General features: G+C 44.3%; 53 protein-coding genes, 19 tRNA genes, 3 rRNA genes and 1 riboswitch (1 of these 76 cut by a window edge). Of the genes, 16 read left to right on the plus strand and 59 right to left on the minus strand.

All coding sequences use genetic code 11. The annotated features are described in order from the left end of the window. The 23 genes from PGH26_RS10745 to PGH26_RS10855 all read right to left on the minus strand — a co-directional run. Position 1 (minus strand) — tRNA-Glu (locus PGH26_RS10745) (it extends 71 nt beyond the left edge of the window). Between the two features lie 9 nt (positions 2-10). Then, positions 11-101: transfer RNA gene (locus PGH26_RS10750), tRNA-Ser, on the minus strand. A gap of 6 nt (positions 102-107) precedes the next feature. Next, a tRNA-Asn gene (locus PGH26_RS10755) sits at positions 108-182 on the minus strand. Positions 183-186: 4 nt separating this feature from the next. Next, positions 187-260: transfer RNA gene (locus tag PGH26_RS10760), tRNA-Ile, on the minus strand. A 4-nt stretch (positions 261-264) separates the two neighbouring features. Continuing rightward, positions 265-338: transfer RNA gene (locus tag PGH26_RS10765), tRNA-Gly, on the minus strand. Between the two features lie 5 nt (positions 339-343). Then, a tRNA-Phe gene (locus tag PGH26_RS10770) sits at positions 344-419 on the minus strand. Between the two features lie 34 nt (positions 420-453). Next, positions 454-529, minus strand: a tRNA-Asp gene (locus PGH26_RS10775). A gap of 3 nt (positions 530-532) precedes the next feature. Continuing rightward, positions 533-607: transfer RNA gene (locus PGH26_RS10780), tRNA-Met, on the minus strand. A gap of 170 nt (positions 608-777) precedes the next feature. Next, a tRNA-Ser gene (locus PGH26_RS10785) sits at positions 778-870 on the minus strand. A 19-nt stretch (positions 871-889) separates the two neighbouring features. After that, a tRNA-Ile gene (locus tag PGH26_RS10790) sits at positions 890-966 on the minus strand. A gap of 6 nt (positions 967-972) precedes the next feature. After that, positions 973-1,046, minus strand: a tRNA-Met gene (locus PGH26_RS10795). Between the two features lie 21 nt (positions 1,047-1,067). Continuing rightward, positions 1,068-1,143 (minus strand) — tRNA-Ala (locus PGH26_RS10800). Positions 1,144-1,154: 11 nt separating this feature from the next. Continuing rightward, positions 1,155-1,231 (minus strand) — tRNA-Pro (locus tag PGH26_RS10805). A gap of 25 nt (positions 1,232-1,256) precedes the next feature. Next, a tRNA-Arg gene (locus tag PGH26_RS10810) sits at positions 1,257-1,333 on the minus strand. Between the two features lie 40 nt (positions 1,334-1,373). After that, positions 1,374-1,448 (minus strand) — tRNA-Gly (locus tag PGH26_RS10815). An 8-nt stretch (positions 1,449-1,456) separates the two neighbouring features. Further along, positions 1,457-1,538: transfer RNA gene (locus PGH26_RS10820), tRNA-Leu, on the minus strand. Between the two features lie 36 nt (positions 1,539-1,574). After that, a tRNA-Lys gene (locus tag PGH26_RS10825) sits at positions 1,575-1,650 on the minus strand. Between the two features lie 8 nt (positions 1,651-1,658). After that, a tRNA-Thr gene (locus tag PGH26_RS10830) sits at positions 1,659-1,734 on the minus strand. Between the two features lie 8 nt (positions 1,735-1,742). Further along, positions 1,743-1,818, minus strand: a tRNA-Val gene (locus tag PGH26_RS10835). A 23-nt stretch (positions 1,819-1,841) separates the two neighbouring features. Then, positions 1,842-1,957, minus strand: a 5S ribosomal RNA gene (gene rrf, locus PGH26_RS10840). 151 nt (positions 1,958-2,108) lie between these two features. Further along, a 23S ribosomal RNA gene (locus PGH26_RS10845) occupies positions 2,109-5,041 on the minus strand. 393 nt (positions 5,042-5,434) lie between these two features. Then, positions 5,435-6,986: ribosomal RNA gene (locus tag PGH26_RS10850) — 16S ribosomal RNA — on the minus strand. Together the 16S, 23S and 5S rRNA genes with 19 tRNA genes alongside form the textbook arrangement of a ribosomal RNA operon. A 480-nt stretch (positions 6,987-7,466) precedes the next feature. Beyond that, on the minus strand, positions 7,467-8,351 hold the full coding sequence (locus PGH26_RS10855) for a DMT family transporter (protein WP_323691098.1): 885 nt from the start codon (positions 8,349-8,351) through the stop codon (positions 7,467-7,469). Positions 8,352-8,541: 190 nt separating this feature from the next. On the opposite strand from PGH26_RS10855, the gene PGH26_RS10860 reads away from it, so the two are divergent. Next, positions 8,542-9,540 (plus strand): cation diffusion facilitator family transporter, encoded by a 999-nt coding sequence (locus PGH26_RS10860; RefSeq protein ID WP_323691099.1) that lies wholly within the window; start codon positions 8,542-8,544, stop codon positions 9,538-9,540. A 52-nt stretch (positions 9,541-9,592) separates the two neighbouring features. Here the strand turns inward: PGH26_RS10860 and PGH26_RS10865 are convergent, their stop codons facing one another. The 4 genes from PGH26_RS10865 to pruA all read right to left on the minus strand — a co-directional run bounded on the left by PGH26_RS10865 (position 9,593) and on the right by pruA (position 15,019). Beyond that, positions 9,593-10,756, minus strand: a complete 1,164-nt coding sequence (locus PGH26_RS10865) for an iron-containing alcohol dehydrogenase (RefSeq protein ID WP_323691100.1) — start codon at positions 10,754-10,756, stop codon at positions 9,593-9,595. Between the two features lie 126 nt (positions 10,757-10,882). Then, entirely contained in the window at positions 10,883-12,127 is a 1,245-nt protein-coding gene (locus tag PGH26_RS10870; RefSeq protein ID WP_323691101.1) for a Glu/Leu/Phe/Val family dehydrogenase, read from the minus strand. An 81-nt stretch (positions 12,128-12,208) separates the two neighbouring features. Then, positions 12,209-13,402 carry an ornithine--oxo-acid transaminase gene (locus tag PGH26_RS10875; protein ID WP_323691103.1) on the minus strand — a complete coding sequence of 398 codons (1,194 nt, stop codon included), beginning with the start codon at positions 13,400-13,402 and terminating at the stop codon, positions 12,209-12,211. A gap of 72 nt (positions 13,403-13,474) precedes the next feature. After that, complete coding sequence (gene pruA, locus PGH26_RS10880) at positions 13,475-15,019, minus strand: L-glutamate gamma-semialdehyde dehydrogenase (RefSeq protein ID WP_323691104.1); 1,545 nt, start codon at positions 15,017-15,019, stop codon at positions 13,475-13,477. Positions 15,020-15,156: 137 nt separating this feature from the next. On the opposite strand from pruA, the gene PGH26_RS10885 reads away from it, so the two are divergent. After that, complete coding sequence (locus PGH26_RS10885) at positions 15,157-16,476, plus strand: AAA-type ATPase lid domain-containing protein (RefSeq protein WP_323691105.1); 1,320 nt, start codon at positions 15,157-15,159, stop codon at positions 16,474-16,476. 15 nt (positions 16,477-16,491) lie between these two features. Here the strand turns inward: PGH26_RS10885 and yugI are convergent, their stop codons facing one another. Next, positions 16,492-16,866 (minus strand): S1 domain-containing post-transcriptional regulator GSP13, encoded by a 375-nt coding sequence (yugI, locus tag PGH26_RS10890; RefSeq protein WP_323691106.1) that lies wholly within the window; start codon positions 16,864-16,866, stop codon positions 16,492-16,494. Positions 16,867-16,995: 129 nt separating this feature from the next. Beyond that, positions 16,996-17,259: a DUF1871 family protein gene (locus PGH26_RS10895; protein WP_323691107.1), complete on the minus strand. Its 264-nt coding sequence runs from the start codon at positions 17,257-17,259 to the stop codon at positions 16,996-16,998. Between the two features lie 77 nt (positions 17,260-17,336). Here PGH26_RS10895 and PGH26_RS10900 point away from each other — a divergent pair, with 77 nt between their 5' ends. Beyond that, on the plus strand, positions 17,337-18,512 hold the full coding sequence (locus PGH26_RS10900) for a MalY/PatB family protein (protein WP_323691108.1): 1,176 nt from the start codon (positions 17,337-17,339) through the stop codon (positions 18,510-18,512). Positions 18,513-18,525: 13 nt separating this feature from the next. Here the strand turns inward: PGH26_RS10900 and PGH26_RS10905 are convergent, their stop codons facing one another. Beyond that, the gene (locus tag PGH26_RS10905) at positions 18,526-18,750 is read right to left on the minus strand and encodes a hypothetical protein (protein ID WP_323691109.1); all 225 of its coding nucleotides are present in this window, start codon (positions 18,748-18,750) and stop codon (positions 18,526-18,528) included. Positions 18,751-18,786: 36 nt separating this feature from the next. Further along, on the minus strand, positions 18,787-19,539 hold the full coding sequence (locus PGH26_RS10910; protein WP_431312492.1) for a peptidylprolyl isomerase: 753 nt from the start codon (positions 19,537-19,539) through the stop codon (positions 18,787-18,789). Positions 19,540-19,665: 126 nt separating this feature from the next. Between PGH26_RS10910 and PGH26_RS10915 the strand changes: the two genes are divergently transcribed. Together PGH26_RS10915 and PGH26_RS10920 are read left to right on the plus strand one after the other, a co-directional pair. Beyond that, positions 19,666-20,895 carry an MFS transporter gene (locus PGH26_RS10915; RefSeq protein WP_323691112.1) on the plus strand — a complete coding sequence of 410 codons (1,230 nt, stop codon included), beginning with the start codon at positions 19,666-19,668 and terminating at the stop codon, positions 20,893-20,895. Positions 20,896-20,967: 72 nt separating this feature from the next. Next, on the plus strand, positions 20,968-22,821 hold the full coding sequence (locus PGH26_RS10920; protein WP_323691113.1) for a transglycosylase domain-containing protein: 1,854 nt from the start codon (positions 20,968-20,970) through the stop codon (positions 22,819-22,821). On the opposite strand, the gene PGH26_RS10925 is transcribed toward PGH26_RS10920, so the two are convergent. Continuing rightward, the gene (locus tag PGH26_RS10925; RefSeq protein ID WP_323691114.1) at positions 22,818-23,420 is read right to left on the minus strand and encodes a DUF5366 family protein; all 603 of its coding nucleotides are present in this window, start codon (positions 23,418-23,420) and stop codon (positions 22,818-22,820) included. The genes PGH26_RS10920 and PGH26_RS10925 overlap by 4 nt on opposite strands. A 175-nt stretch (positions 23,421-23,595) precedes the next feature. Between PGH26_RS10925 and PGH26_RS10930 the strand changes: the two genes are divergently transcribed. From PGH26_RS10930 to mnhG, 7 genes are read left to right on the plus strand one after another with little or no spacing between them, the layout of a single operon-like run. Beyond that, positions 23,596-26,004, plus strand: a complete 2,409-nt coding sequence (locus PGH26_RS10930; RefSeq protein WP_323691116.1) for a Na+/H+ antiporter subunit A — start codon at positions 23,596-23,598, stop codon at positions 26,002-26,004. Then, on the plus strand, positions 25,991-26,413 hold the full coding sequence (locus PGH26_RS10935; protein ID WP_323691117.1) for a Na(+)/H(+) antiporter subunit B: 423 nt from the start codon (positions 25,991-25,993) through the stop codon (positions 26,411-26,413). Before PGH26_RS10930 ends, PGH26_RS10935 begins: the two co-directional genes overlap by 14 nt. After that, positions 26,413-26,754: a Na(+)/H(+) antiporter subunit C gene (locus PGH26_RS10940; RefSeq protein ID WP_323691118.1), complete on the plus strand. Its 342-nt coding sequence runs from the start codon at positions 26,413-26,415 to the stop codon at positions 26,752-26,754. The genes PGH26_RS10935 and PGH26_RS10940 overlap by 1 nt, the downstream gene beginning before the upstream one ends. Further along, on the plus strand, positions 26,747-28,228 hold the full coding sequence (locus tag PGH26_RS10945; protein WP_323691119.1) for a Na+/H+ antiporter subunit D: 1,482 nt from the start codon (positions 26,747-26,749) through the stop codon (positions 28,226-28,228). Before PGH26_RS10940 ends, PGH26_RS10945 begins: the two co-directional genes overlap by 8 nt. A 6-nt stretch (positions 28,229-28,234) precedes the next feature. Next, a complete protein-coding gene (locus PGH26_RS10950; RefSeq protein WP_323691120.1) occupies positions 28,235-28,714 on the plus strand; it encodes a Na+/H+ antiporter subunit E in 480 nt (159 codons plus the stop codon). Beyond that, positions 28,711-28,992 (plus strand): Na(+)/H(+) antiporter subunit F1, encoded by a 282-nt coding sequence (locus tag PGH26_RS10955; RefSeq protein WP_323691121.1) that lies wholly within the window; start codon positions 28,711-28,713, stop codon positions 28,990-28,992. Before PGH26_RS10950 ends, PGH26_RS10955 begins: the two co-directional genes overlap by 4 nt. After that, entirely contained in the window at positions 28,976-29,341 is a 366-nt protein-coding gene (gene mnhG / locus PGH26_RS10960; RefSeq protein ID WP_323691122.1) for a monovalent cation/H(+) antiporter subunit G, read from the plus strand. Before PGH26_RS10955 ends, mnhG begins: the two co-directional genes overlap by 17 nt. A gap of 45 nt (positions 29,342-29,386) precedes the next feature. Here the strand turns inward: mnhG and PGH26_RS10965 are convergent, their stop codons facing one another. Both PGH26_RS10965 and PGH26_RS10970 read right to left on the minus strand, forming a co-directional pair. Beyond that, positions 29,387-29,662: a hypothetical protein gene (locus tag PGH26_RS10965; RefSeq protein WP_323691123.1), complete on the minus strand. Its 276-nt coding sequence runs from the start codon at positions 29,660-29,662 to the stop codon at positions 29,387-29,389. Positions 29,663-29,724: 62 nt separating this feature from the next. Further along, on the minus strand, positions 29,725-31,239 hold the full coding sequence (locus tag PGH26_RS10970; RefSeq protein ID WP_323691124.1) for a leucyl aminopeptidase: 1,515 nt from the start codon (positions 31,237-31,239) through the stop codon (positions 29,725-29,727). 117 nt (positions 31,240-31,356) lie between these two features. On the opposite strand from PGH26_RS10970, the gene PGH26_RS10975 reads away from it, so the two are divergent. Further along, positions 31,357-31,833, plus strand: a complete 477-nt coding sequence (locus PGH26_RS10975; protein ID WP_323691125.1) for a divergent PAP2 family protein — start codon at positions 31,357-31,359, stop codon at positions 31,831-31,833. A 35-nt stretch (positions 31,834-31,868) separates the two neighbouring features. Here the strand turns inward: PGH26_RS10975 and PGH26_RS10980 are convergent, their stop codons facing one another. From PGH26_RS10980 to PGH26_RS10990, 3 genes are all read right to left on the minus strand, one after another. Continuing rightward, on the minus strand, positions 31,869-32,210 hold the full coding sequence (locus PGH26_RS10980) for a YuiB family protein (RefSeq protein WP_323691126.1): 342 nt from the start codon (positions 32,208-32,210) through the stop codon (positions 31,869-31,871). A 125-nt stretch (positions 32,211-32,335) separates the two neighbouring features. Next, positions 32,336-33,553 (minus strand): NAD(P)/FAD-dependent oxidoreductase, encoded by a 1,218-nt coding sequence (locus tag PGH26_RS10985; RefSeq protein WP_323691127.1) that lies wholly within the window; start codon positions 33,551-33,553, stop codon positions 32,336-32,338. 457 nt (positions 33,554-34,010) lie between these two features. Continuing rightward, complete coding sequence (locus PGH26_RS10990) at positions 34,011-34,376, minus strand: HesB/IscA family protein (protein ID WP_323691128.1); 366 nt, start codon at positions 34,374-34,376, stop codon at positions 34,011-34,013. A gap of 119 nt (positions 34,377-34,495) precedes the next feature. Between PGH26_RS10990 and PGH26_RS10995 the strand changes: the two genes are divergently transcribed. Continuing rightward, entirely contained in the window at positions 34,496-35,173 is a 678-nt protein-coding gene (locus PGH26_RS10995; protein WP_323691129.1) for a DUF2225 domain-containing protein, read from the plus strand. Positions 35,174-35,220: 47 nt separating this feature from the next. On the opposite strand, the gene PGH26_RS11000 is transcribed toward PGH26_RS10995, so the two are convergent. After that, positions 35,221-35,457 carry a NifU family protein gene (locus tag PGH26_RS11000; RefSeq protein WP_025782972.1) on the minus strand — a complete coding sequence of 79 codons (237 nt, stop codon included), beginning with the start codon at positions 35,455-35,457 and terminating at the stop codon, positions 35,221-35,223. Positions 35,458-35,539: 82 nt separating this feature from the next. Between PGH26_RS11000 and PGH26_RS11005 the strand changes: the two genes are divergently transcribed. Next, positions 35,540-35,869 (plus strand): YuzD family protein, encoded by a 330-nt coding sequence (locus PGH26_RS11005; RefSeq protein WP_323691130.1) that lies wholly within the window; start codon positions 35,540-35,542, stop codon positions 35,867-35,869. Positions 35,870-35,968: 99 nt separating this feature from the next. On the opposite strand, the gene PGH26_RS11010 is transcribed toward PGH26_RS11005, so the two are convergent. Next, positions 35,969-37,033 (minus strand): NAD(P)/FAD-dependent oxidoreductase, encoded by a 1,065-nt coding sequence (locus PGH26_RS11010; RefSeq protein WP_323691131.1) that lies wholly within the window; start codon positions 37,031-37,033, stop codon positions 35,969-35,971. Between the two features lie 139 nt (positions 37,034-37,172). Between PGH26_RS11010 and PGH26_RS11015 the strand changes: the two genes are divergently transcribed. Further along, positions 37,173-37,409, plus strand: a complete 237-nt coding sequence (locus PGH26_RS11015; RefSeq protein ID WP_323693515.1) for a YuzB family protein — start codon at positions 37,173-37,175, stop codon at positions 37,407-37,409. A gap of 120 nt (positions 37,410-37,529) precedes the next feature. On the opposite strand, the gene PGH26_RS11020 is transcribed toward PGH26_RS11015, so the two are convergent. From PGH26_RS11020 to sufC, 20 genes are all read right to left on the minus strand, one after another. Next, complete coding sequence (locus PGH26_RS11020; protein ID WP_323691132.1) at positions 37,530-38,294, minus strand: TIGR01457 family HAD-type hydrolase; 765 nt, start codon at positions 38,292-38,294, stop codon at positions 37,530-37,532. Beyond that, complete coding sequence (gene hepT, locus PGH26_RS11025; protein ID WP_323691133.1) at positions 38,281-38,745, minus strand: type VII toxin-antitoxin system HepT family RNase toxin; 465 nt, start codon at positions 38,743-38,745, stop codon at positions 38,281-38,283. The genes PGH26_RS11020 and hepT overlap by 14 nt, the downstream gene beginning before the upstream one ends. Before the next feature lie 87 nt (positions 38,746-38,832). Then, entirely contained in the window at positions 38,833-39,192 is a 360-nt protein-coding gene (locus PGH26_RS11030; protein WP_323691134.1) for a YutD family protein, read from the minus strand. Between the two features lie 6 nt (positions 39,193-39,198). Further along, entirely contained in the window at positions 39,199-40,128 is a 930-nt protein-coding gene (lipA, locus tag PGH26_RS11035) for a lipoyl synthase (protein ID WP_323693516.1), read from the minus strand. Positions 40,129-40,539: 411 nt separating this feature from the next. Beyond that, the gene (locus tag PGH26_RS11040) at positions 40,540-41,247 is read right to left on the minus strand and encodes an ABC transporter ATP-binding protein (RefSeq protein WP_323693517.1); all 708 of its coding nucleotides are present in this window, start codon (positions 41,245-41,247) and stop codon (positions 40,540-40,542) included. A gap of 2 nt (positions 41,248-41,249) precedes the next feature. Further along, positions 41,250-42,026, minus strand: a complete 777-nt coding sequence (locus PGH26_RS11045) for an ABC transporter ATP-binding protein (RefSeq protein ID WP_323691136.1) — start codon at positions 42,024-42,026, stop codon at positions 41,250-41,252. After that, positions 42,016-42,966: a branched-chain amino acid ABC transporter permease gene (locus PGH26_RS11050; protein ID WP_323691138.1), complete on the minus strand. Its 951-nt coding sequence runs from the start codon at positions 42,964-42,966 to the stop codon at positions 42,016-42,018. Before PGH26_RS11050 ends, PGH26_RS11045 begins: the two co-directional genes overlap by 11 nt. Before the next feature lie 13 nt (positions 42,967-42,979). Continuing rightward, positions 42,980-43,855 carry a branched-chain amino acid ABC transporter permease gene (locus PGH26_RS11055; RefSeq protein ID WP_323691139.1) on the minus strand — a complete coding sequence of 292 codons (876 nt, stop codon included), beginning with the start codon at positions 43,853-43,855 and terminating at the stop codon, positions 42,980-42,982. Positions 43,856-43,934: 79 nt separating this feature from the next. Continuing rightward, positions 43,935-45,119: an ABC transporter substrate-binding protein gene (locus tag PGH26_RS11060; protein WP_323691140.1), complete on the minus strand. Its 1,185-nt coding sequence runs from the start codon at positions 45,117-45,119 to the stop codon at positions 43,935-43,937. A 292-nt stretch (positions 45,120-45,411) separates the two neighbouring features. Further along, a complete protein-coding gene (locus PGH26_RS11065; RefSeq protein ID WP_323691141.1) occupies positions 45,412-46,989 on the minus strand; it encodes a Na+/H+ antiporter NhaC family protein in 1,578 nt (525 codons plus the stop codon). Positions 46,990-47,121: 132 nt separating this feature from the next. Next, a riboswitch (Lysine riboswitch) is annotated at positions 47,122-47,302 on the minus strand. A 54-nt stretch (positions 47,303-47,356) separates the two neighbouring features. Beyond that, on the minus strand, positions 47,357-48,124 hold the full coding sequence (gene yunB / locus PGH26_RS11070; RefSeq protein WP_323691142.1) for a sporulation protein YunB: 768 nt from the start codon (positions 48,122-48,124) through the stop codon (positions 47,357-47,359). A 54-nt stretch (positions 48,125-48,178) separates the two neighbouring features. Next, positions 48,179-49,561, minus strand: coding sequence for a bifunctional metallophosphatase/5'-nucleotidase (locus PGH26_RS11075; RefSeq protein WP_323691143.1), 1,383 nt, complete (start codon positions 49,559-49,561; stop codon positions 48,179-48,181). After that, positions 49,558-50,382, minus strand: a complete 825-nt coding sequence (locus PGH26_RS11080) for a sulfite exporter TauE/SafE family protein (RefSeq protein WP_323691144.1) — start codon at positions 50,380-50,382, stop codon at positions 49,558-49,560. Before PGH26_RS11080 ends, PGH26_RS11075 begins: the two co-directional genes overlap by 4 nt. A 2-nt stretch (positions 50,383-50,384) precedes the next feature. Further along, positions 50,385-51,245: a DUF72 domain-containing protein gene (locus PGH26_RS11085; protein ID WP_323691145.1), complete on the minus strand. Its 861-nt coding sequence runs from the start codon at positions 51,243-51,245 to the stop codon at positions 50,385-50,387. 124 nt (positions 51,246-51,369) lie between these two features. Next, positions 51,370-52,080 (minus strand): N-acetylmuramoyl-L-alanine amidase family protein, encoded by a 711-nt coding sequence (locus PGH26_RS11090; RefSeq protein WP_323691147.1) that lies wholly within the window; start codon positions 52,078-52,080, stop codon positions 51,370-51,372. 127 nt (positions 52,081-52,207) lie between these two features. Next, complete coding sequence (gene sufB, locus PGH26_RS11095; protein ID WP_323691148.1) at positions 52,208-53,605, minus strand: Fe-S cluster assembly protein SufB; 1,398 nt, start codon at positions 53,603-53,605, stop codon at positions 52,208-52,210. 22 nt (positions 53,606-53,627) lie between these two features. Next, a complete protein-coding gene (gene sufU / locus PGH26_RS11100) occupies positions 53,628-54,065 on the minus strand; it encodes a Fe-S cluster assembly sulfur transfer protein SufU (protein ID WP_025782993.1) in 438 nt (145 codons plus the stop codon). Continuing rightward, complete coding sequence (locus PGH26_RS11105; RefSeq protein ID WP_323691149.1) at positions 54,065-55,285, minus strand: cysteine desulfurase; 1,221 nt, start codon at positions 55,283-55,285, stop codon at positions 54,065-54,067. Before PGH26_RS11105 ends, sufU begins: the two co-directional genes overlap by 1 nt. Then, entirely contained in the window at positions 55,285-56,592 is a 1,308-nt protein-coding gene (sufD, locus tag PGH26_RS11110; RefSeq protein WP_323691150.1) for a Fe-S cluster assembly protein SufD, read from the minus strand. Before sufD ends, PGH26_RS11105 begins: the two co-directional genes overlap by 1 nt. Before the next feature lie 18 nt (positions 56,593-56,610). Further along, positions 56,611-57,390 (minus strand): Fe-S cluster assembly ATPase SufC, encoded by a 780-nt coding sequence (gene sufC / locus PGH26_RS11115; RefSeq protein WP_431312493.1) that lies wholly within the window; start codon positions 57,388-57,390, stop codon positions 56,611-56,613. Between the last annotated feature and the right edge of the window lie 281 nt (positions 57,391-57,671).

The following is a 57,671-nucleotide window of genomic DNA, read 5'->3' on the forward strand; positions in this document are numbered from 1 at the left end:
CAAACAAATATGGCGGAGAAGGAGGGATTCGAACCCTCGCACCGCTTTCGCGATCTACACCCTTAGCAGGGGCGCCTCTTGAGCCACTTGAGTACTTCCCCGTAATATGGCTCCGCAGGTAGGACTCGAACCTACGACCGATCGGTTAACAGCCGATTGCTCTACCACTGAGCTACTGCGGAATAGTGGGCCTAAGTGGACTCGAACCACCGACCTCACGCTTATCAGGCGTGCGCTCTAACCAGCTGAGCTATAGGCCCAATTTGGAGCGGGTGAAGGGAATCGAACCCTCATCATCAGCTTGGAAGGCTGAGGTTTTACCACTAAACTACACCCGCATAAATGGTGGCTCAGGACGGAATCGAACCGCCGACACAAGGATTTTCAGTCCTTTGCTCTACCGACTGAGCTACTGAGCCACATAGGATTTAATAAACTATGTATTACAAGAAATGGCGGTCCCGACCGGGATCGAACCGGCGATCTCCTGCGTGACAGGCAGGCATGTTAACCGCTACACCACGGGACCATTTGGTTGCGGGGACAGGATTTGAACCTGTGACCTTCGGGTTATGAGCCCGACGAGCTACCACTGCTCCACCCCGCGATAATGATAATTGTAAGACATATCATAAGCAACGCTTATAGATTTTCTTATGCAAGATTACGAATTTCTTTTCAAGAAATTCTACAAATCGTCATCTTCGTATGACGCTTTGCTCCACCCCGCGATAATGATAATTGTAAGACACTTCTTAATGGTATTTAAAGAAAAAATGGAGGAGGTAGAGGGATTCGAACCCCCGCGGGTTTTGACACCCCTGTCGGTTTTCAAGACCGATCCCTTCAGCCGAACTTGGGTATACCTCCGTGCAATAAAAAGCAATACTGGTGGACCTTGCAGGACTCGAACCTGCGACCGGACGGTTATGAGCCGTCTGCTCTAACCAACTGAGCTAAAGGTCCTTTGGATGGCGGCAGAGGGGATCGAACCCCCGACCTCACGGGTATGAACCGTACGCTCTAGCCAGCTGAGCTACGCCGCCATGAAATGGAATATTAAAGATTGGTGGAGCCTAGCGGGATCGAACCGCTGACCTCCTGCGTGCAAGGCAGGCGCTCTCCCAGCTGAGCTAAGGCCCCTCTTTAAAAGATGGTCGGGAAGACAGGATTCGAACCTGCGACCCCTTGGTCCCAAACCAAGTGCTCTACCAAGCTGAGCTACTTCCCGAATCAAAATCTAACATTAGAAAAATTGGCGCGCCCGGCAGAAGTCGAATCCACAACCTTCTGATCCGTAGTCAGACGCTCTATCCAATTGAGCTACGGGCGCATATATACTATTTCTTTACGGTATGCTTAGTGAATTACAGTGGAGCGGAAGACGGGATTCGAACCCGCGACCCCGACCTTGGCAAGGTCGTATTCTACCACTGAACTACTTCCGCATAAGAGATGCGGGTGAAGGGACTTGAACCCCCACGCCCGAAGGCACTAGATCCTAAGTCTAGCGCGTCTGCCAATTCCGCCACACCCGCATAATCTCTAGATAGTCTGTAATCTAATTACAGTAATGGTGAGCCATGCAGGATTCGAACCTGCGACCCTCTGATTAAAAGTCAGATGCTCTACCAACTGAGCTAATGGCTCGTACTAAGTGGTGCCGGCGAAAGGACTTGAACCCTCAACCTACTGATTACAAGTCAGTTGCTCTACCAGTTGAGCTACACCGGCACAAAGTATGGTGGAGGATGACGGGCTCGAACCGCCGACCCTCTGCTTGTAAGGCAGATGCTCTCCCAGCTGAGCTAATCCTCCATATATCACGCATTACTGCGCTTGCCTGGCAACGTCCTACTCTCACAAGGGGAAGCCCCCTACTACCATCGGCGCTGAAGAACTTAACTTCCGTGTTCGGTATGGGAACGGGTGTGACCTCTTCGCCATCATTACCAGACAAATGTGCTTGTCCTGTTTCAAGGACATTTACTATTATATACTACATAGTATTAGAATGCAATACTTTTTTGAAAGAACTTTTGTTCATTCAAAACTGGATAAAACCAACATTGAAACTCGAAACAATCACACAATTCTTTAACTTATATTTGGGAAAGTCCTCGATCTATTAGTATCTGTCAGCTCCACATGTCGCCATGCTTCCACACCAGACCTATCCACCTCATCATCTTTGAGGGATCTTACTTACTTGCGTAATGGGAAATCTCATCTCGAGGGGGGCTTCATGCTTAGATGCTTTCAGCATTTATCCCGTCCACACATAGCTACCCAGCGATGCCTTTGGCAAGACAACTGGTACACCAGAGGTGTGTCCATCCCGGTCCTCTCGTACTAAGGACAGCTCCTCTCAAATTTCCTGCGCCCGCGACGGATAGGGACCGAACTGTCTCACGACGTTCTGAACCCAGCTCGCGTACCGCTTTAATGGGCGAACAGCCCAACCCTTGGGACCGACTACAGCCCCAGGATGCGATGAGCCGACATCGAGGTGCCAAACCTCCCCGTCGATGTGGACTCTTGGGGGAGATAAGCCTGTTATCCCCGGGGTAGCTTTTATCCGTTGAGCGATGGCCCTTCCATGCGGAACCACCGGATCACTAAGCCCGTCTTTCGACCCTGCTCGACTTGTAGGTCTCGCAGTCAAGCTCCCTTATGCCTTTGCACTCTGCGAATGATGTCCAACCATTCTGAGGGAACCTTTGGGCGCCTCCGTTACTCTTTAGGAGGCGACCGCCCCAGTCAAACTGTCCGCCTGACACTGTCTCCTGCCCGGATCACGGGCAAGGGTTAGAAGTCCAATACAGCCAGGGTAGTATCCCACCATTGCCTCCTCCGAAGCTAGCGCTCCGGTCTCTCAGGCTCCTACCTATCCTGTACAGGCTGCACCGGAATTCAATATCAGGCTACAGTAAAGCTCCACGGGGTCTTTCCGTCCTGTCGCGGGTAATGCGCATCTTCACGCATATTATAATTTCACCGAGTCTCTCGTTGAGACAGTGCCCAGATCGTTACGCCTTTCGTGCGGGTCGGAACTTACCCGACAAGGAATTTCGCTACCTTAGGACCGTTATAGTTACGGCCGCCGTTTACTGGGGCTTCAATTCGAAGCTTCGCTTATCGCTAACCTCTCCTCTTAACCTTCCAGCACCGGGCAGGCGTCAGCCCCTATACGTCACCTTACGGTTTTGCAGAGACCTGTGTTTTTGCTAAACAGTCGCCTGGGCCTATTCACTGCGGCTCTCTCGGGCTATACACCCTACCAGAGCACCCCTTCTCCCGAAGTTACGGGGTCATTTTGCCGAGTTCCTTAACGAGAGTTCTCTCGATCACCTTAGGATTCTCTCCTCGCCTACCTGTGTTGGTTTGCGGTACGGGTACCTCCCACCTCGTTAGAGGCTTTTCTTGGCAGTGTGAAATCAGGGACTCCAGGGTATACACCCCTTGCCATCACAGCTCAATGTTGTAGAAACGGGATTTGCCTCGTTTCACACCTCACTGCTTAGACGCGCATGACCAACAGCGCGCTCACCCTATCCTTCTGCGTCACCCCATCACTCAAACGGTGGGGAGGTAGTACAGGAATATCAACCTGTTGTCCATCGTCTACGCCTATCGGCCTCGACTTAGGTCCCGACTGACCCTGAGTGGACGAGCCTTCCTCAGGAAACCTTGGGCATTCGGTGGAAGGGATTCTCACCCTTCTTTCGCTACTCATACCGGCATTCTCACTTCCAAGCGCTCCACCAGTCCTTCCGGTCCAGCTTCAACGCCCTTGGAACGCTCTCCTACCACTGACACCAAAGGTGTCAATCCGCAGTTTCGGTGATTCGTTTAGCCCCGATACATTTTCGGCGCAGCGCCACTCGACCAGTGAGCTATTACGCACTCTTTAAATGATGGCTGCTTCTAAGCCAACATCCTGGTTGTCTGGGCAGCGCCACATCCTTTTCCACTTAACGAATACTTTGGGACCTTAACTGGCGGTCTGGGCTGTTTCCCTCTCGACTATGGACCTTATCACCCATAGTCTGACTCCCAAACATAAATCATCGGCATTCGGAGTTTGTCTGAATTCGGTAACCCGGGATGGGCCCCTAGTCCAAACAGTGCTCTACCTCCGAGATTCTAACGTTTGAGGCTAGCCCTAAAGCTATTTCGGAGAGAACCAGCTATCTCCAGGTTCGATTGGAATTTCACCGCTACCCACACCTCATCCCCGCACTTTTCAACGTACGTGGGTTCGGGCCTCCAGTAAGTGTTACCTTACCTTCACCCTGGACATGGGTAGATCACCTGGTTTCGGGTCTACGACCCCATACTCATTCGCCCTATTCAGACTCGCTTTCGCTGCGGCTCCGCATTCTCTGCTTAACCTTGCATGGAATCGTAACTCGCCGGTTCATTCTACAAAAGGCACGCCATCACCCATTAACGGGCTCTGACAACTTGTAGGCACACGGTTTCAGGATCTATTTCACTCCCCTTCCGGGGTGCTTTTCACCTTTCCCTCACGGTACTGGTTCACTATCGGTCACTAGGGAGTATTTAGCCTTGGGAGATGGTCCTCCCGGATTCCGACGGAATTTCACGTGTTCCGCCGTACTCAGGATCCACTCTGGAGGGGATGAATTTTCGGTTACGGGGCTTTTACCCACTCTGGCGGACCTTTCCAGGTCGCTTCGCCTAACTCATCCTTTTGTAACTCCGTATAGAGTGTCCTACAACCCCAGGAAGCAAGCTTCCTGGTTTGGGCTTTTCCCGTTTCGCTCGCCGCTACTCAGGGAATCGATTTTTCTTTCTCTTCCTCCGGATACTTAGATGTTTCAGTTCTCCGGGTCTGCCTCGTATTTGCTATGTATTCACAAATACGTACCATCCTATTAAAGATGGTGGGTTTCCCCATTCGGAAATCTTCGGATCACAGCTTACTTACAGCTCCCCGAAGCATATCGGTGTTAGTGCCGTCCTTCTTAGGCTCCTAGTGCCAAGGCATCCGCCGTGCGCCCTTTCTAACTTAACCAAAAAGTTAACGTTCTTCTTTCAATCAGCGATGATTGAGAAGAAAGAACAAAAGAATCGCTGTTCGGCTCACTATAAATAGTGTCCGACTCGGTTGATTGTCTTGATTTGTTGCTTCAATGTTGTTTTATCCAGTTTTCAATGAACAAGTTTGAAGTTTTCATCATAATCCAGCTCCGACTCCCTGATGCTCGAGATCATAAGCCAACTCGTCTACGTGGCAAAAATCGCCACTTCGTCGATCTGTCTTATGCTTGTCGCATCAAAACGGTCGTCTCCGCTTTTTGATGAACCTTCAAAACTGAACGCAAAATGTCAACGTAAGAACCAGAGGTTCTTTTCCGAATGTGCAGCTTCATCATCACGAGGATGTTCCACTGACATATATCCTTAGAAAGGAGGTGATCCAGCCGCACCTTCCGATACGGCTACCTTGTTACGACTTCACCCCAATCATCTGTCCCACCTTCGGCGGCTAGCTCCCCTAAGGGTTACCCCACCGACTTCGGGTGTTACAAACTCTCGTGGTGTGACGGGCGGTGTGTACAAGACCCGGGAACGTATTCACCGTGGCATGCTGATCCACGATTACTAGCGATTCCGGCTTCATGCAGGCGAGTTGCAGCCTACAATCCGAACTGGGAACGGTTTTCTGGGATTGGCTCCCCCTCGCGGGTTTGCAGCCCTCTGTACCGTCCATTGTAGCACGTGTGTAGCCCAGGTCATAAGGGGCATGATGATTTGACGTCATCCCCACCTTCCTCCGGTTTGTCACCGGCAGTCACCTTAGAGTGCCCAACTGAATGATGGCAACTAAGATTAAGGGTTGCGCTCGTTGCGGGACTTAACCCAACATCTCACGACACGAGCTGACGACAACCATGCACCACCTGTCACCACTGTCCCCGAAGGGAAAAACATATCTCCATGCCGGTCAGTGGGATGTCAAGACCTGGTAAGGTTCTTCGCGTTGCTTCGAATTAAACCACATGCTCCACCGCTTGTGCGGGTCCCCGTCAATTCCTTTGAGTTTCAGCCTTGCGGCCGTACTCCCCAGGCGGAGTGCTTAATGCGTTAGCTGCAGCACTAAGGGGCGGAAACCCCCTAACACTTAGCACTCATCGTTTACGGCGTGGACTACCAGGGTATCTAATCCTGTTTGCTCCCCACGCTTTCGCGCCTCAGCGTCAGTTACAGACCAGAAAGCCGCCTTCGCCACTGGTGTTCCTCCACATCTCTACGCATTTCACCGCTACACGTGGAATTCCGCTTTCCTCTTCTGTACTCAAGTCCCCCAGTTTCCAATGACCCTCCACGGTTGAGCCGTGGGCTTTCACATCAGACTTAAAGGACCGCCTGCGCGCGCTTTACGCCCAATAATTCCGGACAACGCTTGCCACCTACGTATTACCGCGGCTGCTGGCACGTAGTTAGCCGTGGCTTTCTGACGAGGTACCGTCAAGGTACGGGCAGTTACTCCCGTACGTGTTCTTCCCTCGCAACAGAGCTTTACGATCCGAAAACCTTCTTCACTCACGCGGCATTGCTCCATCAGACTTTCGTCCATTGTGGAAGATTCCCTACTGCTGCCTCCCGTAGGAGTCTGGGCCGTGTCTCAGTCCCAGTGTGGCCGATCACCCTCTCAGGTCGGCTACGCATCGTTGCCTTGGTAGGCCATTACCCCACCAACTAGCTAATGCGCCGCGGGCCCATCCTGCAGTGACAGCCGAAACCGTCTTTCAGAGTTCCTTCATGCGAAGGAACTGATTATTCGGTATTAGCCCCGGTTTCCCGGAGTTATCCCCATCTGCAGGGCAGGTTGCCCACGTGTTACTCACCCGTCCGCCGCTAATCAAAAGGAGCAAGCTCCAATTGATTCGCTCGACTTGCATGTATTAGGCATGCCGCCAGCGTTCGTCCTGAGCCAGGATCAAACTCTCCATAAGTTCTGAGCGGCGATGCAAGGCACATCACGTCGTCAGCTTCACTCTCTCAGTCGGTCACGTACCTGAGTACGCTCCCTTCCTCAATCGTTCGCTTCCTAGCGCTGCACCTTACCTCACCACTCAGACAATCACTCATCAAATGAATGATTATAGTAGAGAATTGATTGCTCAATTCGTACTGGCATCATTTAAGATGTCTATCAGATCGATTAAGATCTGTTGTGTTTGTTTCACCGGAAGAACCGGCTTCTCAAACGATAATTCGTTGACATTTTGCTGTTCAGTTTTCAAGGTTCATATTGGTAAAGTTATTCGTTTTGCTGTTGTTTCAACAACTTTTACATCATAACATGGTGTAATCATCGTGTCAACAACTTTTTTAAAAAAGTATTACTTGCCTTTAGAACTGATAAAGCGTGTTCCGAAGGACAAGTAATAATATACAACAGATAGTATATAGTTTGCAAGCTTTTTTTGAAATTAAGCAGAGTTTTTTTTACGTCCATCGACAACAAACAGCAAAATCCCCAGTAAGACAACGATTCCCCCGATGATTTGAGCTGTCGATAAACTCTCATTGAAGATGTAATAGGCTAAGATCGATGCGCCCACAGGCTCAAAAAGAATTGCGATAGAGATAGCATTCGTACTCACCCACCGAATCGCCCAGTTAAATAAGGTATGACCCAGTAAGTTCGGGATAAGCGCTAAAAGTACAAACCACATCCAATCCGATTGCGAATGAGGACCGAACGATTCTCCCTTTATTAGTACATAGAAGAAAAGTGTAATTGAGCTGATTGAGTAAACTACAAATGTATACGTGATTAAAGACAATCTTTGACGAACATCTTGACCGAACAATAAGTAAGCTGTAATTAACGCACAGCCGATCAGCGCAAGCATATCTCCATAAAATGCAGTTCCACCGAGTTGGAAATCACCGAAACTGATAATGACACTGCCTGAAATTGCAATTACTGCGGATAAGATAGTTTTAAAGGACAATTTTTCTTTAAAGAAAAAGTATGTACCTGCAAATGCAAATATAGGCTGCAGTGTTACTAATACTGTAGAACTTGCAACAGATGTATAATTCAGCGATTCAAACCAAAAGATGAAGTGGAATGCTAAAAATACACCTGCAAGAGTTGAAAATATCCAATCTCGTTTTTTCAGCAGCGTAATTTCTTTTCTGTATTTCAATAAGAAAATCGGCAGCATGAAGAGGACTGAGAAAAACATTCTATAAAATGCAGTAACCCCCGCCTCAGCAGATACCAATTTCACGAAAATCGCTGATAACGCAACCGAAATAACCCCTATGATGATTGGTATAGATGGATGTATAGCTGGTTTGTTCATAAAAACACATCACTTCCCTTGTATTGTGGTTACAATAGTTTGTTTATGGATATAGCATATAGTATATCAGAGATGGCCATTCTAAAAATTCGGTATTTAGAGTGCATTTCTTCTAATTCTAGCTTAATTCTAACAAACTAAGGTAAAATCAAGCGAATCACCTATTCTAGTTTTAAAAGGAGCACACCTCATGACGAATTGGATTCAACTTTTAAAAAATGGTAACAAGCCTGCTCTTCTAGCAGCTATCGTGAATGTTATTATCGCCGCATTAAAGGCTGGAGCGTTCTTTCTAACCGGAAACGTTGCCATGTTTGCTGAAATGATGCATTCAATCGGAGATGCCGCGAACCAATTATTTGTGTACGTCGGATCTGCACTATCGAAAAAAGCACCAACACCGAAATACCCGAATGGTTTTGGCAGAATAGTTAACCTTGTTTGTCTTGGCGCGGTTTTGATTGTAGCAATCCTTTCCTACGAAACAATAGTAGGAGGAATTCATCACCTCCTCAATCCTTCAGAAAGTGGCGGATTATGGATAAACCTAGCTGTTCTTGGTATCGGAATTGTGTTAGAATCCTTTGTTCTATATAAAGCTTCAAAAGAAGTCTTTCACGATGCAGGGATTGAACACGTTGGTCTCTCCTCTTACCCTAAAAGCTTTAAACATCTCAAAAAGGCCAAGCCTCCGACTAAGTTAGTCTTTATGGAAGACTTAGTTGCGACAAGCGGAGGTTTAATTGCATTTGCCGCTGTTTTACTCGCTCATTTCTTCGGCTGGTTCGCAGCTGAAGGCGTTGCATCCATTATCATTGGTGTCATGATGTTTTATGTAGTAGGTAAGGTATTCCTCGAAAATGCACGAGGAGCTATCGGTGAAACTGATGAAGAAATGCTTGCACATATTGCTCACCTTCTTGCAGATGATCAAGACATTGTAGATATCCAGCGAGTCGAGGTAGTAAAGGAAGGCGAATTTCTGCATGTGGAAATAATCGCTGAGGTTGCAACTTCAAATACAGTTGAATATGTTTTGAACGTTAAAGACCGGTTATTAACAACAATCTTGAATCAGAAAGGTATTCAGGACGTCATCATTTCATTAGTCGGCGATGACGGAGTTGAATCGTGGACAGGTACAAACAGTTCAAATCTTACAGAAAATCGAAAAAAGCTTCCTGAATAACAAAAAGCACGAGCCTAAACTGAAATAAGTCAGTCGGCTCGTGCTTTTCTTATTACAATGAATTCGTCAAAATCTGGACGACGTCCTCTTTTGCAAGCTTGGCGAAGTTCCCAAGCGGACCTCTTGCTGCTGCTTTTTCAGCCATCAGCTCAATTTTCGAATCGTCAATATCGAAATCAGCGAGTTTACGCGGTGCTCCGATTGATGACCAGAACTCCTCTAGTTTAACAATGCCTTCTAATGCTGTTTCTTCATCTGTCTTGCCTGAAGGATCTACACCAAACGCTTTTACAGCTAACTGTGCATACCGTTTTGGATTTAAATGCATTGTATAACGCATCCACTCTGGGAATAAGATAGACAGTCCGCCAGCATGAGGAATGTCATAGACTGCCGAAACCGCGTGTTCAATGTCATGCGTTCCCCAGTCACCTGTGTAGCCCATGCGAAGGAAACCATTCAGTCCCCATACACCCGCAAGCATCATCGTCGCTCTTAGCTCGTAATCATCAGGACGATTCACTACTTCAGCACCTGTAGCGATCAAAGTACGAAGAGCACTTTCACACATTTCATCTTGGAAAGGAGTATTCGATGATTCATTGAAGTATTCTTCAAAGATGTGAGACATCGTGTCTACAATTCCATTAACTGTTTGATCTTTCGGAACTGACATTGTATACGTCGGATCCAAAATAGAGAATTTAGGGAAGTTAAACGGTGTTCCCCATCCATACTTTTCTTGAGTTTCTTCATTCGTAATAACAGAACCTGCATTCATCTCGGAACTCGTTGCAGATAGCGTCAATACCGTACCAAAAGGAAGGGCATCTTGAGGTACCGCTTTTTGTACAACAAAGTCCCATGGATTGCCATCATATTTTGCAGCACATGCAATCAGTTTCGTACAGTCAATGACCGAACCGCCGCCGACAGCTATGATTACATCTACATTCTCACGCTTACATAATTCTGCTGCTGCAATGGCAGTTGAAAGTCTAGGGTTAGGTTCTACTCCGCCAAATTCGTGAACAGTGAGTCCCCCTTCTTTCAGAACACTCATTACATCATCATATACACCATTCTTTTTGATACTTCCTCCACCGTATACGACAAGAACGTTATTTCCATATTTTTTTAGTTCATCTGCTAAATTCGAAACTTGTCCTTTACCGAACAATAATTTTACTGGATTTTGAAATACGAAATTATCCAAAATTCATCGCCTCCTCAGACTACTTCTATTATGTTTTACGACAGTTCAGGATGCAACTGTTCTGCCCAAGACCCTGGCAGACAAAAAAGAACACCCCTGAATGCAGGGGTGTTCTCAAAATACTAATTAAGCCCAGCCACGGAAACGTGAAGCTTCCGCAGTTTTGCGAATACCGATCATATACGCCGCGAGACGCATATCAATACCGCGAGTAGTCGATACAGAATAAACATTTTCAAACGCAGTGACCATTTTCTCAGTCATACGCTCACGAACAAGTTCTTCTGTCCAATAGTAGCCCATGTTGTTCTGAACCCATTCAAAGTATGAAACGGTTACGCCGCCTGCACTTGCAAGCACGTCCGGAACAAGAAGGATACCGCGGTCTGCAAGAATTTTCGTTGCTTCAGAAGTTGTTGGACCATTCGCTGCTTCAACAACAATAGAAGCTTTAATGTTATTTGCATTGTGTTCTGTAATTTGGTTCTCGATTGCTGCAGGAACGAGGATATCACAATCCAATTCCAACAACTCTTGGTTTGTCAATGTGTTTTCGAACAAAGTAGTTACAGTTCCAAAACTATCACGGCGGTCAAGTAAATAATCGATATCCAAGCCGTCTGGATCGTGTAAAGCACCATAAGCATCAGAAATCCCGATTACTTTAGCACCTGCATCGTGAAGGAATTTAGAAAGGAAGCTTCCCGCGTTACCAAAACCTTGGATAACGATACGAGCGCCTTTCATATCGATACCGCGGCGCTTAGCTGCTTCGTTAATAATAATCGTTACGCCTTCAGCAGTCGCACGGTCGCGACCTTGTGAACCGCCAAGAACGATTGGCTTTCCTGTAATGAAGCCTGGTGAGTTGAACTCATCAATTCTGCTGTACTCATCCATCATCCACGCCATGATTTGTGAGTTCGTGAAAACGTCTGGTGCCGGGATGTCTTTTGTCGGTCCCATTACTTGAGATAACGCACGGACGTATCCGCGGCTAAGACGTTCTAATTCATCCATAGACATTTCACGGGGATCACAAATGATACCGCCTTTACCGCCGCCATATGGAAGGTCTACAATTCCAGCTTTAAGTGTCATCCACATAGAAAGTGCACGCACTTCATCTAAAGTAACATCTGGATGGAAACGTACTCCGCCTTTTGTTGGTCCAACAGCGTCATTGTGCTGACCGCGGAATCCAGTGAAGACTTTTACTTTTCCATCGTCCATCTTAATCGGGATGCGGACTTCCGTCATGCGCATTGGTTCTTTGAGAAGTTCATACATTCCTTCATCGTAGCCCAGCTTGTCAAGTGCTTCTTTAATAACAACTTGTGTCGATGTGAACAGATTCAGGTTTTCAGTCATTGTATTGGCTCGCCTCTTTGTTTCATAATGTTTTTTCCTTATTCATAGTATCATATTGAACAACCTAATTGGAAAGAATTTTTAGTTAGCGAAAACGCTTTTAATTTTCTCAAGTGCCCAATCAAGTTCTTCTTTAGTGATTACTAGCGGTGGAGCAAAACGAATTACTGTGTCGTGTGTTTCTTTACAGAGTAATCCTAGTTCTTTAAGTTTTTCACAGTATGGACGAGCCTCAACAGTTAACTGCATTCCGATGAACAAACCGCGTCCGCGAACTTCTGTAATGACATCATTTTCGATTTTTTCAAGTTCTTCTTTGAAGTAGTTACCAAGTTCAAGAGACTTGTCTGCAAGTTTTTCGTTTTCAAGTACTTCTAAAGATGCAATTGAAACCGCACACGCCATTGGGTTACCGCCAAATGTAGATCCGTGAGAACCCGGGTTGAACACTTCAAGTACTTCTTTATCGGCTACTACACAAGAGATCGGGAATACTCCGCCGCCAAGTGCTTTACCAAGGATATACATATCCGGGTTCACGTCTTCCCACTCACATGCAAACATTTTACCAGTACGGCATAGGCCGGCTTGAATTTCGTCTGCGATGAAAAGAACGTTATTTGCTTTACATAGTTCACGTGCTTTTTTCAAGTAGCCAGCAGGCGGAATGAGAATTCCAGCTTCGCCTTGAATCGGCTCAATGATAAACGCTGCTGTATTTGGAGTAATTGCACCTTCAAGTGCATCGATGTCGCCATAAGGTACTAATTTGATACCTGGAAGCATTGGTCCGAAACCGCGTTTGTATTCTGGATCTGAAGAAAGGGATACTGCGCCCATTGTACGACCGTGGAAGTTACCTTCACAGCCGATAATTTCAGCTTTATTTTCTTCAACGCCTTTAACATCATATGCCCAGCGGCGAGCTGCCTTGATAGCTGTTTCAACAGCTTCAGCACCAGTGTTCATTGGCAACGCCATTTCTTTTCCAGATAGTTCAGTGATTTTTTCGTACCAAGGACCCAGCTGATCGCTATGGAACGCACGTGAAGTTAGAGTAACTTTGTCTGCCTGATCTTTTAGTGCTTGAATGATTTTAGGATGACGGTGCCCCTGGTTCACTGCAGAGTATGCTGACAGCATATCCATGTATTTGTTGCCTTCTGGATCTTTTACCCATACACCTTCTGCTTCTGAGATAACAATCGGCAGCGGATGATAGTTTGGTGCACCATACTTATTAGTTTGTTCAATCACTTGTTGAGATACTGACATTCAAATTCCCTCCTCGGTTAGGTATGTAGATACAGCGCCTGTCTTGTGACAGGCAGCTGTTTGAAACTAGTCTTATAGCATTTCTGAAGTTGTTTTACCTTGCATGTGAAGCTGCAAGTAGTCTGGGCCGCCTGCTTTTGAATCTGTACCTGACATGTTGAATCCGCCAAACGGCTGGTATCCAACGATTGCACCTGTGCAGCCGCGGTTGAAGTACAAGTTACCGCAGTGGAAGTCTTGACGTGCCTGTTCGATGTGCTCACGGTTAGTCGTGATAACAGCGCCAGTCAAACCATAGTCAGTATCATTTGCCATTTCGATCGCTTCAGTGAAGTTTTTCGCTTTAGCAAGTGCTACGAATGGTCCGAAGACTTCTTCCTTCATAATACGCGCTTCAGGTGCAACGTCTGCGAATACAGTCGGTGCAACGAAGAATCCTTTAGAGCTATCGCCTTCTCCGCCTGCAACAAGACGACCTTCTTCTTTACCGATTTCAACATAGCTCATGATTTTATCGTAAGCAGCTTTGTCGATAACTGGTCCGGCGAAGTTAGACTGATCAGTCGGGTCACCATAAGTCAATTCTTTAGTGAGTTCTTCTACGCGAGCAACTACTGTGTCATAGACATCTTCGTGAATGATCGCACGTGAACATGCTGAACATTTCTGTCCGCTGAAACCAAATGCTGATTTCACGATAGATTGTGCAGCGAGCTCAAGATCCGCTTCATTGTCAACAACGATTGTATCTTTACCGCCCATTTCAGCGATTACACGCTTCAGCCAAATTTGTCCTTCGTTCACTTTTGAAGCACGCTCAAAGATACGTGTTCCAACTTCACGTGAACCTGTGAATGATACGAAACGAGTACGCGGGTGATCTACTAAGTAGTCACCGATTTCAGAACCAGAACCTGGTACATAGTTAACTACGCCAGCAGGCATTCCTGCTTCTTCAAGTACTTCCATGAATTTATAAGCAACTACTGGAGTTGTTGAAGCCGGCTTCAATAGTACTGTGTTTCCTGTTACAAGTGCAGCTACTGTAGTACCCGCCATGATTGCAAATGCAAAGTTCCATGGAGAGATAACAACGCCAACACCTAAAGGAATGTAATCGAAACGGTTGAATTCGCCTGGACGGCTTTCTACTGGCATTCCGTCTTTCAAACGCAGCATTTGACGGCCGTAGTACTCTAGGAAGTCGATTGCTTCTGCAGTATCTGCATCGGCTTCGTTCCATGGCTTACCAGCTTCTTTAGTCAAGAGTGCTGAGAATTCCATTTTGCGGCGACGAACGATTGCTGCAGCTTTGAAAAGAATATCTGCACGCATAGCTGGCTCTGTCTTTCTCCAAGTATCGAAGGTTTCGTCTGCAATCTTCATAGCTTTTTCTGCAATATCTTTACTTGCTTTAGAAACGCTGCCGATAATTTCTTCTTTGTCAGCCGGGTTGAAAGATACGAGCTTATCATCAGTCATGATGCGCTCTCCGCCTACGATTAGAGGATAATCTTTACCCAAGTATGCTTCAACGGTCTTAAGACCTTCTTGGAATGCTTTTTTATTTTCTTCAAGTGTAAAATCTGTGAATGGTTCATGTTTGTACGGTATCATGGTAGTCCTCCTTAAATGGGTTGCGCAAATAATATTTGCACTTCATTGTTAATTACATTTATAATAATGCAAGATAATATTGCACATTGCAAGTATTATTGTTTACATGAAGAAAAAAAGTTGGGCGGTGACAATCTATGAGTGCTTTCGACGAATCACTATTCCCTTTTTATGAATTTGCTGTGCAGCGTGCCGGGGTTGGTATCCATGCTGTAAACAGCGAGGGCCGAACAATTATTTATAACGATAAAATGAAAGATATTGAGGGATTGGATCTTGATGATATCCGCGATTTGTCCATCTTAGAACTATTCAATTTCCGTCAGCAGCCGAGTACGCTGATGGAAGTGCTGCAAAGCGGACAAGAGCAATTGAACATTAAACAGACGTATTGGAACCAAAACGAAACTGAAATCACGACCATTAATAACACCTATCCTATTGTTAACAACGGAGTGCTGATCGGTGCAGTGGAGCTATCACATGACGTGACCGCACTTGAGAAGTTCGTGCTGCAGCCATTAACAAAGGATCGAGAACCTGTCTTGCTAAACAACATTGTCGCAGAATCCGAGTCCATGAAAAAAATTATCGCTACTGCAAAAAAAGCAGTTCGTGCGAAACTCCCTGTCCTCCTTGTCGGAGAAGCGGGTACTGGTAAAGATCTCGTTGCCCAAGGAATTCATCATGAAGTTCCTGTAGTGGATTCATCATTTTATACACTGTACTGTAATCGATCCGATAACCAATCGATAGACAGGCTTGCGACTGAATTGAAGACCGATGCACCGTTCACTCTATTTTGCGAACGAATCGATTTTTTATCCATAGAACTTCAGCGCAAGCTTCTCCGGATTTTAGAAAGCTCAGATCTTCATAAGCGTCAATTCATCGCAAGTATCGGAGAAGATCCTGTTGAACTTATTGCTTCTGGCAGCCTGTTAAAGGAGCTTTATTACTTTTTCGCTTCATTTACAATCCGCTTTCCGCCTCTTCGGGAGAGAAAAGAAGACATTCTTCCGTTCGTTAAAAGGTATTTAGCACGGCGCAAAGAAAGTTTAGGGACAGCATTGAGCAATGTTGCAGATGAAGTTCAAGAGTTATTTCTTTCCTATACATGGCCAGGGAATATTCGGGAACTGGAAATGTTATTAAACGAAGTTGCTTCCCTCTCTTCGGCTGAAATAACAATTACATTTGAAATGCTTCCACAGCATTTCAGAAGTAAAATTGCAGTCATGGATGAAGGAGCTGTTCCGCTGCCATCTTTCATCATGCCTAGCGAAAAGGACCTGCTGCCCCTCGACAAGTTTTTAAGAGAAGCGGAATCCTACTATTTGCAAAAAGCATTGACAATTCACGACGGCAATATTACCAGAACAGCGAATGCACTATCGATGAGTCGGCAAAATTTACAATACCGGCTGCGAAAAAACAAAAAAGGAGAAGAGGCATAATCGCCTTTTCTCCCTTTAATATCCTGATTTGTCGATCCAGTCTCTCAGCTTATCTTTAAGCGAGTTGAATCCTTTTTCATCTTGTTCGTCCACCCGTTCTTGTAAAGATTTGCGGGGACGGCTAAATTTCTTTGCAGGCGCCGGAGGTTCTTGCAGCGCACGGATGGACAAACTGATTTTATTGTCTGTCTCGTCCACTTCCAACACTTTTACAGTTACTTGCTGACCAACCGATAAATGCTCGTGAATGTCTTTCACAAATCCGTAAGTGATCTCAGAAATGTGTACGAGTCCTTGAGTAGATTCATCAAGAGCGACAAATGCACCATAAGGCTGAATGCCCGTAACTGTACCTGACAGTTCTTCACCTGCTTCATATTTACCTGTCATGCGAACAGCTCCCAATTCTGTTTTGACTATCTGAAATTGCCATTAAGGCCACTATCAGTATATCATTTGAATAGTTTTGGAGCAAAAGATAGTCATTTAGATGGGATTTGAACTGTAAGAAGCTGAGATTTATGTAATGATACATTTTGCTTCGAATTTCACAGCCAATAACTTATACGAAATTTGCATGCACTCTTCTAAAGGAATCCACAGTGCATGCGAATGTTCATAGATTTCGCGAATTCGTTTTGCCAGGTCCGTTGGATGATCCATTACATGAAGATCCGCCACAACTTCCACTATTTCTTGTTCATATGCATCTGGCCCTTCAAGGAAAGGATCCCATTCTTCCAGTAAAATCATTGCTTTTTTATTTATTTCTGCAGTTTGCACGTTAAGTCACCTGATTTTTTCGTTTTATTTATGATAGCATAGGTATGAAAAAGAAAATAGACTTAGGGGGATTATGTATGAAAGAATTCACTGCTGTAAAAAATAGACGGAATACATCGTCAATGAAATGGGATCGCATGGATCGCATTTATGGTATAGATAATCCTGAAGAGATTCTCCCGATGTGGATTGCAGATATGGATTTTTCTGCACCCCAACCTGTCATCGATGCTATGAAAGAACGCTTGGATCATGGAGTATTCGGTTATTCATACGTATGCGAGGATTGTAAAGACGCTATTCGCGAATGGATGTCCAATAAGCATAGCTGGCAGACTAAGAATGAGTGGATGTTATCGCATCATGGAGTTGTTCCTGCCATTGCATCCGTTGTGGAGACACTCACAAACGCAGGAGAAACTGTTTTAATCACTCCGCCTGTCTACCCGCCATTTTCAGGAATACCCAGTCTGCAAACTCGTACGTTAGAAGAATGTACGCTTGTCGAGAAGAATGGCACCTATGAAATTGACTTCGATAAATTCGAAGAATCTCTGAAAAGAAATGTCAAACTATTCATTTTTTGCAATCCCCATAACCCGGGTGGAATTGTATGGCCGGTTCCGGTGCTGCAAGAAATTGTTCGACTATGCGCTAAATATGATGTCCTTATTTTGTCCGATGAAATCCATGCAGATCTAGTATTTGCTCCATACAAGCATACTCCCTTACATACCGTTGCCGGAGATGAAGGAAATCGAATCATTACGTGTGTCGCACCTACTAAAACATTCAATTTAGCTGGAATTCAAGCAGCAATGATGATTATTCCTGATGAAGGATTACGTGAGCAATTACGCGATAACGGAATGGCACACGGACAAATGGAATTAAACGCTTTTGCAAATGTCGCGTTAAAAGCTGCTTATCGCCACGGAGAACCATGGCTGGAAAAGTTACTTAAGACGGTGTCTGATAATATGGATTATGTGATTGAAACATTGACGGCTCGGGTCCCAGGCGTTAAAATCACGAAACCTCAAGGAACGTATTTGCTTTGGATAGACTACCGCGGAACAGGACTCTCTGAAGATGAAATAATGGACAAGCTCCTTAACAAAGGAAAGCTCGCACTTGAGCCCGGTACAAAATACGGTGAAGCGGGTCGCGGATATTTACGCATGAATGTCGCTACTTGTCTGTCCACTGTTCGAGATGGTGTCGAGCGCTTTATCAAAAGCATGGAAAACTAAGAAAAGAGCATCCTCATGAATGAGGATGCTCTTTTTGTTGTTCACGCGCATCTCTGCGTTCCTGCAGAATGCGTTCTTCTAGTTCTTTCGTTTCCAATTCTTGCTTTTTGGAATTGCGCTGAATCCACATAAAGGTCAGCACAAGAAGTACCATGAAAAAAGCAAAGGAAATGGCCGCTGGGATGTATTCTGATTTGTCTTCCGGAAAGTACAGGAAGGGCATTAGAACTGTCACCATGGATATCACTTCCTAACCAAATAAATTTAGTGTGAATTACTCGCCTTGAATATCGATAGACTCAATCTTCACATCTTCAACAGGCTTATCTTGAGCACCAGTTTTAACTGTCGCAATCTTATTGACAACGTCCATACCTTCAATAACTTGTCCAAAAACAGTGTGCTTCTGGTCAAGATGCGGTGTGCCGCCACGCTCTGCATATGCATCAGCGATTTCTTCAGGCCATCCGCCTTTTTTCAGCTGATCCGCGTTAGCGCCAGCTAAGTTGGAAGCTTGAACGATAAAGAATTGGCTACCGTTTGTGTTCGGGCCAGCATTCGCCATTGACAATGCGCCATTCAAGTTGAAAAGATCCATCGTGAATTCGTCTTCGAACGAATCTCCATAGATACTTTCTCCACCCATACCTGTGCCAGTCGGGTCTCCGCCTTGAATCATGAAGTCTTTAATAACACGGTGGAAAATAAGACCATCATAGTAACCGTCTTTTGCATGAGTTAAAAAGTTCTTAACTGTTTTTGGTGCTTTTTCTTCAAATAGCTTGATTTTAATTGGACCAAGCGTGGTATTCATAGTAATAAGCTTTTCTCCTGCTGCTACTTCATTAGATAATTGCGGATACATCTGGGAGTCCTCCTTAGGAATCGTTTTTTCTGGTTCGTCTGCTTGAGTCGTTTCACCTTTTTCAGGCGCCGGCTCTTTCTCTTTAGCTTCTTGTTTTCCGCAAGCGGATACAACAAGAATCATTGCCAAAGAAAGCATGAGCATAACAATTTTTTTATGCAAATCTCTCACCCTAAATTAGTTTACCACATCATTCCTTGAAATCGAACTGCGAGCACTTGACTTCCTTCGGGAGCCGAATTGTTTTATACTACTTAAATACAGTTTTTTATAGAGGGAAGGTCACCAATGGATATTCAAAAAAGAAATTTCATCATTATCTGGGTGTCAAACTTTCTAGTTGCCGGAACAATGACTATGATTATGCCGTTTTTGTCATTATATATTGAAACATTTGGCGACTACTCAGATGCCTATGTACAAAAATGGTCCGGCCTCGTTTTCGGCGCGACATTCATCTCCGCCCTCATCATGTCTCCAATTTGGGGAAGAATCGCAGATAAATACGGATTTAAACCTATATTGATTATTAACGGATTCGGTATCGCTATATCAGTATTCTTAATGGGGTTCATCCATTCTGTTGAAGCGTTTTTCATACTGCGTCTTCTAAACGGTATTGTAACAGGCTTCATCCCCACTTCTCTCGCATTCATCTCCGCGAACACCAAACGTGAAGAAGCCGGAAAACGGTTAGGAACCCTTCAAATGGGCAGCGTCACCGGTACGTTGTTTGGTCCAGTATTAGGCGGACTTCTCGCTGATGCGTTCGGTTTTCAATATACATTTGTCATTACTTCAGTCTCCGTAATCATCGCGGCGCTTATTATCATCTTCGGAATTAAGGAACAGCGCAAAGTTAAAACAGGTCGTGAGATTGTCTATTCTCGAAAAACGATATTGAATGGATTGCTGCACCATCGACTAATGTTGAATGTCATGGTCGTGACCGCGCTTATTCAAATCGGAAACTTCAGTATCCAGCCATTGCTGTCACTCTACGTCTCTCATTTAACGGATGCGAAGGACGTTGCCCTGTTAGCAGGAATCACCTTTAGCGCTGCTGGTGTCGGTAACCTGTTATTTGCCCGAAAATGGGGGAAGCTTGGCGATGACATCGGGTACGAGAAAGTGCTAGGATTTTTACTGCTTCTCTCGTTCATCTTTATCATCCCACAAGCCTTTGTAGGAAGTATTTGGCAGCTCGTCATTTGGCGTCTGCTATTCGGTATTTCCATGGGCGGTATGATTCCAATCACGACTGCGCTTGTCCGTCGTGAAGCACCGCTCGACATCCAAGGTGAAGTGATGGGCTATAATACAAGTTTCCGTTTCTTAGGCAACATTATCGGTCCTATGGTCGGAGGAGTTATTAGTGGTTTCCTCGGCATATCTTCCGTGTTTATCATCACTGGTATTTTGTTCTTGCTTGGGTTCGCATTTCTTTACTATGCAAAACGCAAGCCGACACAAGATTTTGAAGATTTCCTGGCAGACTCACAACAAAAAAACTCCTAAAATATAGCACACTCCAAATACTGGAGTGTGCTATATTTTGTATAGGTACTTGTAAGAACGGAGGGACCAGTCGTGAGACAGCTTGCAGGATTTGCTGTCGCTTTGTTAAGTATTCCGCTGCTTTTCTGGCTTCAGCAGGAAGTCGCAGCGGAATGGCATGAGGCGAATGCGTATAAAGAACAAGTAGAAGAAACCATTGAATTCTCAGAACCTGAAGTAACAATTCCAATGGCACTCTACGATCGTAATGGACAATTATTTGCAGAAGAATATGCAGAGTGGCGTGATCCTCTTCCACTTTCTGAGATTCCCTTATTTGCAAAGCAGTTATTTCTCGAAAGCGAAGACAAAGGATTTTACGAACATAGAGGGTATGATGTCGCTGCGATTGCCCGGGCATTCGCGGTAAACGTGAATTCAGACGGATTAAGCCAGGGTGCTTCGACCATCACTCAACAAGTTGTACGGATGCGTTTTCTCTCCCCTGAAAAAACCTATGAACGTAAATTCAGAGAGATTCTTTACGCTGCTGAACTAGAAAAACAATCTACAAAAGATGAGATTTTAGAAATGTACATGAATGAGATGTATTTTGGAAATCAAGTCTATGGAATCGGCGCTGCTGCTACCTATTACTTCAGCAAGCCATTAGCACAATTAAGCGAAGCGGAAACTGCTTTTCTTGCGGCAATTCCGAACAACCCGTCTTTGTATGATCCATTGAAGCATTTTGACCGTACTAAAAAGCGTCAAGAGCGGCTTCTTCAAGTGTTGGTAAACAATGAAGTGCTCTCAGTGGATGAAGGAAAAATCGCACAAAGTGCTCCAGTTGAACTCAGGCTAAAACAGAAAAATAGTCAATTCCCTGCCTATCATACATATGCAGTTGATGAGCTAAAGCAGCTGATCAGTGAAAAGGAAGGGTTTTCCGTCCAATTACAAGCAGCAAAAGACGAAGAATCACAAAAAAAAATTCAGCAATCTTTAGCAAGACGCATCTCTGAAGTGATCAATTCTGGAGTCCGTATCGATACTTCCCTCGATCCTGTTAAACAACGCAACATTGAAAGCGGCGTTTCAAACGCACTTGGAGGAAGCGGGATTCAATCTGGTGCGGCTGTTGTCGATAACCAATCTCGTGAACTTATTAGTGTGTATGGCGGATTCGGCTATAGGAAAACGGACTTCAACCGATCGTTTCAAGCTGTGCGGCAGCCTGGGTCAATCATTAAGCCCTTGCTCGTATATGGCCCTTATTTAGAAAGTGGACCCTATACGGAAAACTCGTTGATCGATGGGAGCGGCATCTGCATAGGGAATTTTTGTCCTGAAAACTTCGGACGTTACTCGTATGGAGTATCCACTGTCAAAAAAGCATTCAGTCAAAGTTATAATACAACCGCAGTCCGGATTTTCCAGCGTGTCGGCATTGAAGAATCGTTTGCTTATCTGACTCCTTTTGGTTTCAAATACGTTACTGATAGAGATCATCAGTCTACTGCAGCTCTTGGCGGATTTGAAAATGGCATGACTCCGTATGAAATGGCAAATGCCTATACGAGCTTCATAGATGGCACGTTTAAACCTGCTAGATCGATACGTTCAGTCAAAGACCGGCAAGGGAATGTATTATATCAATGGGAAGATGAGCGTAAAGAGGTATGGTCTCAGAAGACTGCGGCAAACATTCGCTCTATGCTTAAAGAGACGGTTCGTACCGGAACAGCAAATGGTCTTCGATCCACAACGGGGTATACAGGTGCAAAAACGGGTACAACCAGTCATTTTAAAGACCTATGGGTTGCTGGGCTGAATGATGATTATACGGCTGCGGTTTGGATCGGCTATGACCGGCCTCAGTCACTCCAGAAAGAGAGCGAACAAAAATTACATCTGAAGGTTTTCACAGCCGTGCTGTCCGACTAGCTGCCTATTGGCAGCTGGTCTTTTTCAACTCCTGGGATACTTGCGGCAATCCCGTTATAAAGTCTTAGTAAAATGTAAACGACAGCAGAAAGCAATAACGCCCATACGATGAATTCGAAGAATATAATTCCGATAATCGCCGAAAATGGAAGCTGATGATGCAGCATATACGTGCTGTAGACAAAGTAAACGAATGTGACTGTTAAAAACACGATAAGCAGCCAGTAAATTGATTGAATAGCAAAAGCAGAAACTAGCGCCCCGATGAAGTAAATGAGCTTCCCCCCTCGATCGTCTGCCGCATGGTCAACAGGAGCATCTGTTATCGGTTTTGCTTTGTAGAAGAATAACATCGCGGTTTCATGTATAGTCGCTGCAATCAATTTAAGCGCACTGAATACCATGAAGTAAAAAAGAGAATAGATGGTTAATAAGAACAACCGGAGCTGGGTATCTGTCAGAAATTCCAACAGACCATTGTACAAGCCGATTTCTCGAAATACACTCAATGAAAAACCAACTGTATACACACCAAACGTTAAACTAAACAGCATAATTGTGAAGAAAGGTAAATAACTGAACAAATACGGATTTTTCATACTGCACCTCAGACTGACTGGTTATTTTATATGGATTTCCCAATGTCTCTATAATATAGGAAGAGATTGATTTACCGCAATCCCTTTCAAGTGCCCACAGTGCAAAATGCGCATGTTTACGTTATACTTTAAACCAATGTCTACATCTTGTAAGTACGAGGAAGGAGGATTTTTAGTGGAATTTGTTTGGTTGATTTTCTTGCCAGCTTTAGCAGCTCTTTTCATCCCGACGCTGTTCCGTCGTGTTGCTGGTATACATACAGGCTGGTTTGTTCTGATTATCCCAGTTGTACTGTTCGTCTATTACAGTACCTACCTGCCACTGACAGCAAGTGGCGAACATGCAGTCTCTTCGTTCGATTGGATCCCTTCACTAGGAATCTCTTTTGTCTCCTACCTAGATGGCCTCAGTCTTCTATTCACACTGCTCATTACAGGGATTGGTGCGCTGGTTGTTCTGTATTCGATTTTCTATCTAGATAGGCACAAAGAAAAGCTGGGTAATTTCTATGTATACCTGCTGCTTTTCATGACGGCGATGCTTGGTGTTGTCCAGTCGGATAATGTCATTTCACTTTACTTATTTTGGGAGTTAACGTCGATTTCTTCATTTCTGCTGATCGGTTATTGGTACACGCGGGATGGTTCCCGTTTCGGTGCCTTAAAGTCCATGATGATCACCGTTGGCGGCGGGTTAATGATGCTCGGGGGCTTCGTAATTCTCGGGATTTTAGGAGATACATATTCGATTCGCGAATTAATTTCCGGGTTATCCGATTACTCGGGAGATCCGTTATTTACACTTGCAGCGGTGCTTCTGTTATTCGGGGCATTCACAAAGTCCGCTCAATTTCCGTTTTATATTTGGCTTCCAGATGCAATGGAAGCGCCTACTCCGGTCAGTGCCTACTTGCACTCCGCGACCATGGTTAAAGCCGGGCTCTATCTGGTTGCACGATTTACGCCGATTTTCGCAGAGTCTTCTGTGTGGATTTGGCTCGTATCCGGAATTGGATTGCTTACCTTAATGTGGGGTTCGTTCTTCGCAGTGAAGCAAACCGATCTAAAAGGGATTCTCGCATTCTCGACAGTCAGCCAGTTAGGTCTGATCATGTCCTTACTAGGTGCCGGAGCAATTGCTTATCATTCAGACGCCGCGCTATTCCGATTAGCGATGTTTGCAGCAATCTTCCACTTAGTGAATCACGCAGTCTTTAAAGGCAGCTTGTTCATGATTGCAGGGATTGTCGACCATGAAACCGGCACGCGCGATATCCGCAAACTTGGCGGTTTAATGAGCGTTATGCCGATCAGTTTCACTGTTGCGTTCATTGGCGGTCTTTCTATGGCAGGGATTCCCCCATTTGGCGGTTTCTTAAGTAAAGAATTATTCTTGGAATCCATGGTTGCTTTGAAACACTTTGAACTATTCAACTTTGATACGTGGGGCATTTTATTCCCTGTAATTGCATGGGTTGCAAGTGTATTCACATTTGTTTATAGCTTTTACTTTGTTTTCAAGACATTTACAGGTGAAAAGAAGTTTGACAAGCTTCCGCTTAAGCCGCACGAAGCTCCAATAGGCATGCTGATTTCACCTATTATTTTAGCGGTCAGTGTCATTGCATTATTCTTCATTCCAAACGTTGTTGGAAAATGGCTCGTCGCGCCAGCGGTTATGGCTGCACAGCCGCAGCTGTACAGTATGCCTTCGGAGGCTGCTGTTCATGTACAAGCCTGGCATGGGTTCGGGTCAGTTCCAATGTGGCTGACAGTCGGCGTTATTGCAATTGGAACAATACTGTTTACTTCGATAAAAAAATGGCAGCCGGTTTATGGCTTGCAGCCAGAAATGTTATCACTGAACGCTCTTTATGACGGCGTTATGACGTTCTCAGAAAAAGGGATGAATAAGCTGTCCCGTTTCTATATGAATGGATTAATACGAACGTACTTACTCTATATGTTTGCGTTTTTCTCTGTTATGACGATAGTCGTTTTATTCGCTAAAGGTGCGTTTGAGCTGGATATGAGCAGTCTATCACCGATTACGCTGTTTGCTGTTTTGAATTCAATTGTCGCGATTCTAGGAACTGGCATGGTGATTATGTCGAAGAACCGAATATCCGCCATTATTGCCCTAGGTGCAGTCGGGTACTCAGTTGCGTTGTTCTTCGTATTGTTCAAAGCACCAGACTTGGCGTTAACACAGCTCGTGATTGAGACGATTTCAGTCGCTCTCTTCTTGCTCGCCTTCCGTCACCTCCCAGCTTTAAAAACGCATGGAGAAACAAAGAAAAACAAACTAGTGAACGGAATTATTGCAGGCGGTGTCGGTCTTTCCGTAACTCTTGTTGCATTGTCCGCACATTCCAATAAGCTCGTCGCCAGTATTTCACAGTTCTATAAAGACACCGTCCATACAGAAGCAGGCGGAGGAAATATCGTGAACGTCATTCTCGTTGACTACCGCGGTTTTGATACTTTGTTTGAAATTGCTGTGCTATCGATTGCCGGAATCGCTGTTCTTGGTATGATCCGTCTTCGCTTGGCGAGAAAGGAGACCGATGATGAAAAAAAATAATGTTATTTTACAAACGACTGCAAAAGTCACATTTTTCATCATTTCCTTGTTCTCGATCCATATTTTCTTTGCGGGGCATTTTGCTCCCGGGGGCGGCTTTGTAGGAGGTCTCTTAACGACAGGTGCAATCGTGCTGCTGTTACTTGCATTTGACTTGGAAACAGTTCAAGCAACATTGCCATTTAATTTTACTGTAGTTATTGGAATTGGTCTGCTGTTGTCTCTAGGAACCGCAGCCGGCTCCATTTTGTTCAATGTACCTTTTTTCACACATGCATTTGCACATTTCGATTTACCGCTTTTCGGTGACACTGAGCTTCACACGGCAATGATTTTCGACTCAGGTGTTTACCTTGTGGTTGTAGGTGCGGCAATTACCATCATTCAATCGATTGGAGGGGATGAGTAATGGAATTGCTTATGGCGATTGTAGCTGGTCTGATTTTCACGGCTGCAATTTACTTAATTCTCTCAAGAAGCTTGATAAAAGTAATCCTTGGAACCGGTTTGTTAAGTCATGGCGCTCATTTGTTCATCTTGACGATGGGCGGCCTTGGCGGCAGTGCACCTCCAGTACTCACGGATGGTGCGGCTGATTTTGCGGATCCTCTTCCGCAAGCGCTGATTTTAACTGCAATTGTTATCAGCTTTGGGGTGACGGCGTTCATACTCGTCCTTGCCTATCGTACGTATGCCGTACACAAAACTGATGATTTGAATTCGATGAAAGGAAATGATGAGCATGATTAACCTTCTATTGTTTCCGATCATCATCCCGTTTTTCTTTGCGATTGTACTGCTGTTTTTCAAAGAACAAGTACGCATCCAGCGAATCCTCACTGTTATTGGGCTAAGTGCAAGTATCGTTGCCGCATTTGCGCTCATTATGAAAGTGAAACAGGATGGGATCCAAACACTGACACTCGGCAGCTGGCCCGCTCCATTCGGTATATCGATGGTCTCGGACATGTTCTCTGCGCTGCTCGTAACCTCTACATTAGTGATTACACTATTCGTGTGTATTTATAGCTTCAGCTCAATCGGTGAAGAACGGGAGCGCTTTTTTTACTATCCTGCAATCCTCTTCATGATTACAGGAGTGAATGGTGCATTTACGACTGGTGATATTTTCAACATGTTTGTATTTTTCGAAGTATTGCTGATTGCTTCTTATCTTCTCATCGTTCTTGGCGGTGAGAAAAGACAGCTGCGGGAATCTATTAAGTACATACTTGTAAATGTCATTTCTTCTGCTTTCTTTGTCATTACAGTGGCGTATTTGTACTCAGTCGTCGGAACACTCAACATGGCAGACATCGGACAGAAGATTGCAGATATCGGACAGCCGGGAATCATTTCAGTGATAGCCATTCTATTGCTTCTCGTATTCGGGATTAAAGCGGGAATCTTCCCCCTTTACTTCTGGATGCCTGGGTCGTATGCTGCTCCCCCGCTTCCAATTCTGGCACTGTTCGGTGCTTTGTTAACAAAGGTCGGGGTATACGCCATCACACGTACCTATACGCTGTTCTTCGTCAATGACCTTGCGTTTACTCACACTATTTTAATGGTACTCGCGCTGCTCACTATTGTCGCAGGATGTATTGGTGCACTTGCTTATTTCGATTTAAAACAAATTATCATCTACAACATCTTAATTGCGATAGGCGTTATTCTCTTCGGAGTTTCGCAAATGAATGAAGCCGGCATGCAGGGCGCTGTCTTCTACCTGATTCACGACATGCTGATCAAAGGAGCATTGTTCCTGATTATCGGGATCATGATTTATGTAACTGGAACGTCCAATCTGCGAGAGATGGGCGGACTTATTAAAACCCATGCACCTCTAGGCTGGCTATTTCTAATTGCTGCCTTCGGTCTCGCTGGCATTCCGCCGCTAAGCGGTTTTGTTGGGAAGTTGCTGATTGTTCAAGGCGGTTTTGAACACGGCCAGTTATTCGGAACGATTGTCATCCTCGCTTCCAGCCTGGTTGTCTTACTGTCGGTCATCCGAATTTTCATTTATGCGTTTTGGGGAGAGCCGGTTCCGTTACAGGAAACTAACCGGAAAACCTATAAGCATATGATGTTCCCTGCTGTAATTCTAGTAGCTCTGTCCGTGTTATACGGAGTCGGAACTGAGTGGATTTTCCCGTACGTATCGGATGCAGCTCATGTGCTGCTCGATCCGTCGAGTTATATAAACGCCGTGTTAAAGGAGTAGATCACGTTGGCATTTCAAATATTGCTTAACTTTTTCATCGCAATTACGTGGGTGCTCATCACGGCGTCGTTCACCCCTTCCACATTTATAATCGGCTATATAATTGGGTTGCTGCTGCTCATATTGACGAGACGTTTTTACAAGGACCGTCTGTATTTAGGGCGATTATGGGCGTGCTTGAAATTGACGTTCATTTTCTTTAAAGAATTGATTTTGTCTAATATCTCTGTTGCAATGCTGGTATTAAAGCCCAAGCTGGAATTACAGCCGATGATTTTCGCGATGCCTACAGTTCTTGAAAAAGACTGGGAGATCACGTTGCTAGCCAGTTTGATCACGTTGACGCCTGGAACGATTGTCATCCATGTTTCGGATGATCAAAGGACATTATACGTTCATGCTATCGATGTAGATGATGTTGAAGAAGCTATCAATTCCATCAAACAATCATTCGAGAAAGCAATTCTGGAGGTGAGCCGAACATGAACATATTCATCTGGATCTGTTTAATCATCATCTTCCTATCCATGCTCGGTACGCTCGTTCGAGTATTTAAAGGTCCTTCGACTCCGGATCGCCTGATTGCGTTAGATGGAATCGGTGTGATGCTGATTTCCATTATCGCGCTGCTGTCAATTGCATTTGATACAATATTTTTCATAGATGTAATTTTGCTCATCGCGATCATGTCCTTTATAGGGACAGTTTCGTTCTCGAAATTCATCGAGAAAGGAGCGATTATAGACCGTGATACTCGTCGCTAATATTATCATCGCTCTGTTCATCCTTGTAGGCGTATTCTTTACAGTGGTAACCGTAGTCGGGATACTACGATTGCCCGATGTGTACACACGGGCCCACGCCGCTTCAAAAAGTGCAACGCTCGGTGTTCTCGGAATTCTGATTGGTGTGTTTCTTCACTTTTGGTGGATTAAAGGACATTTCAGTATTCAATTACTGCTGGGAAGTGTTTTTCTCTTCATCACTTCGCCTGTTGGCGGACACTTAATGAGCCGCGCTGCTTATATGTCTGGCGTTAAACCGACAGACCTGACCGTGGGAGACGATCTCGGAGAAGCAATTGGTGAACAGAAATCTCATGAAGAGGAATAAAAAAAGACGCAGTGTCCCGAATCGGACGCTGCGTCTTTTTGTTATTTACCAATATCCATAGGGGCTGTAGTAAGGCGGGTAAGAGTATGGATAATAGCCGGGATAGCCTCCGTATGGCGGATATCCGCCGTAACCTCCACCATAGCCCCCACCATATCCGTAAGGTGAAATTACATTACCCAGTAAGCTGCCGGCTAATCCGCCTAGGAAAGGTCCGCCGAAACCGTATCCGAAGCCGCTTCCAAATCCGCCTCCGCCGAAACCTCTTCCTCCTCCGTACCCTCTTCCACCACCATAGTTATTGCCTCTATATCGTGACATCTTCCTCCCCCTTTCCCACTTATCCTATTCATTGGGCAAAGAAAGAGGTAGGCTGACACCTATTACGCTTCGGCAGTGTCTTCAGCTAAGCGCTCGATGAACGTAGCTAATGTTCTTGTCATGGCACCTGTAGCGCCTTTAGGTCCTAGTGCGTGCGGCGCATCCGCTTCAGATGTTCCTGCGATATCCAAGTGAATCCAAGGTGTATCCCCTGCAAACTCTCCTACGAAACCGCCGCCAAAGATCATATGGCCATCACGGCCTGGCGAGTTATTAAGGTCCGCTACTTCGCTCTTGCGAAGACGCTTTTTATCACTTTCCGTTAATGGCAAGCGCCAAACGAATTCTCCTGTTTCTACAGAAGCTTCCATGAATTCTTCGAAGAATGCTTCGTTGTTCGTCAATGCGCCAGTTTTATCTTTACCAAGGGCAACGATAACCCCGCCAGTGAGTGTTGCAATGTCGATGAGATAGTTGGCACCTGATTGTTTTGCATACGTGACAGCATCTGCCAATACAAGGCGTCCTTCAGCGTCTGTGTTTAAAACTTCGATCGTTTTCCCTGAAAGCGATGTAATCACATCGTCCGGTTTAAACGCATCTCCAGACACCATATTGTCAGTGGAAGCGATGACCGCTATAACGTTTTTGGCAGGACGAAGTTCACCGATGATTTGCATTGCGCCAAATACAGCTGCAGCACCACCCATGTCCCCTTTCATACCGACCATTCCCTCACGCGGTTTCAATGAGTATCCGCCGGTATCATATGTGATCCCTTTACCAACGAGACCCACGACGCCTGTCCAGTCTTCATTGCCGCCTGCGTATTTAAGTACAATTAAACGAGGTTCTTCAACAGACCCTTTGTTAACTGCGAGAATCGCACCCATCCCGAGTTCTTCCATTTCACTTTTACCAAGAATCTCAACTTCAAATCCGTATTTTTCAGCCAGCATTTCTCCGTGTTCGGCCATTTTAACGGCCGTTAAAATATTTGGAGGCGTATTGACAAGTGTCCGTGCTGAATTTACGGCCTCCGCATGTACAAGTCCTACTTCCATAGCTGCTTTAAGTTCATCTTCATCAGCAGTACTCACTAGCTCAATTGTATCAAATTCAAAATCTTTTTCGTTTGAGCTAGTTTTGTAATCTGCAAATTGATAACTTCCTAATACAAGACCTTGCAGTGATGCAAATGCTGCATCCTCTGCATCCAATTCTTCCGTTGTGAATGAATCAGCCCAAATGGAAACGCTTTCTGCTTTCATTGTCTTAAGCTCTTTTCCAAGCTTAGAGAAGACTTCAAGCAATCCTTCGTCTGTTAGTTTTTTAGGTGCTCCTAAACCAATGAAAACCGCGCGTTTGAATGTGCTGTCACCCATAGCCGGAATCTTAGTGACAGCGTTAAAAGACGTTTTCACATCACCTGTCTTTACCCAATCCGTCAGCTTGCCACTGAATGCGTCATTTATGACACTCCAATTCGTTTTGTTTTCTGGATGTTCAGGGACACCAATTACGACCACGTCAAGATTAGTCTCCGTTATCTCTTTGTTTGTAATGAATGTTTTCATTTGACTACCTCCTCATTTTCATACATTCTTAATTATATACCAGTTGAAGAAGAAACGAAAAAAATTCTTCGGTTACCGGACTATCTTCTATAATTATTATGAGCGAGGAGTGCCTACATGACAATTTTGAACAATGTGCCGCTGTTAGTTGCACTATTCGGAATTTTTTTCGCGCAGTTTGTAAAGATTCCGATTCATTTTTTACTCACTCGTGAGCTTGACTGGAGGCTAATGACCTCAACAGGAGGCATGCCAAGTTCTCACTCAGCTGCAGTCACTGCCCTAACCACTGCGATTGCTTTTGAACAAGGATTGGATTCTCCGATGTTTGCCATCTCCGCAATTTTTGCAGTCATCGTAATGTTCGACGCAAGCGGCGTACGTTACCAAGCTGGTCAGCAAGCCTTGATCATCAATCAAATCCGTGCAGATTTCCAAACGTTCGTCAGCGGAACAAAAGACTGGATTAAGAAAGACGAAGAACAAAAGATTGTCGAACTGAAGACTCTCCTCGGCCACAAACCAAGTGAAGTGTTCGCAGGCGCAGTAACTGGCATCTTGATTTCCGTTATCACATATTCATTTATCGTATAAAAAAACGCTCGGGCAGCTTTTGCCTGAGCGTTTTTTTAAAACATCTGATATCCCTGTTTGCGCAGAAGCTTACTCACAATCCCTGAAATAATGGCTCCCACTAAACCGCTTGAGAGAATCACGATATCGACTGTATGTAATGCCATCAACTTATCTCCGAGCATACTGAACGCATGTCCCGGCTTCGTAATATATTCGTATGCCTTCACTTCATCAATAATTAAAATTACGACTATCGGGTAAATAATTGCCATGACCCACGACATGCGCAGTAACATGTTCAACAAAAAGCCAATCCCGAAAAACATAACTATAAAGATGAGGACAGACAGAATAATCTCTGTAAGTGAAATTGTACTCAAAATGATGACCTCCATTTTCCTTAGTTCATTTTACCGGATTGCGGCACTTCTTTCAACAGCTTACGCAACTGTCATAAGATTGTTGGAAAGTAAAAAACACTCGTCCTTATAAAAGCGGACGAGTGTAAGAAACGTATACATTATAGAATATCAAACTTACCTTTTTTTAATGTCAGACCCGCGCCGCCAATTAGGTATAGTGCACGATTGTCGACCATTTTCTTCATGAAGGATGCTTTCTTGCCTGTCATCTTCTTACCGAAAGCAACTCCGATCGCATCGTTAGAACCAAGTGAAGCAATGCTTCCCTTCAAGTCTGGAACAAACGCTTGAGTTGGCTGGCCTTTCATAAGAGCGATCAAGTTATTTGCACACATGTCCCCTTGCTGCATCGCGATTTGAGCAGTTGGAGGGTATGGACGGTTGATTTCTTCGTTAATCATTAATGCGCAGTCACCTACGATGAATACATCATCGAATCCTGGAGCACGAAGATCTTTTTCAACTTTTACACGAGCACGCATGTTTTCAATGCCTGTCTCTTCGATTAGACGGTTACCGCGGACACCTGCTGCCCATACAACTGTACCCGCCTCGATGAATTCAAATTCGTCGTCGCCTTTTTTCAGTTTAACGCCTTCAGGAGTTGCTTCTACAACCGGTGTACCGATTGAGAATTCGATTCCTTTAGATTTCAACTGACGTACTGCGTATTCAACCAATTCCGGGTCAAATCCTGGAAGGACCATTGGTGCTGCTTCTACACAAAGTACTTTTACTTTGTCTGCAGGCACATCGAATTCTTCACAAAGTTCAGGAACACGATCTCCAAGTTCACCAAGGAATTCGATACCTGTAAATCCAGCTCCGCCGACAATAATTGTTAGACGGCTGTCTGCTTTTACGTCTTCAAGAGCCCATGTCGCAAACTGGTATTCAATATGCTCGCGGATTTGACGCGCTGCATTCACGTTTGCAATTGAAAGTGCGTACTTGTCAAGACCTGGAATTCCGAATGTTTCTCCTTCAAATCCAAGACCGATTACTAAGTAGTCATATGCTTGCTGTCCAGCTGTTGTTGTCACTAGTTTTGCTTTGACATCAATTGCTTGAACTTCAGCTTTCACGAATTTCACTTTGTCTTTTTGAATCACTCTGCCAATGTCATAACGCACTTGTTCAGGTTTCAATGTACCTGCAGCTGCTTCATGAAGCCAAGTAGATTCATAGTGGTAATCATTTTTGTTAATAAGGATAATTTCAGCATCGTCTACGCCCAGAGATTTTTGCAGATTAACAACTGTTGATAATCCGCCATATCCAGCACCTAGAATAAGGATTGTAGGTCTTTTTTTCACGGGAATCGGTTCCACCTTTTCATGTATGATGTGCCGGTTTGTAAAAATCACGTGATTCCTACAATCCAGCGCTATTTATTTATATTCCTCATCCATAGTAGCCTTTTTGACCCGCTATTTCAATAGCTTATTAGGAATATAATCGGACATATGGAAATAACTTCGCAGAGTCTTCATAAACGGATGAAAAATGCGAGTTGCCCCCATTTTACTGGAAAGTTAAGTAAATTCCATATAGCTAAAAGACACAAATTCAACAAATATGGATTTTTACTTCTTCTTATTATTTTTAACTGCTAGGACTCTGTTCCATCTTGCGTGTTTTCATGTGCAAAGCTTATGTTCAGCAGGTTTACCAGTATCGGAATGGTCTGTATAAAAACAGTAATTAAAAAGTCTCTTCGACTAGATTCTGAAAGAACAGAACCTGTCGAAGAGACTTTTTTATTGGTATGAATCAATCACAACTTGCAGGAGCCCCTGCTTTCTTCGCTGTTCTAAACGACGTTCCGCAACCGCATGATGCGATAGCGTTCGGGTTTTCGATGGTAAACCCGCCGCCCATCAAAGACTCTTTATAATCGATTACTGTGCCAGCTAAAATATCCGTATCTTCAGAGGACACGACAATTTTTACACCGTGCAGTTCCAATAGCTGATCTGTGTCGTGCTGTTCAGCGTCAAATCCCATTCCATACGTAAGACCGCTGCAGCCTCCACCGTTAACGGAAACACGCAAGAATGAGCCTTGCTCTCCATTATGTTCCATCATTTCTTTAACGCGATAGGCAGCTGCTTCAGATAAGTTGAGTAATTGTGTCATCTATATCCCTCCTAAGTAATATCAATCATATCAATGATGTAAATTGCAATGCAATGAAACCCCCTTGTTCACTGAAGGTTTGCTATAATAAGGGTGATAGTACGAAAGGTTGGTGCATCATGGAACTCACACCATTTTATGATAAGAAAATGAGTTGTTTGAATTGTAAAGAACCCTTCACAACAACGCGGATTCGGTCTCGTTTTTCAAGGGTTGCTTCAACAGATACCGATTTCAAACCAAACTATGTGGACAGCGAAGTGAATCCGCTGTTTTATAATATAGCTGTATGCCCTTCTTGCGGTTTCTCGTTCACGGACGATTTTGCTCCCTATTTTGCTCCGGGAACAAAAGAACAAATTGCTTCTGTCATTACTGCTGGATGGAAACCTCATTCGCTAAGTGGCAAGCGCACAATTGAAGACGCAATCGCTGCCTACAAACTTGGTTATTTAAGTGCTATGGTAAAAAAAGAAAAATCACTCACAACCGCTGGAATTACGCTGAGGACAGCTTGGCTTTATCGCATTCTTGAACACCATGAAGAAGAGCAGCGCTTTTTAACACTTGCCAGAAATCTTTATGAAGAAGCGTACTCTGCAGATGATCACGCAGGAACCCAAATGTCAGAATCCCGTGTTCTCTACATGGTCGCTGAATTGTCATGGCGTACAGGAGATCGCGAAAAAGCAGTTCAATACTTCTCAAAAATTATTGAAACCCAGAGAACCTCTACTGAACCGCAGCTAATTGAAATGGCAAAAGAGCGGTGGCAAGAAATACGAGAAGAAAAATAAAACAGGAACGGACACGTTTGGCCCGTTCCTGAGAAGCCAACTGGCTCTTAGAAAACTTGTTCTACTTCTACGACACCAGGTACTTCTTCAAGAAGAGCACGCTCAATACCGGCTTTCAATGTAATTGTAGAGCTTGGGCACGTACCGCATGCGCCTAGTAGACGGAGCTTAACAATACCATCCTCCACGTCGATAAGTTCACAGTCGCCGCCATCACGTAAGAGGAACGGACGCAATTTATTCAACACTTCTTGAACTGATTCGTTCATCGTTGCTTCTGTCATAAGTTTTATACTCCCCTTTCCTTATAGTTATTATAAACTGGATCGCGAAAAAAATCCAATAGAGAATCAGGAGGCGTTAGCTATGAAAGCTAAACACGTTACAGTTGAAGTATACGGTGCAGAGGTCGTTTGTGCAAGTTGTGTGAACGCACCTACTTCAAAAGATACATATGAATGGCTGGATGCTGCGATTCAGCGTAAATACCCAAATCATCCATTTAAGATTGTTTATATTGATATCGAGTCTGTCATTGAAGACGAAAGGCAGCGTATCTTAGCGGAACAAGTAAAAGAGGAAGAATACTTCTATCCGCTTGTGATCGTCAACGAAGAAGTGATTGGTGAAGGGTATATTCAATTAAAACCGATTTTCAATGAACTGGAAAAGCATGGTTTCGTTTCAGCAAGCTGAGTGATAATACGTAAAATGTAATTGAGAACTTTAAGATATTCCCTTTAGAAAAAAGCGTGAAGACAGAATTCTGTCTTCACGCTTTTTCATTTTGAACGATTAGCCATTATGCCACTTATACATCCATAGCACTCCGGATTTCAAAAGCCGTGCAATTCTTCCAGTTACCGTGCGATCCGCTAAGTATGCAAAACCTTGTTTTTTACCAAGTGATCCCATAAATCCTTTGAGTTTGATCTCTGGCATCTTCTCTGGGAGGGCTTCACCATTCCAAGTATGTTTGAGTACAGTAACAATTTGTTCCCCTTGTCCTTCAGCTAACTGGGCGCTGGGCGCATGAGGAAGTGAAGCGATGTCTCCTACAACGTATACATCTTCATAGTTCGGAATCTGATGATACTGATTTAGCACAATACGGTTTGACTTGTCTTTTTCCACGTCTAATTCACGAACGACTTTCGTCGGTTGAATACCGGCAGTCCAAACAACGGCATCCACTGCAATTTGGTCTTCGTGGTTATGAAGCAGATTCATCTCAACTTTTGTAATGTTTGAGTTGGCGATGACATCTACATCGTTTTTCTCAAACCAACTTTGGATGTAATTACTCAAGCGTTCCGGGAAGTCACGTAAAATACGCGGTCCTCTGTCGAATAATTTGATATTCAAATCAGAACGGCTCTCTCTTAATTCACTCGCAAGTTCAATACCGCTCAGGCCCGCTCCAACAATGCCGACTGTTGCGCCGCCATTTAGATTTAAAAGCTTTTTGTACGTTTCGCGAGATTGACCAATCGTTTGAATGCTGTACGTGAACTCGTCAGCACCTGGCACGTCATGGTAATTGTCTTCGCAGCCCAGACCAATAACTAGCTGGTCGTAGTCTAGTTGTCTGCCATCTGTAAGAAGAACGCATTTCTCTCCAACTTCAATTCCTGCAATTTCCCCTTCCACTACTTTCAATCGTTCATGCGTCGGGAGTGCAACACGCACTTCACTATCGGGTACAGTACCTGAAGCAAGTGCATAGAATTCTGTTTTCAAACTGTGGAATGATGTGCGGTCTACTAATGTCACTTCTACATCTGCTGGCAAATTGTTCAATACTCGCAGTAAGATTCGCATATTACCGTATCCGGCACCTAATAATAGCAATTTTTTCATGATAGTCTCCTTTGTATGAGAGATTTCCGTCTTTTCCTCACGTATGAGTATAACAGTTTGTGACGTTCTTCACAATAAGGCAAGGGCTTTGACGAGTAAAGAAAAAAAGAGTACGATCGTAAAAGGTGAGGTGATGGGTGTGAACCCGATAGTTGAGTTTTGCATTAGTAATTTAGCCAATGGTTCTCAAGAGACACTAGAGACACTTGAGAAGGATCCGAATCTGGACGTTCTGGAATACGGCTGTTTGAGTTACTGCACGAAGTGTGCGGAGTCACTGTATGCACTTGTGAACGGTGAAGTCGTTGAAGCGGATACGCCAGCTGAACTGACAGAGAAGATTTATGAGTTCATAGAAGAGAATCCTCTCTTTTAAAATAGGAAAATACGAAAGGACTTGTCCGAGTTGCGGGCAAGTCCTTTTGTTGTCCTCTACTATGAATCGTTCCTCTTTTAAACCAATATAAAAACTTCAATAAGCCATTAAGAGTTGTCCTCACATATCCCATTCGGCAAGTGTTTTAAACATATAGGTCGGGGCATCCGTTTTAGTTAAAACTTCCTCAAGTGCTGTGACGCCGCCTTGGAGATGGATTGTATCGATACCGAAACGGATGCCTGATAGAATATCCGTTTCATAATTGTCGCCGATCATGATCATCTCCTCTTTGTTTGCGCCACTTTGATGCTGAATAAATTCCAGCATGTACGATTGCGGCTTTCCGAGAATCGTCGGTGTCACTCCAGTTGACGCTTTAACGAGTTCAATGAATGCGCCGTTGCCAGGGACCAGCCCCATTTCGTTAGGTAATGAAAGATCTCCATTTGTTGCGAGAAAGTGTGCACCTTTTCGAATAGACAGACATGCTGAAGCCAATTTATCATATGTAATTTCATGATCGATTCCCATGATCACGATCTCTCCGTCAGCGTCGACGAGTGTAATTCCCTCGTCGAGTAACGCTTCACGTAATCCAGATTCTCCAATCATTTGAACGGTCTTTCCTGTATAGTGCTGGGCACAATACTTCGCGCTGGCAATCGCAGAAGTCATGATTTGCCGTTCTGCGGTTTCAACGCCGAGTACTTTCAGTTTTTGCTGCTGTTCCAGTGCTGTACGGGAGGAATTATTCGTAATGAAATAAGGCTCAATTCCAGCTTGCTGTAACGATCGGATGAAAGCAATCGACTCTGGAATTGCTTGGCTTCCTTTATAGACGGTCCCATCCAGATCCAAGCAAATCGTCTTATAACGTTCCATGCGGTGAATCCTCTGGAAGAAATGCAGATACGGGTCCTAATTCGTTCTCCAAATATGTCAGCACAAAACTCGGGAACTTTTCGAGTGAAGAATAGCTTGAAGAAATGGTTTTCTCCACTACTGCCAAATCGACTTTCATAAAGTCACGTACGAGCATTTTACGTAATTCAATTATTTCTTTAAGCGGTTTTTCCATCTCACTGTCAATCACTTTTTCGTCTTCCATAATATCGATAATGTCTTCATAACTTCCAGGATCTCGCATGATAAAACCATCGATCATTGAATTTCCAACATCAATAACGGATTCGATGAGACTTTGTGCAATCCGTTCAAGTGCCAGCTTCTTCAACATACTGTCCTGCCAATTCGACTCACTTGAAAATTGTGCAAGAAGTTCTTCCATATAAGCGAGTGTTTCACTAATTTTCTTCCGGTCGATAAAATACATGCTAGTTCCTCCTCAAGTGTCTTCCTATATTGAACATACCGAAACGGACGTCACAGAGAATTCTCCAAGACGCCCGAGTAAAATGGGTTATGACGTTTGTGGAATTTCATCAGCTGCAGGAGATTCCTGTTTCGCATCAGCATCCACTTGATCCTGCTTTACTTTCCCTAACTTTTTCAAAATAAAATGGGCACAGCCGAAATTGCAGTATTCGTATAGATAATCCTGCAGCGTACTGATTTTTGTTTCGTAAGTTGCTTTCGCGTTCCGATCATCAAAAAATCCCTTAAGACGGAGTTGTCCATATCCCCAGTCTCCCAGAATATAATCGTATTTCAACAGAATCTCACTGTATCGACTCATCAGTGCTTCATTGTCAAAACCTTCCCGGAAATTTACGATAATCTCGAATTCGTACTGATCCAACGTAATTAGTCGTTCTGTCATGTCGACTCAGCCTTTCACAGTCAAGGAATCCAGCATCTCTTCGCCTCTGAGCTGACGTTCTTTCGCCGCAGCATTCACTTGCTCATCGGCATGATAACTTGAACGAACGAGCGGGCCTGATTGACAATGCGAAAAGCCTTTACTCATCGCAATTTCAAAGAGTTCCTTGAATTCCTTTGGCGTGTAATATTTTTGTACAGTTAAGTGCTTTTTACTTGGTTGTAAGTATTGACCAATCGACATAATATCGACTTGGTTGGCGCGTAAATCATCCATTGTTTCTAAAATTTCATCCCACGTCTCGCCCACACCAAGCATAATCGAAGACTTAGTAGGAATATCCGGATACATTTCTTTTGCACGGCGAAGCAGCTCTAATGAGCGGTCATACTTAGCACGCGCACGGACTCTCGGAGTCATCCGTCTAACCGTTTCAATATTATGATTCAATATATCCGGTTTTGCATCCATCAATCGCTTAATATTATCATACTCTCCTCCCATATCAGAAGGAAGTACTTCGACTGTTGCAAACGGATTTTTTCTGCGAATGGCACGGATAGTTTCTGCAAACACACCAGATCCGCCGTCTTTTTGGTCATCACGAGCAACTGCAGTTACGACGACATGTTTTAAATTCATCAACGCAACAGAATCCGCCACACGTTCCGGCTCTGCTAAATCGAGCTCTGTTGGCAAGCCCGTTTTCACCGCACAAAAACGGCAGGCACGAGTACACGTATCTCCTAAAATCATGAATGTAGCCGTTCGGCGCTCTCCCCAGCATTCATGGATATTCGGACAGCGCGCTTCTTCACAAACCGTATGAAGATTTTTTTCACGCATCAACTTTTTTAAATCGGTATAGTTTTCGTTCGTATTCAACTTGATTTTCAGCCAATCCGGTTTCCGGATATGCTCTTTTTTATTTTCCACCCCTGGTTTGCAAGACAAAGTCTTCAGCTCCATTCCATATCAATTGCGCCTTGGCGTCATTACGGCCAGATTTTTTTCGAGCGAGCTCGAAAAGCTCCCTTAAAAATCTGTGACATCCGCGGGCCGACACGATGTCGGTCATGCAACCTGCGCCACAGGATGTGGCGCACTTAGGTTGCCTTCCTTTAACTTAATTCAGCCAATTTTATCCCCACGAAAAAGAAAAAAGTTCGCATTCATACCGCTATTATAGAAGAGGAAAACTATTGCTGAATTTAGTTAAACGTTTCTGTTTTCCCCACTTCCAATAATGTAACATATATTCAGAAAGCGAACAACTTGATATCTAAAGGGCTGCAACAAGAAAAGCGCCCCTATAATGGACGCTTTTCCTTAGCTGAATTCAGTTGTTTAGTGACCGCCCAAATAAGCATTTTTCACTTCTTCACTTGCTTGTAATTCAGCTGCAGTTCCTGACAAAATAACCCTGCCCGTTTCAATTACGTATCCGCGATCCGCGATTGAAAGTGCGATGTGCGCATTTTGTTCAACCAACAGAATCGTGGTTCCTGCTTTACTAATATCTTTAACCGTTTCAAAAATGGTTTTAACCATAAGCGGCGCCAATCCCATGGACGGCTCATCTAATAGAAGCAGCTTTGGCCGCGCCATGATTGCCCTTCCCATCGCAAGCATTTGCTGCTCTCCGCCTGAGAGCGTTCCCGCAGTTTGTTTACGGCGTTCATACAGTCTCGGAAAAATACTGTAGACTTTCTTGAAGTCTTTCCCAATTTCTTCTTTATCTTTTCTTAAGTAGGCACCCAATTCAATATTTTCCTCCACCGTCATATCAGCGAAGACCCGTCTTCCCTCAGGCACTTGAGAGACCCCCAATTTCACGATGGATTGAGCCGGTTTACCGCTTATCACTGAATCTTGATAGTGGATGGTACCTTCTTTCGGCTTCAGTAAGCCAGATAACGTTTTCAGCAACGTACTCTTGCCTGCACCGTTCGCGCCAATCAGAGTAACAATTTCTCCTTCATTCACTTCGAGAGAAACGCCTTTTAATGCATGAATGCTGCCGTAATAGACGTTCAAATCTTGGATGCTCAGCATGCTCATACAATTTCCTCCCCTAAATACGCTTCAACCACTTTTGGATTGTTCCGGATTTCTTCTGGCGATCCCTCCGCTAGCAGAACTCCATGGTCAAGAACGTAAATTCGTTCACAGATTCCCATAACTAAATTCATATCATGCTCAATCAGAAGAATCGTCAGTCCAAATTGCTTTCTAATAAAGGCGATGAGATCCATAAGCTCCTTCGTTTCAAACGGGTTCATCCCGGCAGCCGGTTCATCCAGCAGCAACAAATGCGGATTCGCTGCCAGTGCCCGGGCAATCTCCAATCTGCGCTGCTTCCCATAAGGAAGATTTTTAGCAGTTTCATCTTTATATTTATCGAGTTCGAAGATTTTCAAAAACTCCATCGCTTTGTTTTCCATCTCAAGCTCGTTTTTGAAATAGGATGGCAAACGGAAAACTGAGCTCATAACTGAATCATTCGCGAGGGAATGATAAGCAACTTTTACGTTATCCAGTACAGAAAGTTCGTCAAACAAACGGATGTTTTGGAATGTGCGGCTCATCCCTAAACGTGTCACTTTAAAAGGCGGGAGTCCATTGATTTTTTTGCCATCAAAGAAAATATTGCCTTCCGTAGGGACATAAACACCTGTTAACAAGTTGAAACTAGTTGTTTTACCTGCACCGTTCGGTCCAATCAACCCAACTAACTCACCTTTATTGATTTTCATATTGAAACCTGAAACTGCTTTTAGCCCTCCGAATTGGATGCCTGCGTTTTGCACATCTAACAAAACCTCACTGCTCATGCTGACTCCCCCTTTTCGGACGCATCCACATCTTCAAGTAGTCTGTAAACTCCATTTTGCCCATTAATCCTTGCGGACGGTATAACATAACGATGATGAGTACAAGACTGTAAATGATCATTCGGGTCTCAGGGAAGTCTTGAAGGAATGTCGATACAATCGTAAGAAGAATAGTTGCAACAATTGCACCTGAAAGGCTTCCTAAACCTCCAAGAACCACATAGATCAAAATATCAATCGATTTCAAGAATCCGAAGTTCGCAGGCTGGATAATGTAAAAGTTGTGTGCATATAACGCACCTGCCACACCCGCAAAGAACGATCCAATTGCGAATGCAAGAACTTTGTAATATGTCGTATTGATGCCCATGGCGTCTGCTGCAATTTCGTTTTCCCGCACTGCGATACACGCTCGGCCATGTCTGGAATTCGTGAAGTTCACGATGACTAGAATGGTTACGAAAAGGCATATGAATGTATATGTCCATGTCGTCAAGTGTGTCACTTGCATCCCAGCTGCTCCGCCAACATAATCGATGTTCAAGAAAATGATTCGAATAATTTCTGCAAATCCAAGGGTTGCAATGGCTAGATAGTCACCGCGTAACCGCAAACTTGGAATTCCAACGACGAGTCCGGCAAGGGCTGCTGCAATCCCTGCAATGAGAATCGCTGCAAAGAATGGCAGGTCCAGTTTCATCGTCATAATTGCGGATACATAAGCTCCGACTGCCAGGAAACCAGCATGCCCAAGTGAGAATTGCCCCGTAATTCCGATGACCAAGTGCAAACTGACTGCCAGCATGATATTGATCCCCATGAAGATCAGTGTATTGGAATAGAAATTATTTAAGAATCCGCCACTGATCATGAACTGGACAGCAGCATAGATCGCAATCGCTAAAACGGCAAAGACCCAAAACTGCTTAGACTTTTTCATCATTTCAATTCACCTACACTTTCTCTCTTGTGTTTTTACCGAAGATGCCAGAAGGTTTAAAGATTAAGATTAAAATCAAAATGATGAACGCCGCAGCATCACGCCACAAGGAGAATCCAAGTGCGCTAACAACCGTTTCGACCACGCCAAGGACAAGTCCGCCTGCAACCGCTCCTGGAATAATTCCGATTCCGCCGAGTACAGCTGCGACAAACGCTTTCAAACCTGGGATAACGCCCATCAATGGATCAATTTTCGTATAGTAAATCCCGAAAATGACGCCTGCAGCACCAGCAAGTGCTGATCCGATTGCGAATGTTGCAGAAATCGTATTGTCTACATTGATGCCCATTAGTTTTGCGGCTTCAGCGTCATACGACACAGCTCTCATCGCTTTTCCGATCTTTGTCTTATGTACAATGAACTGCAAAATCAGCATGAGGACTACGGAAACCGACAAAATAAGAATTGCCTGTGTACTGATTTGTGCACCGAACAGGTTAAATGATTTGTTTGCAAACACATCAGGGTAAGCTGCAGGTTGTGCACCTCTGAAGTAAATCACTCCATTTTGGATGAGAAGCGATACACCGATTGCTGTAATGAGAGCGGCAATCCGTGTGGCATTTCGCAAACGTTTGTATGCGATCCGTTCTATGATGACTCCGATGATTGCACAGATCGCCATTGATAGTAAAAGTGCGGGAAAAAAGCCTAATCCCCATCCAGTAATCGAGATATATCCAATGAATGCACCAATCATGAACACTTCACCATGTGCAAAGTTGATTAACTTGATAATGCCGTAAACCATCGTATACCCTAACGCAATAAGTGCGTAAATACTGCCTAAAGAAATACCGTTGATGAGTTGCTGTAGCCATTCCATGAAGTCTCACTCCTTTTTCCTCATCTTACAATCTTCCAAAAAAAGAAGGCGGGGAGAGAGCTCCCCACCCCTCATGAAATTAAGGATTCACCTTCGTATTGAATACTTGCTCGCCATCCTTATACTCAAGGATCGTTGCCGATTTAATCGGGTGGTGGTTTTCATCCACTGAATATTTACCTGTTACAAGATCAAGTCCATCTGTTTCAGCAAGCGCGTCTTTAATTTTTGTAGAATCAACACTTCCTGCACGTTCGATTGCATCTTTCAACAAGTACACAGTGTCGTATCCAAGTGCGTTGAACGCATCTGGAGACTTTCCATACTCTTCATTGAACTTATCATTGAACGCTTTTACTGCGCCATCTGGGTCGTCAGAAGAATAGTGATTCGTTGTATACGTGTTGTTCAGAGCATCTGCTCCTGCAAGGTCGAGCAATGTTGGAGAATCCCATCCGTCAGCACCCATCAACGGAACGTCAATCCCCATTTCGCGTGCTTGCTTAACAATCAAGCCGACTTCTTCGTAGTATCCTGGGATGAAGATGAATTCCGGTTTTGCTGACTTGATACGAGTCAATGTTGAACGGAAGTCAGAGTCTTTAGCAACATAAGATTCTTCAGCAACAATTTTACCGCCTGCTTTTTCAAAGTCTTCTTTGAACGATGAAGCGAGACCTTTTGAATAGTCACTCGCGTTATCAGAGAAGATGGCAACGTTTTTAACGCCTAGGTCATTCGCCGCGAAATTCGCTGCAACAGTCCCTTGGAAAGGATCGATGAATGAAGTACGGAATACGAACTCATTCACATCACCTTTTTCATTCACAGTCACGGTCGGGCTTGTTCCAGAAGGACTAATGAGCGGCGTCTTATTATCATTGGCAATTTGGGCTTGTGCAACTGTAGCTCCGCTTGTTGCCGCGCCAATGATTGCAACCACTTGTTCTTGAGTTATCAATTTGATGGCTGCGTTTGTCGCTTCAGCAGCATCCGATTTATTATCAATCTTTACGAGCTTAATTTTCTTGCCGTCAATTCCGCCGTCTTCGTTGATTTCATCTACTGCAAGCTGAATGCCGTCCGCTTCAGATGTTCCGTATGAAGCAACTGCACCAGATAGTTCGAGGTTGACCCCGATTTTAATCTCATCACTGTCTTTCGATCCGGATGCCCCGTCCTTTTCTCCTTGAGAACAACCTGCGAGGAGACCAACGCCAAGCGTCATCGCTGCTAATAAACTCCATGCTCTTTTAAACTTCATTTCTCTTCCCCCTTATTTAACTATTCTGAAATTACGACAGAAAGGACATCCTTAGTCCGAGTGGCGACATTCGCACCCTTTCTTTTCTTTCTGTATCCCTATTCTAAAACAAACTTCTTATTCAGTCTATACAAATTTTCAAAATCTTATTACTAGATTGTTAAATTGTTTCGGTTCCCGTCTCTTCTGCCTTCTAGATAGTGGGAACTATTGCTAATTTCCTAGACGTTAAATCTTTTCTAGACACAAAAAAGGTATTCCTCACAACTATCCGGGAATACCTTTTTTGTCATTACTCTGCTGTTACGCTAACAACTTTTTTTGAACTTCTAACATTCCAAATAGTAAACAAAGCCGCTAGAATGACAACTACGGCAGCAAGACCGATCCAAATCGATCCTGTCAGACCAAGAACAATGTACCCGCCAGTCGCAATTCCGGCTGCCATCAGCGCGTAAGGCAATTGTGTGGAAACGTGATCGATATGATTGCTTCCTGCTCCTGTTGACGAAAGGATTGTTGTATCTGAAATCGGTGAACAGTGATCACCAAACACGGCACCTGCAAGGACTGCGGATAATGCAGGTAATAGTAATTCCGGTGCTGCATTCACCATAATCGTCCCTGCAATCGGAAGCAGGATTCCGAATGAGCCCCAAGACGTTCCTGTTGAGAATGCCATTAAACCAGCTAATACAAACAGCACAACCGGCAAAAAGGCTACAGGTATATTAGACTTCGCAACTACCTCTGATAAGAATAAACCAGTTTCTAAAATATCAATTAAGTGAGTGAGTGACCAAGCTAGAATAAGAATAAGCACTGCAGGCATCATCGCTTTTACACCGCTGACAAATGCCTGGCCGATCAGCCCTGCAGAGGCAGTCTGATTCACCTTGAATTGTGAAGCGTATAGAATGATCGCAATTGCAGTACCTGCAAGTCCGCCGATAACCAAGGACAATGGGACATCTGTATTTTCAAAGATCGTCCATAGATTCAACTCTCCGCCGATTCTGTATCCTGTAATGACCATCGAAGCCAATGTTACAGCTACCAGTGTCACAATCGGTGCCACTAGATCTCTTACACGGCCATGCGTGTGCTCTGGGAACTCATCTTTCAATTGACCCGGAATCTCTTTTTCAGGATCAAACAGTTCTCCCTTTTCTTCCGCACGCTTTTCATGATCTTTCATCGCGAAAAAGTCGATATTCGTCCAAGCGAAGAAGAATACCATCGCTAATGTAGCAATTACATAGAAGTTCATCGGAGCCATCATCAGAAACGCAGATAACGGTGAATAATTAACCGTTGCCGTCGTCGCAAGGATAATTGCAAGCTGGCCAATTAAGAATGCTCCCCAGCTCGATACTGGCGAAATCACACAAATTGGTGCTGATGTAGAATCGATGAAATACGCTAATTTCGCACGAGAAACCTTATGCCGATCGGTAATCGGACGTGCGATTTGACCTACCGCAAGTGCATTGAAATAATCATCTACAAAGATTGCAATTCCTAAAACTATCGTAAGAAGTTTTGCACTGCGGCGAGTTCGGATGCGTGTTACAGCCCACTCCGCAAAGGCGCGGCTCCCGCCTGACAGACTAACAAGTGCCGTAATGACACCTAACAATAATATGAAAAGCATAATGAAAATATTATACGTGTTCAACTCTCCATCTGCCCAAAATGAGACGATGAGCGCTTTGCCTAACTGCGTCAATGTTTCCACTGGTGCAAAGGAAGCGACTAGTAATGCAGCGGACAAAATTCCTGCACCGAGTGAAAGCAGCACCCGCTTTGTCGTGAGCACCATTACAATGGCGATCACTGGCGGCAGAATCGATAACCAAGTTCCAATCATTCCAATCTCCTCCTTGAAGTTGTTGATGTAACCGGGGAAACAAAAAGCCGGTACCCGTTTCACTTTGTTCAAGTGGACCGGGTACCGGCTGTCTACATGTCGTTGTTTGATAATCACTTTCGTTATCACACTGACGATTGTAGCTCATCATGGACAATCCAGCTGTCCCTGACAGTGCCATCCCTTTTCGAAATGACCCCAGCCTCATGGAATTGACGTTCCATCAGACTTCGGCAATGCTTCCTTTCGCGCATGGTCTGCGATGTCATTCTCGCATGCGGTACTCTTAAACAATGCAGCCTCTACCCTATCGATTACGTTATTACTCTTTCATCATAACAATAATCGAATTAACATGCAAGGCGACTTATGGCTTCTTTACATCTTGCAGCGGGATTTCGATATTTGCTGGACTCTGGCCCCCTTTAGTATAGATTTGCGGCACAACCCCTTGAATGATCCCGATTGCAATCGGGAATTGCTGAACCACGGTGCTTTGTTTTGTTGCGATTGGAATAATGATTTGGACATTCACGGTCAATTTCATATTTACTTCCATGTAAACATTATTAATTCCGTACTCCGTTAATTTTGTATCTATGTCCGCATGTACATCTCCCACAATATGAAAACGAATTGGGATTTTAGGGCCAAGGTTACCTAGCAAAGGAATATCAGCGACTTGACCAATTGGAACAAAAAACACAACGCCTCCGTGCTTTTCCATCTCTTCCGTATCGAATTTCATCCCATCACTCTGCGGCAACATTTCAAGATCCCCAGATTCTGCACGCTCTAGATGCTGTTCAACAAGTTCATGGATTTCAGCCATAATCTGATTGATAGTTTCTGCATCGACTTTCATGGTAACCGTATCATTCGTTTCGTTTGGAATGTTTAAGAGTACATCATTTGCATCCAGCACACTTGTTGATCTTGATTGTATTGCCTGACTGATGACATGTGCTGCTATTTTACGCGTTTGTACTTCCGCATAATTCATGTACACGGGCTTTAATTTCATATTCAAGTAGAAAAAACTTCCGATTATCGTCAAAAGAAGCGCAGGGATAATGAATTTAAGCCATCTTCTTTTAGGTTTTCGTTTTTTAGGAGCTTGCATATGAAATCTCAAAAAGCGACGCCTCCCTATTCCACGATATGAAGGGGAGAAGCCGCTTATTCCTTATTATGAAGTTGTTCCGAGTTCCTTTTGTCCATACCATCCTGTAATGTCTCGAATGAGTTCAGGAACCAGGTAGTCGATCTTTTCAAATTTCATATTTGGATAAAAGAACCCAAACGTAAACATATCTAACGTGGCTAATTTATAATCTGCGAGCGGATCCACTAGCTTTCCATCCACGTAGAGTTCATCGTTCTTCATCGTGAAATTTTCGTGAATCATGACGCCCATGAGCGTCCCTCTAAAACCAAGCCCTCTCACTTCCGTCCGCGGCCAATCGGGATGGCAGGATGCTACGTAATAATCACGCAGCGCTTCGCCCTTAACAGTGAGTACACAAGCGTTGATAGGATGCGGAAGCACCCGGTGCAGATCTCTTTTCGTGACTGTCCCCTTGGGCAGACTGCCAAGAAAAATCCCTGCATTGAATAAACCGCAGTCTGCTTTCGTATAGGCAAGAAGAGCTTGACCGAAGAATTCGGACAGCGGACTTTTCCCAAATAAGTTTTGCTTAAGCATTGCGGGAGTCACGAATACCTCTTTATCTAACGCTTTTGTGCCTTCGTCAATCATCTTCTGGATTGCGTTAAGTCCATCTGTTGCTGCTTCCAGCTCGTCAGCCGGAATGACAGCCGCGCTTTTATTAACCACTTGTCCCGCTCGGACAGTCAGTGTCACATGACCGACATACTGTCCAAACTTCCCGGTCGCAGCAAGGAGTGTCTCTCCAACGAGTTCTCCGTGTACAAACAAATGATGCGTATGCGCGCCTAAGATCACGTCGATATCAGGTGTCTCATTTGCCAGCAAGCGGTCTTCATGGACACCTAAATGGGAAAGACAAATGACACAATCCGACGTGCTGCGCAGTTCTGATGCGAGTTTCCTCAAAATGCTGCGAGGCTCTTGTATCGTCCACCCAAGCTTCTTGTAAAATAATTCGTATTCAGCAGTTGCCGCGATCACCGATACTTTCAAGCCGCTCGAAGTTGTAAACACCGTATAAGGAGAAGCCCAGTCAAGCGGCTCCCCATCTTCATTCAGCAAATTTGCAACGACGACGTCAAATTGAGCATTCTTATATAATTCCGCTAACGCACTATGCGCCAGCGTGATCCCTTCATTGTTGCCAATTGTCACAGCATCATATCGAGCGCGATTCAACAGTTCGATATTTCCTTTACCTTCGGTCGCTTCGGTGAATGGATGGGAGCGATCGACGTAATCACCAAGATCGAAAACAAAACAGGACTCCCCTTCTCGTTCGTGGTGCGCCCGTTGTTTCAACAAAAACTCACTGATCCCCGGCCAATTTTCAAAGTGACTATGAATGTCGTTTGTATGATAAATATGAATGGTTTCTGTGTTTTCAGCGATCATTCTCATCCCCAAATCCCATCAATTATTGAATTAATTCCGAATAAGAGCAATAACACACGTAACACGACTACTAGTGTTTCCGAGCTCATCTTTTTGTTCAGCATCGATCCGAGCGTTCCTCCGATATAGGCGCCAGGGATGACAGCAAGTGAGTACAGCCACGGGACGTGACCTAAGTAGATATGAGTTCCTGAGTTAATGAGTGCAGACAAAAATACCATAAGCATCGATGTCCCTACAGCAACGTGCGGAGGGAAAAGGAATAACAACAGCATTGCTGGAACAATCATCGCTCCTCCGCCGATTCCAAAAAGACCTGACATTAATCCGATGACAAATGTAAGAAGCAGGGCAAACCAGATGGGATACCCATAGACGTGCGTTTCACCTTGCGGATCCGTAAATGCAATTTTCTTTCCATGATCCACGAACCAATTGATTGGTTTTAAATACTTCCTAACTAACAAAAGACCCGCTAAAAAGATAAGTAAAATCCCGAAATATAAGTTGAAGGAGCCCAAATCCAGGCTTTTGTTGAAGAAAGCACCCATTATTGTCCCTGGCACACTTCCGGCGAAGAAAATGAGGCCGCTTTTATAATCGACAGTTTTGGCTTTCATATGAAATGTCGTCGATGACAATCCATTGAATACCATCATGATGACGGACATCCCGACAACCGTCTGCGGAGTGACATGCGGAATCCAGCCTAGGTCAATTCCGACTAATATCGTGACAGGTACAAAAATCGTTCCGCCACCCAGACCAACGAGTGAACCAACCACTCCTGACAGCATTCCGATGATGATCAGCAATACGTATTCCATCATTATTCCCCCTCAAAGATGTCGAGCTGTTTAGGAGCCAAATCATCGAAAGAGAGTTGAAGCATTTTTTGAAAACGTTTGGCATTCTCTGCTGCATGACCACCTGAATTATTATTAAAAATAACAGCAACGTATTCGGATTGCTGCGCTAACTCTTCAACTGCTGTTTGAATTCCCTGTAACTCCCGATCTGTATAGTCATATAAGTATCGGACTTTGCGCCAGTGCTCTCTGCTGCCGCCCGGATTCTGCCAGCCCGCAACATTTCGACCGTGAAGCCGGATGACTGCTTTGTCGCTCCGGGTGGCAGAAGGAATGAAAGGAACACTGCCAGTTCCAGCTTGCGGTTCGTCCGCAATGACATGGATCAGATTGTTCTCTCTCAGGAACTGAAGAGTCTTTTCTCGGAATTCTTCCGCATACCAAGACTGGTGACGAAATTCAATTCCGATATCGAATCCTTCAAGCCGCTTACATATGTATCGTATTTCATCGACATTCTCTTTGACACAATCGAACCAAGGCGGGAACTGAACTAAAATGAGCGATAGCTTGTCCGCTTCTTGCAGCGGTTCCATTGAAAGACGAAAGAGTTCAAACATTTCCTCCTTCGATTCATATGGCAGTTCTCCGCGCAAATGTCCGGTCATCCCCTGGTACGCTTTGACGATGAATCCGAAATGATCAGGCGTTTCACGGATCCATTTCCGGATATTCCTCTCTGGCTGGATCGCATAGAATGTAGCGTCAAGTTCTACTATTGGAAAATGAGAACTATAGTCCATCAATTTTTCTTTTGCTGTAGATGAGGGCGCATATACATCAGGGTGGTCGCCCCATCCAGTTAAGCCGATTTCAATCATGTACAGCCCTCCATTCGTGTACCAATCAGTTACCCTCATCATATCATACCTAATCCATTATTCTGGTCTTCAGAACTGACTGTGGATGAAAAAATGACCTTTGCGGCTAAGCAAAGGTCATTTCTTAAGACTCCTCTTTTACATAGACAGTCCAACCATGCTGCTCTCTTAGATGGTTGGCTGAAGTCTCGGCATCTGATTTAGATTGAAATACCCCGGTTACTAAACGAAATTTCCTGCTGGAGTTCAACTCTAATGCTTGACTGGAATTCAGTTTAAGCTGGTAATAGTCGATGATTGCATCAGCGATTGCTTGGCCTTGTGCTTTTAACATCAGTGGATTTCTGAGTGCTTCTATATCTGTCCGGGAATCCATAAATCCTCCTTCGATGAGGACTGCCGGCATTTTGGTTTCGCGCAGAACATGCAAGTTTTTCTTTCGTACCCCTCGATCTCGCAACCCCATCGCACGGACAAGTCCCGGTTGAATGAGCAGCGCAAGTTCATTCGCCTTTGAGTTCGAATTGTTCCCTTCAAACATAAAGGTCTCCACACCGCCCCAATCGCCCCAAACACCGGTATTCGCATTGTGATGAAGAGATACATAGACATCTGCATTCCATGCATTCGCATGGTCTGTACGTATTTTCAGCGGGACGTCTGTCCTGCCTGTTGGATCATCCACTCGCAGCAGTTCCACTTCTTCATACAGTTTCAGTTTCGACTTTGCTGCTAAAAGGACTGCATTGTTAAACGTCCATTCTTTCTCGCCATCAGGAGTTTGTTTTCCTGCTGTTTGTAAACCATGCCCTGCATCGAGTACGATTTTCACCATTTTCTATTCTCCTTTCAACTGTTAGTACATAGATCATCATTTATATAGGCTTCTGATAACTAAAGAGATATAGAAAATAAAAAATCCCGTGCACTTAAATGAAGAAGTGTACGGGACCGTGTATTGATTAACCGATAGAACCTTCCATCTCGAACTTAATGAGACGGTTCATTTCTACGGCATATTCCATTGGAAGTTCTTTTGTAAATGGTTCGATGAAGCCCATAACGATCATTTCAGTCGCTTCTTGTTCTGAAATACCGCGGCTCATCAAGTAGAAGAGCTGCTCTTCAGAGACTTTAGAAACTTTTGCTTCGTGTTCAAGCGAAATGTTATCGTTTAGGATTTCGTTGTATGGAATCGTATCTGATGTCGATTTGTCATCCATGATGAGCGTATCACACTCGATGTTGGCGCGAGCGCCTTCCGCTTTACGTCCGAAGTGAACGATTCCGCGGTACGTTACTTTACCGCCATGCTGTGAAATGGACTTCGATACAATCGTAGAAGATGTATTCGGAGCCAAGTGCATCATTTTTGCACCCGCATCTTGGTGCTGTCCTTTACCTGCAATGGCAATTGACAATGTCATACCGCGTGCGCCTTCACCTTTAAGGATGACAGCAGGGTATTTCATCGTTAACTTCGAACCAATGTTGCCATCGATCCATTCCATTGTTGCGTTCGCATCACATACTGCACGCTTCGTAACTAGGTTGTATACGTTATTCGCCCAGTTTTGAATTGTTGTATAACGGCAGTAAGCGTCTTTTTTGATGATGATTTCAACTACTGCACTGTGAAGTGAGTTTGTAGTATAAACAGGAGCTGTACAGCCTTCTACGTAGTGAACGCTTGCGCCTTCGTCTACGATGATGAGCGTACGCTCGAATTGTCCCATGTTCTCTGAGTTAATGCGGAAATACGCTTGCAGCGGAGTTTCCACTTTAACGCCAGGAGGAACATAGATGAAAGATCCGCCTGACCAAACTGCTGAGTTGAGTGCAGCAAATTTGTTATCAGAGTTCGGAATTACTGTACCAAAGTATTTCTTGAACAGTTCTTCGTTTTCACGAAGTGCAGAATCTGTATCCTTAAATACAATTCCTAAATCCGTAAGTTCTTGCTTCATGTTGTGGTAAACCACTTCTGACTCATACTGTGCAGAAACACCTGCAAGGTATTTTTGTTCAGCTTCAGGAATACCAAGTTTGTCAAACGTGCGCTTGATTTCTTCTGGTACTTCATCCCATGAAGTTTCTGTTGCTTCAGATGGTTTTACGTAATACGTAATTTCATCGAAGTTCAACGAATTTAAGTCTCCGCCCCATTGTGGCATTGGCTTGCTGTAGAACAAGTCCAAAGACTTCAAACGGTAATTCAACATCCATTCCGGTTCTTCTTTCATACGTGAGATTTCTTCAACAATTTCTTTCGTCAATCCACGTTCTGAACGGAATACGGATACGTCTTTGTCATGGAAACCGTATTTGTAATCGCCAATTTCAGGCATCTTTTTAGCCATTTGATAGTCCTCCTTCGTTCTATTATTCAGAATCGCTCGCGATTCCTTTCTCCATTGCTTTCCATGGCAGAGTTGCACATTTTATACGTGCAGGGAATTTAGCGACCCCTGTCAACGCTTCTATATCACCAAAATCCATAGAATCATCGATATCTTTACCTAACATCATATCTGAAAAGGCATGAGCTGCAGTGACGGCATCTTCTGTATTCTTTCCTTTGATAAGCTGCGTCATCATAGAAGCGGATGCCATTGAAATCGAACATCCTTCTCCTTCAAACTTAGCATCCTTAACGATGTCGTCTTCAACCTGCAGTGTTAAGTGAATCACATCACCGCAAGTTGGGTTATTCATATCGATTGTAACATTGCTGCTTTCAAGAACTCCTTTGTTGCGAGGAGTTTTATAATGATCCATAATGACCGAGCGATACAGCTGATCCAGTTTTTCGTTTCCCATTATTGAAAATACTCCTTTGCCATGCGAAGGCCTTCAACAAGACGGTCCACATCTTCTTTCGTGTTGTAGAGATAGAAGCTGGCACGTGCTGTTGCAGATACATCCAGCCATTTCATAAGAGGCTGGCAGCAATGGTGTCCGGCACGGACTGCAACACCATTCATATCTAACACAGTTGCTAAATCGTGAGGATGAACGCCGTCAAGATTGAAAGTAACAATGCCTGCACGCTTGCTTGAATCCCGCGGGCCGTAGATTTCAAGACCTTCAACAGTCTTCATTTGTTCCATTGCATAGGCAACCAGTTCGTGCTCATGCTTTTCGATGTTATCGAGTCCAACGGATTCAATATAATCGATGGCAGCAGCCATTCCAATTGCCCCTGCAATGATTGGGGTTCCGCCTTCGAATTTCCAAGGCAGCTCTTTCCAAGTTGAATCATAAAGCCCTACGAAGTCGATCATCTCACCGCCGAATTCAACAGGCTCCATTTCATTCAGCAGCGCTTTTTTACCGTAGAGCGCGCCGATACCTGTCGGACCGCACAGCTTATGGCCAGAAAACGCGAGGAAATCACAGTCCAAATCTTGGACATCCAGCCTTAAGTGAGGAGCTGCTTGAGCTGCGTCCACCACCATGACCGCATTGTGCGCATGAGCAATTTCTGTGATTTCTTTAATTGGATTCATCGTTCCCAAAACGTTGGAGACATACATCATCGAAACAATCTTTGTACGATCTGTCATAGCATCGCTCACTTTTTCAAGTGACAGCGTGCCATCTTCTTCAAGATCGATGTATTTCAGGACAGCTCCAGTCGCTTTCGCCAGCTGCTGCCAAGGAATGATATTCGAGTGATGCTCCATATATGTGATAAGAATTTCATCACCTTCACCGATGTTGGCACGGCCATAGCTTTGAGCAACTAAATTCAAGGCAGTCGTCGTACCGCGAGTAAAGACGATTTCTTCGGTTGATGAAGCATTTAAGAACTTACGCACAGTTTCCCGTGCACCTTCATAACCTTCAGTCGCTCGATTCCCAAGTGTGTGAACACCTCGGTGAACGTTCGCATTGTCATTTTGATAGTAGTCAGCCAGCGCCTCAATCACTTGACGCGGCTTCTGTGAAGTTGCCGCACTGTCAAGGTATACAAGGGGATAACCGTTTACTTCTTGGTCGAGTATTGGAAAATCTTTGCGAATGTCTTTGTTCAGCATCAGCGCACTTTCCTTTCAATGACCTCCGTCAACTGTTTCTTGACGCCTTCAATCGGCAATTTGCTGACAACCGGCTCAAGGAAACCATGGATGACGAGGCGTTCTGCTTCCTGCTTCGAAATTCCGCGGCTCATCAAGTAGAACAACTGAAGCGGATCTACACGTCCAACAGAAGCGGCGTGTCCTGCAGTTACATCGTCTTCGTCAATAAGTAGAATTGGGTTGGCATCTCCACGAGCTTTTTCGCTTAACATAAGTACTCTTGACTCTTGTTCCGCATTTGAACGTGTTGCGCCTTTTTCAATTTTACCAATTCCGTTAAAGATAGAGGAAGCAGCATCTTTCATAACGCCGTGTTTTAATATGTGACCTTCTGTATCAAGTCCCCAGTGGACAATTTCAGAAGTGAAGTTTTGTTTTTGTGAACCGCGTCCAACTACAACAGATTTCATGTCACAGCGTGAGCCGTTTCCAACCAAGTGAGTCAAGTTGTCTGAAATCGTATCGCTGTCATTCATCAAGCCAAGTGCCCAGTCAATGCGGCTATCACGGCCTGCAATTCCACGGCGGTTTACATACGTTGTAAATCCTTCAGCAAGTACATCCACTGCGCCATAAGTAACGACAGCATTATCACCTGTGAATACTTCAGAAACAATATTTGCAAGTCCTTCAGCGTGAGGAACTGTAGAAAGATAGTTCTCAACGTAAGTGACAGCACTGTTCGCTTCTGCGACTACAATTACGTGATTGAAAAGAGATGCTTGAGCATCATCATGTAAAAACAGCACTTGGATCGGCTGCTTCACTTCTACGTTTTTCGGCACGTATACAAATACGCCGCCATTCATGAGTGCTGCGTGGAATGCAGTGAGGCGGTGCTCGTCCACTTTAACGCCATCCGCCATGAAGTATTTCTTTACAAGATCGCTATGTTCACGAGAAGCCGTGAAAATATCTGTCAAAATAACGCCTTGCTCTTTCAATTCATCCGATAGCGATAAATAAGCAGGTGTGTTGTTATGCTGAACATAAATATTTTTTTGGTTTTCTGCGTCAACTAGTGATTTTGCATCGTCTGGAAGTTGGCTAAGGTTCTCGTATACAGTGCTTTCAACAGCATGTACAGGGAACTCAGTGAAATTCCATTTATCAATCTTAGTTTTGTCTGGTTTCGGCATTGGAAGTGACTCTACTTTGTTTAGCGCTTCCAAGCGGAGATCGGTTAACCAGCTCGCTTCCCCCGTAGATGCGGAATAAGAGCGGACGTCTTCTCCGGTCAATGCCAATTTAGTTTCAACCGTCATGTTCAATCGTCCTCCCTCTTACGCTTCTTGTTCAACCGTCTCTTCTTCGATCCCTAACTCTTCTTTAATCCAGTCGTAGCCTTGTTCTTCCAGTTTACGAGCAAGTTCTGCTCCGCCAGATTTCACAACGCGGCCTTGCATCATCACGTGTACGTGATCAGGTGTGATGTAGTTTAACAAACGCTGATAGTGAGTAATGATCAAGCAGCCGAAGTCTTCGCCGCGCATTTCGTTGATGCCCGTTGAAACGATACGCAACGCGTCGATATCAAGTCCGGAATCGATTTCGTCCAGGATTGCGAACTTAGGTTTCAACATCATAAGCTGAAGAATTTCGTTACGCTTTTTCTCTCCGCCTGAGAATCCTTCGTTCAAGTAGCGAGTTGCCATATCTTCGTCCATTTCAAGAACTTCCATTTTGCTGTCGAGTTCGCGGATGAACTTCATCAATGAAATTTCGTCGCCTTCTTCGCGTCGTGCGTTAATGCCTGAGCGAAGGAAGTCAGCGTTTGTTACGCCTGTAATTTCACTTGGGTATTGCATGCCCAGGAACAATCCGGCTTTCGCACGTTCGTCCACTTCCATTTCAAGAACTTCTTCTCCATCAAGAAGAACAGAACCTGATGTTACTTCGTATTTTGGATGACCCATGATTGCAGACGCGAGCGTAGATTTACCTGTTCCGTTCGGTCCCATGATTGCATGGATTTCATTTGTGTTGATTGTTAAATTGACACCTTTAAGTATTTCTTTGTCTTCGATTGAAACATGAAGATCTTTGATTTCCAAAGTAGCCATTCCAATACCTCCAGTATGCTTAAGATGAATTTTATCATCTTCTATTTATCATCATTCTAATCTTATCCTATATACGTAGTACTTGCAAATCATTAAGAATGATTATAATTAATCAAAGAAACCTTCCATTTACTCGGTTTTTTCCACTTACTTTCATTTTCAATTGATGTATTGTCAATGAGAATTTATCACGGCCTGTTCACAAACTGTATCTGCTGATTTAGTTTATTAAACATAGATATTCTCATCTATTCTTTCATTCTTTATAGAAACCAAAAGCG

Origin of the sequence: Sporosarcina jeotgali (assembly GCF_033304595.1) — a bacterium.
Classification (GTDB): domain Bacteria; phylum Bacillota; class Bacilli; order Bacillales_A; family Planococcaceae; genus Sporosarcina; species Sporosarcina jeotgali.

Bases quoted from the DNA above. Each gene is read 5' to 3' on its own strand.
- PGH26_RS11080 (WP_323691144.1), bottom strand. From the start codon at position 50,382: ATGGAATACGTATTGCTGATCATCATCGGAATGCTGTCAGGAGTGGTT.
- PGH26_RS10935 (WP_323691117.1), top strand. From the start codon at position 25,991: ATGAAAAAAAATAATGTTATTTTACAAACGACTGCAAAAGTCACATTT.
- PGH26_RS10900 (WP_323691108.1), top strand. From the start codon at position 17,337: ATGAAAGAATTCACTGCTGTAAAAAATAGACGGAATACATCGTCAATG.
- PGH26_RS10885 (WP_323691105.1), top strand. From the start codon at position 15,157: ATGAGTGCTTTCGACGAATCACTATTCCCTTTTTATGAATTTGCTGTG.
- PGH26_RS11090 (WP_323691147.1), bottom strand. From the start codon at position 52,080: ATGGTGAAAATCGTACTCGATGCAGGGCATGGTTTACAAACAGCAGGA.
- PGH26_RS10955 (WP_323691121.1), top strand. From the start codon at position 28,711: ATGAACATATTCATCTGGATCTGTTTAATCATCATCTTCCTATCCATG.
- PGH26_RS11060 (WP_323691140.1), bottom strand. From the start codon at position 45,119: ATGAAGTTTAAAAGAGCATGGAGTTTATTAGCAGCGATGACGCTTGGC.
- PGH26_RS11030 (WP_323691134.1), bottom strand. From the start codon at position 39,192: ATGACAGAACGACTAATTACGTTGGATCAGTACGAATTCGAGATTATC.
- PGH26_RS10970 (WP_323691124.1), bottom strand. From the start codon at position 31,239: ATGAAAACATTCATTACAAACAAAGAGATAACGGAGACTAATCTTGAC.
- sufU (WP_025782993.1), bottom strand. From the start codon at position 54,065: ATGGGAAACGAAAAACTGGATCAGCTGTATCGCTCGGTCATTATGGAT.
- PGH26_RS10995 (WP_323691129.1), top strand. From the start codon at position 34,496: ATGGAACTCACACCATTTTATGATAAGAAAATGAGTTGTTTGAATTGT.
- PGH26_RS10870 (WP_323691101.1), bottom strand. From the start codon at position 12,127: ATGACTGAAAACCTGAATCTGTTCACATCGACACAAGTTGTTATTAAA.
- sufD (WP_323691150.1), bottom strand. From the start codon at position 56,592: ATGACGGTTGAAACTAAATTGGCATTGACCGGAGAAGACGTCCGCTCT.
- PGH26_RS11020 (WP_323691132.1), bottom strand. From the start codon at position 38,294: ATGGAACGTTATAAGACGATTTGCTTGGATCTGGATGGGACCGTCTAT.
- yugI (WP_323691106.1), bottom strand. From the start codon at position 16,866: ATGACAGGTAAATATGAAGCAGGTGAAGAACTGTCAGGTACAGTTACG.
- PGH26_RS10975 (WP_323691125.1), top strand. From the start codon at position 31,357: ATGACAATTTTGAACAATGTGCCGCTGTTAGTTGCACTATTCGGAATT.
- PGH26_RS10875 (WP_323691103.1), bottom strand. From the start codon at position 13,402: ATGTCAGTATCTCAACAAGTGATTGAACAAACTAATAAGTATGGTGCA.
- PGH26_RS11050 (WP_323691138.1), bottom strand. From the start codon at position 42,966: ATGAAAAAGTCTAAGCAGTTTTGGGTCTTTGCCGTTTTAGCGATTGCG.
- sufC (WP_431312493.1), bottom strand. From the start codon at position 57,390: ATGGCTACTTTGGAAATCAAAGATCTTCATGTTTCAATCGAAGACAAA.
- PGH26_RS10990 (WP_323691128.1), bottom strand. From the start codon at position 34,376: ATGACACAATTACTCAACTTATCTGAAGCAGCTGCCTATCGCGTTAAA.
- PGH26_RS11075 (WP_323691143.1), bottom strand. From the start codon at position 49,561: ATGAGAATGATCGCTGAAAACACAGAAACCATTCATATTTATCATACA.
- PGH26_RS10860 (WP_323691099.1), top strand. From the start codon at position 8,542: ATGACGAATTGGATTCAACTTTTAAAAAATGGTAACAAGCCTGCTCTT.
- PGH26_RS10945 (WP_323691119.1), top strand. From the start codon at position 26,747: ATGATTAACCTTCTATTGTTTCCGATCATCATCCCGTTTTTCTTTGCG.
- PGH26_RS11010 (WP_323691131.1), bottom strand. From the start codon at position 37,033: ATGAAAAAATTGCTATTATTAGGTGCCGGATACGGTAATATGCGAATC.
- PGH26_RS11085 (WP_323691145.1), bottom strand. From the start codon at position 51,245: ATGATTGAAATCGGCTTAACTGGATGGGGCGACCACCCTGATGTATAT.
- PGH26_RS11105 (WP_323691149.1), bottom strand. From the start codon at position 55,285: ATGCTGAACAAAGACATTCGCAAAGATTTTCCAATACTCGACCAAGAA.
- PGH26_RS10855 (WP_323691098.1), bottom strand. From the start codon at position 8,351: ATGAACAAACCAGCTATACATCCATCTATACCAATCATCATAGGGGTT.
- PGH26_RS10940 (WP_323691118.1), top strand. From the start codon at position 26,413: ATGGAATTGCTTATGGCGATTGTAGCTGGTCTGATTTTCACGGCTGCA.
- PGH26_RS10915 (WP_323691112.1), top strand. From the start codon at position 19,666: ATGGATATTCAAAAAAGAAATTTCATCATTATCTGGGTGTCAAACTTT.
- pruA (WP_323691104.1), bottom strand. From the start codon at position 15,019: ATGATACCGTACAAACATGAACCATTCACAGATTTTACACTTGAAGAA.
- PGH26_RS10965 (WP_323691123.1), bottom strand. From the start codon at position 29,662: ATGTCACGATATAGAGGCAATAACTATGGTGGTGGAAGAGGGTACGGA.
- sufB (WP_323691148.1), bottom strand. From the start codon at position 53,605: ATGGCTAAAAAGATGCCTGAAATTGGCGATTACAAATACGGTTTCCAT.
- PGH26_RS11005 (WP_323691130.1), top strand. From the start codon at position 35,540: ATGAAAGCTAAACACGTTACAGTTGAAGTATACGGTGCAGAGGTCGTT.
- PGH26_RS10925 (WP_323691114.1), bottom strand. From the start codon at position 23,420: ATGAAAAATCCGTATTTGTTCAGTTATTTACCTTTCTTCACAATTATG.
- PGH26_RS11045 (WP_323691136.1), bottom strand. From the start codon at position 42,026: ATGAGCAGTGAGGTTTTGTTAGATGTGCAAAACGCAGGCATCCAATTC.
- PGH26_RS10980 (WP_323691126.1), bottom strand. From the start codon at position 32,210: ATGGAGGTCATCATTTTGAGTACAATTTCACTTACAGAGATTATTCTG.
- PGH26_RS11000 (WP_025782972.1), bottom strand. From the start codon at position 35,457: ATGACAGAAGCAACGATGAACGAATCAGTTCAAGAAGTGTTGAATAAA.
- hepT (WP_323691133.1), bottom strand. From the start codon at position 38,745: ATGTATTTTATCGACCGGAAGAAAATTAGTGAAACACTCGCTTATATG.
- PGH26_RS11055 (WP_323691139.1), bottom strand. From the start codon at position 43,855: ATGGAATGGCTACAGCAACTCATCAACGGTATTTCTTTAGGCAGTATT.
- PGH26_RS10905 (WP_323691109.1), bottom strand. From the start codon at position 18,750: ATGGTGACAGTTCTAATGCCCTTCCTGTACTTTCCGGAAGACAAATCA.
- PGH26_RS11040 (WP_323693517.1), bottom strand. From the start codon at position 41,247: ATGCTGAGCATCCAAGATTTGAACGTCTATTACGGCAGCATTCATGCA.
- PGH26_RS11065 (WP_323691141.1), bottom strand. From the start codon at position 46,989: ATGATTGGAACTTGGTTATCGATTCTGCCGCCAGTGATCGCCATTGTA.